Here is a 56,807-nt window from a genome sequence, read left to right as displayed (position 1 = left end):
CGAGTTCCCCGAGGTCGTCGGCACCTTCTCGGCGTTCACCGCCGAGGGCGCCGGCATCACGAACACGGAGCAGGGCGGCTGGATGGTGCGGCCGGTGGCCGCAGCCCTGGAGGACTGGCCGGCCGGCCCGATCTGGCTGAACGGGCAAGAGGTCTAGAACGCAACGACAGACGGACGGGAGGCCCGGTGCCAGCTGGCACCGTGCCTCCCGTCCGTCAGGTGGTGGACCGGGGCTCACGCCCCCGCGTCCACCGGACTACGCCTCGACCGCAACCGTCTCCGGGTCCTCGTTCGAACCCGGCGCGCTCGGCACGACCGCGGCGCGCACGCGCGCACCGAGGTCGGCGTCGACGTTCGTCCAGTACGCGAACACGCGCTCGCGCAGGTCGTCGCGCGTCACCTTCGAGACGTGACCGGCGATGTTGCCGACCAGGCGCTCACGGGCGGCGTCGTCGAGGACCTCTCGGACGAGCGTGCCGGCCTGACCGAAGTCGTCGTCCTCCGGGTGCAGGGTCGCGGCGGAACGCTGCAGCGCGCCGTCGGACTCCCAGCCGGGCACGTCGTCGGTCGCGGTCGGGTCGGCGTGTGCGCCACCGAGCGAGTTCGGCGCGTACACGGGCACCTCGGACTTCTGGAAGTCGAAGCGCATCGCGCCGTCCTTCGAGTACGAGTGCACCTCGTTCTTCGGGGCGTTGACCGGCAGCTGCGCGTGGTTGGTGCCGACGCGGTAGCGGTGGGCGTCCGCGTAGCTGAAGATGCGCGCGAGGAGCATCTTGTCCGGGCTGGCAGCGATGCCGGGAACGAAGTTCGAGGGGGCGAAGGTCGCCTGCTCGATCTCGGCGAAGTAGTTCTCCGGGTTGCGGTTGAGCTCCATCGTGCCGACCTCGATGAGCGGGTAGTCCGCGTGCGGCCACACCTTCGTCAGGTCGAACGGGTTGAAGCGGTAGGACTCGGCGTCCCCGTAGGGCATGACCTGCACCTTGAGGGTCCAGCGCGGGAAGTCCCCGCGCTCGATCGCGGCGTGCAGGTCACGGATGTGGAAGTCCGCGTCCTCGCCGGCGATGCGGTCGGCGTCCTCCTGCGTCAGGGTCTTGTGGCCCTGCTCGGTGATGAAGTGGTACTTCACCCAGAAGCGCTCGCCCTCGGCGTTGATCCACTGGTACGTGTGCGAGCCGAAGCCGTCCATCTCACGCCACGACGCGGGCAGGCCGCGGTCGCCCATCAGCCACGTGACCTGGTGCGCCGACTCGGGCGACAGGGTCCAGAAGTCCCACTGCATGTCGTGGTCGCGCAGGTGCGAGCCGGGCAGGCGCTTCTGCGAGCGGATGAAGTCGGGGAACTTGATGCCGTCGCGGATGAAGAAGACGGGGGTGTTGTTGCCGACGAGGTCGTAGTTGCCCTCGGACGTGTAGAACTTCAGCGCGAAACCGCGGGGGTCGCGCCACGTGTCGGGCGAACCCTGCTCACCGGCGACGGACGAGAAGCGCGTGAGCATCTCGGTCTGCTGGCCCGGCTGCAGGAACGCGGCGCGGGTGTACTTGCTGACGTCCTGCGTGACGGTGAAGGTACCGAAGGCGCCGCCGCCCTTCGCGTGGACGACGCGCTCCGGCACGCGCTCGCGGTTGAACTGGGCGAGCTTCTCGACCAGGTAGTGGTCGTGCAGCGCGAGGGGGCCGTCGGCCCCGACGCCCATCGAGTGCTCGTCGCTCGAGACGGGAGCGCCGGAGTTGGTGGTCGTGGTGGGGGTGCCGGCCGGCTGGCCGGGCGTCGTGTTCTGGTCGGACACGGTTCCTCCTTGGGTGGAACGGTTGGTTCGGTCAGGGGTGCTCGGGTGGTTCAGGGGACGCGCGGGGCGTCGGGCGCGGCTGCGTCGGGCTCGTCTGCGCTTGCGCCTGCGTCGCTTGCGCTTGCGCCTGCGTCGATTGCGCTTGCGCCTGCGTCGATTGCGCTTGCGCCTGCGTCGCCGGCTGCGTCATCGCCCGCGTCGTCGCGCTCGGCCGCGGCGCACCGCTCGCAGATGCCCCAGTAGGTGACCTCGGCGGTGGTGACCGCGAAGCCGTGCGCGTCCGACGGGGTCAGGCAAGGCGAGTGCCCGACGGCGCAGTCGACGTCCTCGATCGCGCCGCACAGGGTGCAGACGATGTGGTGGTGGTTGTCACCGGTGCGTCGCTCGTACCGAGCGGGGCTGCCGGCCGGCTCGATGCGTCGGACGAGGCCGACGCCGGTCAGCGCGGCGAGCACGCCGTACACGGCCTGGTGGCTGGTCGTCGGGAGCTCCGCCGTGAGCGCCGTGACGATGTCGTCGGCGGTGGCGTGCGGCATCGATTCGGTGGCCCGCAGCACCGCGAGTCGCGGCGTCGTGACCCGGAGGCCCGAGGTGCGGAGCAGATCGGCGTCGGCGTCCATGCTGAGCCTTTCTTTTGCAGGAATCAAGACAACACGGCCACTGTACACGAGCCGTCGTGGCGCGTACCCGTCGGAACACATTCCGCGACCGGTATGCGACGTGTCACGATCTGGCGGCGATCACCTGGAGGGACCCTGGAACGATCGGTCTGCACGCTAACGTCCCGACATGTCCACGAGCCACGGCCTGTCTGAACAGGCGAACAGCGCACCGGACGTCCGGGGGATCATCGCGAAGCGGGACCTGGTCGTCGACCTCATCCGGACGGCCTGCGTCGTCCTCGTCGTCATCGTGCACGTCACGATGGTCGGCGTCGCGTCCGACGACCACGGAGTGCGGGTGACGAGCCCCCTGCAGGAACTCCCGTGGTACGTCGCCGCCACCTGGGTCGGGCAGGTGATGCCCCTCTTCTTCGTGGTCGGCGGCTTCGCGAGCGCAGTCGGCTGGCGCAGCACCGTCGCGCGCGGTGCGCCGAGCCCTGCTCGAGACTACCTGGCCACCCGCCTCGTGCGCCTGTTCCGGCCCGCGGTCCCGCTGTTCGTGTTCCTCGCGCTCGGGCTCGGTGTGGCCACGGCCGTCGGCACCCCGCCGGACCTCCTCGCCGAGGTCGCGTTCGGCATCGGCTCACCGCTCTGGTTCCTCGCCGCGTACGGCATCACGCAGTGCTGCGTGCCGCTGATGATGCGGTTCCACGAGCGCGCACCCTGGGCAACCCTCGGCGTGTTGCTCGTGCTCGCCGCGGTGGTCGATGCGGTCCGCCTGGCCACCGGGGTCGCCGAGGTCGGACTGCTCAACCTCGGGCCGGTGTGGCTCTTCGCGCAGCAGCTCGGGTTCCTCTGGGCCGACGGGTGGTTCGCACGGCGGTCGAAGGCGCTCCTGCTCGCGGTGGCGGTCGTCGCCTACGCCCTGCTCGTCCCGATGACCTCGATCGGGCTGTGGGCACCGGACATGCTGCAGGACCTCAACCCGCCGATGCTCCCGCTGGCGTTCCTCGCGATCGCGCAGGCCTGCCTGGTCCAGCTCGTGCACGCCCCGCTCAGTCGCCTGATGCGCACCAGGGCCGCGCTCGGAGCCGTGTTCGTCCTCGGCCGCGACGGCATGACCATCTACCTGTGGCACCTGCCGCTGTTCATCGCGCTGAACGGGGTCGCCCTGCTGGTCGGGGTGCCGTTCCCGTCGCCGGGCTCGGGTGGGTGGTGGGCGTCCCGGCTGATCGCGCTGGTCGCGGTGCTCGCCGTCGCGCTCGGGGTTGCTCGCGCGCTCCGCTGGTTCGACCGCCCGCTCCCCCGGCTGCTGCCCTCGGCCGACCGCCCGTCCTGGCCGGTCGTCGCTGTCGCTGCGCTCTGCACGATCGGTCCGGCGTTCCTGGTGATGCAGCTGCACCTGTCGTTCGGGATCGCGGTCATCGGCGCCGTGGCCGTGCCGATCGGGGTGTGGTTGCTCTCGCGGACCACGCCGGCCCGGGGCGTCACCCGGATCTGAAACGGTTCTCACCGTTCGGGGCCACTCCGACCTGCACCGCCACACGCGCCGGGCAGAGGATGGCGGCAGGCCGATCCCCTGGAGGCACCCGACGCCGTCGACACCCGAGTTCTGGAGCACCTGGCGGTTCGATCCCCTGTCCGCGGTGATGATCGCCGTCGCCGCGGTCGCCTACGGCTGGTGGGTCGTCGCCGCCGCACGTCGCGGCGCACGCTGGCCCTGGTGGCGCACCCTCGCGTTCGTCGCCGCACTGGTGCTGTTCGGGATCCTGCAGTTCGGCATCGTCGGCGTGTACGACCAGCAGCTGCGGTGGGCGTTCGTGCTGCGGTCCGCCCTGCTCTTCTTCGCGGTCCCCACCTTCGCCGCGCTCGGTGCGCCCGTCTCGTTGCTCCGGACAGGAGGCCCGGATCGCCTCGCGCACGCCGCCGACGCCGCCATGCGGTCGCGTCCAGTGCGCCTGCTCGGCAACGCGATCGTCGCGCCGCTCGTCGCCCTCGTCCTGTTCGGCCTGTTGCTGACACCGTTCGCGGCGACCCTGCGGGAATCGTCCGTCTGGGCCGTCGTGATCACGGTGACGGTCCCGATGCTCGGGTTCGGGTTGCTCGCTCCGCTGTCCGAGCCCGGTGTGCTGCGGTCGTCGACGTTCGTCACCGCGGAGTTCCTGCTCGCCTTCGTGGAGCTGATGATCGACGCGGTGCCGGGCATCGTGCTCCGGATCACGAACCACGTGCTCGACGGGTCGGTGGTGCAGGCCGTGGGGCAGCCGTGGTTCCCGTCGCCGCTGCGCGACCAGCACCTGGCGGGCGACCTGCTGTGGTTCATCGCCGAGGTGGCGGACATCCCCGTGCTCATCTCGCTGTTCATCCGGTGGCAGCGGACCGATCGCCGCGAGGCCCGCGCCGTCGACGCCCTGACCGACGAGCAGATCGACGAGTTGACGCGGGAGCACCTGCAGCGCCGGGGTTGAGCGCGCGGGCGGGGCGCCGACCCGGAACGACGACCTCGATGTCGTACGACGTCGAGGGTGTCGCACCCCCGCGGCCGCAACTGTTGCAGACGCGGGACTGCGACGAACCCGTTGTCGTACGACGTCGACGGTGTCGCACCCCCGCGGCCGCAACGACTGCGCCGGGACCCCGGCTACACGCGGGCCCCGGGCCGCTCGTGGGAGCAGCCCGGGGCCCGGGTGGTCGGCGCGGGTCAGGCGTCGGCGTGCTTGCCGTGGTGGTCGATGGCGGCGAGCTCGGCCTCGGCCGTCGCCGGAGCAGCGGCCGCAGCGTGCACGCCGTGCTCGGCCGGCTTCGCGTCGCCCTCGGCCGGCGCAGTGCCCTCCGCGTCGGGCTGCGCGGTCACGCCACCGGTCTGCTGCCAGGCGACGGTCTGCTTCGGCTTCGCCAGGAACAGCGCCGCCACGATCGCCGCGATGAGCACGATCGCCGGAAGGAACAGCGACTCACCCATGGCCCGCGAGAACGGCTCGAGTAGGAACCCGGGCAGTCCGCCGACCTGCTGCTCGGCACCACCGGCGGAGGTCCCACCGGTCGAGGCCGGGAAGTTCGCGGTGATCCGGGCCTCCATCAGCGCCGCGATGCCGGCCGAACCGAGCACGGCACCGATCTGACGCGTCGTGTTGTAGACGCCCGAGCCGGCACCGGCCAGCTTCGGCGGCAGGTTGCGCGTCGCCGAGACGGACAGCGGACCCCACATGCAGGCGTTGGCGATGCCGAGGAGCGCGCTCGGCAGGAGCACCCATCCCCAGTCGGCACTCGACGACAGCAGGGCGCCGAACCAGAACAGTCCGGCCGAGAAGCACGCGAGACCGAACGCGGCGACCCAGCGCGGGTTCCACCGGTTGAGATTCTTGCCGACGAGCGGTGCGAGGCCGGCGGACAGCACGGCCTGCGGCACGAGGAGCAGTGCAGCCTGGGTCGGCGAGAACCGCAGGACGTCCTGCGCCCAGAGCATGATCGGTAGCGCGAACGAGGCGATCGCGACACCGACGGCCGTGATGGCGACGTTGGCCAGGGTGAAGTTGCGGTCCTTGAACAGGCCGAGGGGCAGCAGCGGCTCACCCTTCTGCACGCCCTGCCAGACGACGAACCCGGCGAGCACCACGAGCCCGACGATGATGAGCGACCACACCGAGATCGGTCCGGCGATGACGCCCCAGTCGTAGGTCTCGCCCTCCTGGATGCCGAAGACGAGCAGGAACAGGCCGGCCGCGGACAGGAAGATGCCGAGGTAGTCGAAGCGGTGCCCGTGACGGTCGAACGACGGCACGAAGCGCTGCGCGAGGACGAACGCCACGACACCGACGGGGACGTTCACGAAGAAGATCCACTCCCAGCCGAAGCCGTCGACGAGCAGGCCGCCGACGATCGGGCCGACGAGCGAGGCGACACCGGCGACGGCGCCCCAGAGACCCATCGCGGCACCGCGGTTCTGCGGCGGGAAGATGCGCGTGATGACGGACATCGTCTGCGGGCTCATCATCGCGGCGCCGAGGCCCTGCACGACGCGGGCCACGATGAGCATCTCGATCGAGCCGGCCAGACCGCACCAGAGGCTGGCGAGCGTGAAGACGACGAGGCCGATCTGGTACATGACCTTCGGGCCGAAGCGGTCACCGAGGCGGCCGGTGATGAGCAGCGGCACCGCGTAGGCGAGCAGGTACGCGCTCGTCACCCAGATCACGGAGTTGATGTCCGCGTCGAGCTTCTGGGCGATGGTGGGGGTGGCGACCGACACGATGGTCGAGTCGACGAGGATCATGAAGAAGCCGACGACGAGCGCCCAGAGCGCGGGCCACGGCTTCTTCTCGGTCGTCCGCGGAGGCGTGACGGTGGTCATCGAGTGGTGTCCTTGCTGTTCGTGGGGAAGTCAGTGTCTGTGGGGACGGCCGGGCCGTCCCATGGGAGGTCGCCGCTGGCGATGCGGTCGACGGTGGTGCTGAGCCACTCGATCTGCGCGGCGAGCATCGCACGGACGTACGACACGTCGAGCCAGTACCGCTCGGTCAGCTGCTTGGCCTGCACGCGCTGGAGTGCCTGGTCGTAGTCGTCGCGCTCCTGTTCGAGTGCGACGATCCGGGCCCGGACGGCATCGACCGCCTCGGAGTGCGGCAGGTTCTCGAGCACGGAGAGGGCCAGGTGGAACTCCGGGTACTCGTCCGCGGGCTCCGCCACCATGCGGCGGAGGCCGTCCGCGAGTGCTGCGCGGCCGGCTTCGGTGATCGTGTAGGTGGTGCGTTCCGGCCGGTTGCCGTCGCGGTCGGTGCCCACGACCTCGGCGAACCCGAGCTCGGCGAGGCGGCCGACCTGGTGGTACAGGGTGCCCGGGCGGACCTTGACGTTCCGCTCCTCCTGCCGGTGGACCATCGTCTGGAACATCTCGTACGGGTGCATCGGTGCCTCGTTCAGCAGGTCGAGCGCGGCGAACGCGAGGGGCGTGAGCGACGCCATGCGGGCCTCCTGACGGATCGATGCGGCAGTCTTCCGACTGGACTATTCGACTTCGAATATACGGAGTCGAACACAGGTGAGCAAACGCACAGCACGTTCTCCACAGGAGGCCCGGATCCGTCCCGGCGTGTCGCGCGCGCCCCGTAGACTGGTCGCGTCCCCCACCCCTGAAGCGCTGGAGAGAACACGTGCCAACGATCGTCGTCGAGGTCATGCCCAAGGCTGAGATCCTCGACCCCCAGGGCAAGGCGGTGGGCAACGCCCTCGCCCGTCTGGGCAAGGCCGACCTGACCAACGTCCGCATCGGCAAGCGCTTCGAGGTGACCGTCGACGGCCCCGTCGACGACGCCAAGCTGGCCGAGGTCCGCGACATCGCCGCCGACGTCTTCTCGAACGCGGTCATCGAGGACGTCGTCTCCGTGACCGTCGAAGGCCAGTGACCCGGATGCGCATCGGCGTCATCACCTTCCCCGGCTCCCTCGACGACCGTGACGCCCAGCGCGCGGTCCGTCTCGCCGGTGCCGACCCCGTCGCCCTCTGGCACGGCGACCACGACCTGCAGGGCGTCGACGCCATCGTGCTGCCCGGTGGGTTCTCGTACGGCGACTACCTGCGCGCCGGTGCGATCGCCGCGAAGGCGCCGATCATGGCCGAGGTCATCGACGCCGCCGGCAAGGGCATGCCCGTGCTCGGCATCTGCAACGGCTTCCAGATGCTGGCCGAGGCCCGCCTGGTCCCCGGCGCGCACACCCGCAACGCGCACCAGCAGTTCATCCGCCGCGACCAGAAGCTCCGCGTCGAGACGACCTCCACCGCCTGGACCTCCGGGTTCACCGCGCAGCAGGAGATCACGATCCCGCTCAAGAACGCCGACGGCCGTTTCGTCGCCGACGCCGACGAGATCAAGCGCATCGAGGACAACGGCCAGGTCGTGTTCCGCTACGTCGGGGTGAACCCGAACGGGTCGATCGACGACATCGCCGGCGTCTCGAACGAGCGCGGCAACGTCGTGGGCCTGATGCCGCACCCCGAGCACGCGACCGAGCCCGGCTTCGGCCCGGACACCGCCGCTGCCATGGCCTCCGGCACGGACGGCCTCACCTTCTTCACCTCCGTGATCGAGTCGACGCTCGTCAAGTGACGGCCGCGACTCCAGTGACAGGGAACGACAACACCGTGACGACTTACGTGCGCCCGAAGCCCGACACCGTGCAGGATGCCGCGGCGACTCCCGACAAGGACCAGCCGTACGACGCGCTCGGCCTGAAGCCGGACGAGTACGCCCGCATCAAGGAGATCCTCGGCCGCCGCCCCACCTCGGGCGAGCTGGCGATGTACTCCGTCATGTGGTCCGAGCACTGCTCCTACAAGTCCTCGAAGAACTACCTCCGTCAGTTCGGCAAGAAGGTCACGCCGGAGATGACGAAGAACCTGATGGTCGGCATGGGCGAGAACGCCGGTGTCGTCGACGTCGGCAACGGCTGGGCGGTGACCTTCAAGGTCGAGTCGCACAACCACCCGTCCTACGTCGAGCCGTACCAGGGCGCCGCGACCGGCGTCGGCGGCATCGTCCGCGACATCATCTCGATGGGCGCACGCCCGGTCGCCGTGATGGACCAGCTCCGCTTCGGCGCGATCGACCACGAGGACACCGCACGCGTCGTGCACGGCGTCGTCGGTGGCATCTCGTTCTACGGCAACTGCCTCGGCCTGCCGAACATCGGCGGCGAGACCTACTTCGACCCGGTGTACCAGGGCAACCCGCTGGTCAACGCCCTGGCGGTCGGCGTCCTGCGGCACGAGGACCTGCACCTGGCGAACGCGTCCGGAGCCGGCAACAAGGTCGTGCTGTTCGGTGCCCGCACCGGTGGCGACGGCATCGGCGGCGCATCGATCCTGGCGTCCGACACCTTCACCGAGGGCGGCCCGACCAAGCGTCCCGCCGTCCAGGTCGGCGACCCCTTCGCCGAGAAGGTCCTGATCGAGTGCTGCCTCGAGCTGTTCCAGAAGGAACTGGTCGAGGGCATCCAGGACCTCGGCGCCGCGGGCATCTCCTGCGCCACGTCCGAGCTCGCGAGCAACGGCGACGGCGGCATGCACATCTCGCTCGACGACGTCCTGCTGCGCGACCCCACGCTCACGGCCGAAGAGATCCTGATGTCGGAGAGCCAGGAGCGCATGATGGCGGTCGTCCGCCCCGACAAGCTCGACGAGTTCCTCGCCGTGGTCGGCAAGTGGGAGGTCGAGACCAGCGTCCTGGGCGAGGTCACCGGCACCGGCCGTCTCGTCATCGACTGGCAGGGCCAGGAGATCGTCAACGTCGACCCGCGCACCGTCGCCGTCGACGGCCCGGTCTACGACCGCCCGGTCGCCTACCCGACCTGGATCGACGCGCTGCAGGCCGACACCGCGGCGTCGCTCGACCGTCCGGCCGACGGCCCCGCGCTCAAGGCGCAGTTCCTCAGCCTGCTCGGTTCGCCGAACCTGGCGTCGAAGAACTGGGTCACGAACCAGTACGACACCTACGTGCTCGGCAACACGGCCCTGTCCTTCCCCGACGACGGTGGCATGATCCGCGTCGACGAGGAAACGGGTCTCGGTGTCGCCATCGCCACCGACGCCAACGGCCGCTACTGCCAGCTCGACCCGAAGCAGGGCGCGCGTCTGGCCCTGGCCGAGGCGTACCGGAACGTCGCCGTCACCGGTGCCGTCCCCGCTGCGGTCACCGACTGCCTGAACTTCGGCTCACCCGAGAACCCCGAGGTCATGTGGCAGTTCTCCGAGGCGGTCGAGGGACTGGCCGACGGCTGCATGGAGCTCGGCATCCCGGTCACCGGCGGCAACGTGTCGTTCTACAACCAGACCGGCTCGACCCCGATCCACCCGACCCCGGTCGTCGGTGTGCTCGGTGTCATCGACGACGTCGCCAAGCGCGTCCCGTCGGGCTGGCAGGACGACGGCCACAACATCTACCTGCTCGGCACCACGAGCCTCGAGCTCGACGGGTCGGCCTGGGCCGGCACGGTGCACGGACACCTCGGCGGTCGTCCGCCGGCGGTGGACCTCGGTCGCGAGAAGGAGCTCGCCGAGCTGCTCTTCGCAGCGAGCGGCGAGCAGCTGCTGACGAGTGCGCACGACCTGGCGGACGGTGGCCTCGGCCAGTCGCTCGCCGAGTCGGTGCTCCGCTTCGGCCTCGGTGCCCGCGTGGTCCTCGACGAGCTCGAGTCCCGCGACGGCGTCGACACGGCGACCGCGCTGTTCTCCGAGTCGACCGGTCGCGTCATCGTGACCGTCCGGCGCGAGGACGACGTCCGCTTCCAGGGCCTGTGCGCCGGTCGGGGCTTCCCGGTCCTGCGCATCGGCGTGACCGACGCCACGTCGAACGCGCTCGAGGTCCAGGGTGCGTTCACGGCGACGCTCGACGAGCTCCGCGGCACGCACAACGCGACGCTGCCGGCCCGATTCGGCGACGTGATCGTCGAGGACGTCACCGAGGGGTACGTCGGCCGTGGGCCGCTCGACTCCGACGGTGCGTTCTCGCCGCGCACGGACTCCTAGGCCCGGCGGACACCGCGTGCCCATCGTCACCCTGCCCTTCGCGGAGCTCGTCGACCGGTTCGGCCCCGTGCCGGACGGCATCGAGCTGGACGTGTGGGACGTCGAGGCGCCGTACGGTCGCCCGGACGACGTCGCCATCACGTTCCTGCCGTTCTACTTCGGTGGACGGCACCGCTGGCAGTTCGTGCACGACCTGCCGGCGCTCGAGCTCCTGCAGCTGCCGAGCGCCGGCTACGAGCACGCGGTGCCGCACGTGCCCGGTCACGCCCAGCTGGCGAACGGTCGGGGGATCCACGACGACGAGACCGCCGAGCTCGCCGTCGGCCTGGCGCTGACCTCGCTGCGTGAACTCGGGGCGTTCCAGGCCGATCGCGCGAACGGTGTCTGGGACGCCCGGAAGACCCGTTCCCTGGCCGACCGCCGGGTCACGGTCGTCGGCTACGGCGCGATCGGTTCGGCGATCGCAACCCGGTTCGAGGCGTTCCGCACCGAGGTCACCGTGGTGGCCCGTACGGCTCGCGACCAGGACGGTCGCCACGTGCACGCGTTCGGCGAGCTGCCCGAGCTGGCACCGACGACGGACGTCCTCGTGCTCATCGCGCCGCTGACGGACGAGACCGAACGGCTGGTCGACGCCGAGTTGCTGGCCGCGCTGCCCGACGGTGCCCTGGTGGTGAACGTCGCCCGCGGCAAGGTCGTCGACACCGATGCACTGGTGGCGGAGCTGCAGTCCGAGCGGCTGTTCGCGGCGCTCGACGTCACCGATCCCGAGCCCCTGCCAGACGGCCACCCGCTGTGGACGACGCCGAACACGGTCCTCACGCCGCACGTCGGGGGCAACACCGACCTGAGCGTCCCGCGGTCGATCGAGCTGATGCGTCGGCAGGTCGCAGCGCTGGCCGAGGGTCGCCCGTTCGAGAACCTGATCGAGCGCTAGCGACCAGTCGGAACACGCCGTCGTCTGCGCGCGACGGCGTCAGGCGCGCACCAGCAAAACGGTGGTCAGAGCGGGACGATGCACGTCGGGGTCCCGACGGCGATCTGCTCGACGGCCTCGCCCGGCACACCGTCGACACCGATCGGCAGCACTGCGATGGCGTCCGACCGCTCGTTGGCGACGAGCACGTACCCCGGCACCCGGGCGAAGTGCCGCGGCCAGGCTCCCCCGCACGACGCGGACCCGACGAGCGCGAGCCCGTCGTCGGCAGCGTCGAGCACCACGATCAGGTCGCGGCCACGGACGGCGACGGTGACGAGTCCGGCGTCGTCGACCTCGATGTGGCTGAGGAGCGACTCCCCCACCGCACCCTCGAACGTCGGGGTCGAGGCGATCGTCACGAGCGAGCCGGACTCGTCGCGGCGGAGTCGGTGGACCGCGCCGTCGAGCTCACCGGCGACGAACAGGTCGCCTGCGTACCAGGCCAGGTGCCGCGGGCCGACGCCGGGCGCCACGTGGTGCACGCGCAGCGCCTCGAGCGTGGGGACGCCGTCGGCCGACACGGTCACGCGGAACTCGTGCAGCGCGTCGCCACCCAGGTCGGCGACGAGCACCGTGCCGTCCGGCGTCGCGACGGACTGGTGCGCGTGCGGCGCATCCTGCCGGTCCTGCACCGGGCCGGTGGCGGCGGGCAGGGTCGCGACGGCGATGGCCGAGGCAGGGACGGCGAGCCGGTCGGTTCGGCCGTGCACGCCGTCTGCGGGCAGGACGACGCCGTCGCTCGCGAGGACCGAGGCGGAGAACGACTCAGCCGCCGCCAGCGAGACGGCGGTGACGGTGCCGGAGACGTAGTTGGTGACGATGAGCGCCCCGGACGGGTCGACCCGCAGGTGGCACGGGGCGTCACCGCCGGCGGAGGCGTCCCACAGGTGTTCGAGCGCGCCGTTCTGCATCCGGAAGGCGGAGACCCCGCCGTCGTTCGTCTCGGACACGGCGTAGACACGGTCGCCCGACACAGCGAGGAACGAGGGATCGTCGAGCACCGCGACGGTACGAGCGACCGCGACGGTACGAGCGCCCTCGCCCTCGCCCGCGCCCGTGCGGGCAGCGCCGCCGTCGACCAGGGAGATGCCGGTCGCGTTCCCGCCGCCGGTGGCGGTGTAGGAACCGACGAGCAGGGTCGGCAGGTCGACGCTCATTCGTCGCGTCCGGCGATGCGCTCGTGGTGGTGGATGACCTCGGCGACGATGAAGTTGAGGAACTTCTCGGCGAACGCGGGGTCGAGGTGCGCCTCGGCGGCGAGGCTCCGGAGCCGTGCGACCTGGATCTGTTCGCGGTCCGGGTCGGCGGCGGGCATGCCCGATTCGGCCTTCAGGTGCCCCACTCGCTGGGTGTACTTGAAGCGTTCGGCGAGCATGTGGATGACGGCGGCGTCGATGTTGTCGATGCTCTGCCGGATGCTCCGGAGTTCGGCGACAGCCGTCGCTTCGGGCTCGGGCGGGGTGACGTCGTCGCTCATGCCCCGAGCCTACTGGCGGACGCGCAGCCGAACCCCGCCGACGCCTGCGAGAATGAGCACATGTCGGTCTTGCTCGTGATCTCGGGCGTGTGTGCGGTCCTCGCTGGCCTCGTCCACGTGTACATCTGGTTCCTCGAATCCATCATCTGGACGAGTCCACGCGCCCGCAAGGTGTTCGGCATCGCGACCGAGACCGAGGCCGACGCGACCCGCTCCCTCGCGTTCAACCAGGGGTTCTACAACCTGTTCCTGGCGATCGGCGCGATCCTCGGTGTCGTGCTGGTGCTGGCGGGCAACACCGCGACCGGCTGGACCCTCGTCGTGTTCTCGACCGCGAGCATGCTCGGCGCCGCGGTGATCCTGGTCGGCTCCGGCCGCAAGTACGTCAACTCCGCGTTCAAGCAGGGCACGCTCCCGCTGATCGCCCTGCTCTTCGCGCTGCTCGGCTCGAGCTTCCCCGTCTGAGCCGTCTGAGCCGTCTGAGCCATCTGAGCCGTCTGAGCCGTCTCGACCAGACCGTCAGCCCCGCCACGCAAAAGCGACAGGGTGCCGCCGAACATCGGCGGCACCCTGTCGCTTTCGCGGGTGAAGACCGGCCAGGTCAGCCGAGCTTGTCCTCGAACTGGGCCGGCAGCTTGTCGAGCGCCCACTCGATCGCAGCGGTGGTGCCCATCGAGAACGCCGACGACACGTCCTTGTCGTCGAAGACGATGTAGTGGCCAGCCTCGACCGACGGCACCTTCTGGAACAGCGGGTCAGCCTCGGCCTTCGACGCGTCGACGTAGATCGGCAGGACCAGCGTCAGGTCGGCGTCGAGCAGGTCGAGGTTCTCGTCGGACAGCGTCACGGAGAACGCCTTGCCGGCTTCCTTGTCGATGGCCGACGGGATCGTGAACCCGAGGTTCTTCATGAACGACGAGCGGCTGTCCGTGGAGGCGTACGCCCCGAAGCCCTCGGAGCTGTACGCACCGACGACGGCGGTCTTGCCCTCGAAGTCCGGGTGGGCCTTGCGCGCCGTGGCGTAGGCGTCGTCGAGGTCGGAGAGCAGCTTCTTGCCCTCGGACTCCTTGCCGAGCGCCTTCGCGATCATCGTGGTCTGCTGCTCGGTCGAGGCGAGGTAGTTCTCGCCGCCCTTCGGGATCGCGACGGTCGGCGCGATCGCGGACAGCTTGTCGTAGCGGTCCTTGTCGCCAGACGACTTCACGTCGAGGATCAGGTCGGGGTTGAGCTTGAGGATGTCCTCGTAGCTCGGCTCGAGCGTCTGGATGATCTTCGGCGACTTCGTGTACGCGTCCTTCAGCCACGGTCCGACGCCGTCGCCACCGAAGGCGAGCCAGTCGCTCGCGCCGACCGGCTGCACGCCGAGCTCGAGCGCGGTCTCGGCGTCACCCCAGCCGAGGGCGACGACGCGCTTGGGCTGCGAGTCGATCGTCGTGGTGCCGAGGCCGGTCGTGATGGACACCGGGAAGGCGCCGTCGGACGAGCCGGACGAAGCCGTGTCGGTGGACGAGCCGGAGCCCGAGGCACAGCCGGCGAGGACGAGGGAGGCTGCGGCGACGGCACCCGCAGCGGCGAGGACACGTCGGAGACGAAGGGATGAGCGGATCACGAAGGGTAGCCTAACCTAACGGGGCGTACAGGAATTCAGCTGGATAGGCTGGGTGATCGTGGCCGTCCCAGATCCAGACCGCACGCGCCTCGCGGTGCTCGGCTCCCCCATCGCGCATTCGCTCTCCCCCACGCTCCACGAAGCGGCCTACGACGCGCTCGGGTTGGGGTGGTCGTACGGGAGGCACGAGGTCGCGTCCGGTGGGCTCGACGAGTTCGTCGCGGGGCTGGGTCCCGGATGGCGCGGGCTGAGTCTCACGATGCCGCTCAAGCGCGAGGTGCTGCCGCTCCTCGACCGCACGACCCCGTTGGTCGATGAGCTCGGGGTCGCCAACACGGTGGCGTTCCGCCACGAGGGCGACAGCATCGTCCGTGCGGGTGCCAACACCGATGTCCAGGGGCTCGTCCGTCCGGTCGAGGCCCTCGGGCACCTTCCCGGCGAGGCCACGATCCTCGGCGGCGGGGCGACCGCGGCGAGCGCCCTGTCCGCAACCGTGCGGCTCGGGGCGTCACTCGTGCGGGTGTTCCTGCGCGACACCGCGAAGGCCGGGTCGCTCGTGGAGCTGGCCGTGCGGCTCGGCGTCTCGCTCGAGGTCCTGCCGCTCACCGACCTGCCCGGCACCCGCCACGGGTTCGTCCTGTCGACGCTTCCCGGCGGTGCGGCCGACCCACTCGAGCTGGTGCCGTCGGGGTCGGACGCCGTGCTGTTCGACGTCGCTTACGAGCCGTGGCCGACCGCCGTCGCGTCGCGTTGGGCCGGTGCGGGCGGCCGGGTGCTGAACGGTCTCGACATGCTCACCGAGCAGGCCATCGGCCAGATCCGCTTCTTCCTGACCGGTGACGAGGACGAGCTGCTGCCCGACGAGGCCGCCGTCCGTCGTGCGATGCGCTCGGCTGTCGGCCTGCCCGCCGTCATCAGCAGCTAGCCGACGACGACACCGGCGACCCGCGGTCAGCCGCGGGACCGCGCCTCGGCGTCGAGCAGGGCGACGGACACGTCCCACAGCCGGTCGGCCTGGTCAGGGTCGAGCGCCCAGGGCAGCACGCCGTGCAGGCCGTCCTCGATCCGCTCGACCACCGCTGCTTCGTGGCAGTCCTCGAAGTAGCGGCCGGTGATCCCGTCGAGTTCCGGTGCGGTGGCGAGCAGGACCGAGGTCGCGGCTCCCTGCTCGGGGGTCTTCACGGCGTCGGCGGCGGCGATCTTCGTGGCGGCGAGGACCTCCGGGTCCCAGTGCTTCTGCAGCCCGGTCCAGATCCCGCCGGGCATCAGGGCGTTCGCGGTGATGCCGTCGGCGGCCCACCGCCGGCCGGCAGCGACGGCGAACAGCACGTTCGCGGTCTTCGACTGGCCGTAGGCGAGTCCGGGTTCGTAGGGGCGCCGGCGGAAGAACAGGTCGTCGAACACGACGGGCGAACCGCCGTGGCCGCTCGACGACACCGAGACGATGCGGGCCGAACCCGAGGCCGCCAGGGCGTCGTGCAGCCCGACCGCGAGGGCGAAGTGCCCGAGGTGGTTCGTGGCGAACTGCGCTTCCCACCCGGCGGGCGTGTACGACTCGGGCGCGTCCATGATGCCGGCGTTGGCGACGAGGACGTCGAGCGGCCCCGACCACGCTGCGGTGAACGCCTCGACGGAGCCCGGGCGGTCCAGGTGCAGTTCGACGACGGCCGGTGCGTCCGTCCCCGTCGACCGGGCGATGTCGTCCGCGACCCGTCGGCCGGCGTCGACGTCCCGCACGGCGAGCGTCACGCGCGCCCCGGCTCCGGCGAGTGCTCGGGCGGTCTCCACCCCGATGCCGGACGCGGCGCCGGTGACGATCGCCGTGCGTCCTGTCAGGTCGAGGCCGTCGACGACCTCGGCGGCCGTGGTCCGGCCGCCGAAGCGGGTGAGGTCGCGTGCGGGCATGTCGACTCCTGTCAGCTGGCGTGGTGCGGAGCCGTCAGGCGACGACACCGTCCACGTAGAACCATCGTCCCTGCTCGCGGACGAACTCGCTCGTCTCCTCGAGCGTCCCGCGGTCGTCGTCGGAACGCCACCACGCGCGGAACGCGACCGTGCCCTGGGAGTCGAACGGGCCTCCCGAGGTCGTCGTCAGGATGTCCAACCGGGTCCAGCGCTGGGACGCGTCAAACTCGAGGGCCGCCGGTCGGGTGCGCGGGTGCCAGGTGAGCAGCAGGTACTCCGGCAGTCCCAGCGCGAACGCGCTGAAGCGTGAGCGCATCAGGCGTTCCGCGGTCGGTGCGGCCGCTCCGCGGTGCAGGGGGCCGCAGCACTCGCCGTAGGGATTGCCGCTCAGGCAGGGGCAGCGCGTCTCGTCGGTGACCACGCCGGAACGCTAGTCGACGATCGACAGCGCGACGGTGATGTTGCCGCGGGTGGCGTTCGAGTACGGGCAGATCTCGTGCGCGCGCTCGGCCAGGCGCTGGCGCTGCTCCTGCGGGGCGGCCGGTGCGTAGACGTCGAGCTCGACCGCCAGGCCGAAGGTGCCGTTGCCGGCGCCGCCGATGCCGACCTCGGCGGAGACCTCGGCGCCGGTGGTGTCGAGGTCGAGTTCCTTGCCCGCGGCGTGCAGTGCACCGAGGAAGCACGCGGCGTACCCGGCGGCGAACAGCTGCTCGGGGTTGGTGCCCTCGCCGCTGCCGCCCATCTCCTTCGGCGGGCGGGTGTCCAGGTCGAGCCGGTCGTCCTCGCTGCGGACGTGCCCGTCGCGGCCGCCTCCGGTGGCGTGGGCGGCTGCGGTGTAGACGATGTCGAGACTCATGGAGCCGAGGTCATCGCGCCCACCTGGACGTGTGCTGCGCGTGCCCGGGGTGCCGGGGCCGGGCGCCAGCGCGTGCCCGCGCCGCCGGGCGTGTCCGCGGGCGTGCCGCGGGGTGCCCGCGGCGCACTTCGTTCGTGAACTTCGTGAGCAGAAATGGTCGGGCCCCACGAGCGCACTCGACCATTTCTGCTCACGAAGTACCGAGCGCCCGGCCCACGACACCCCGCGCCCGGGTAGACATGACACGTGTTCAAGATCGGGTGGCAGGTGTACCGGGAGCGACTGCCCGAGGTCATCGGTGAGCGCATCCGCCGACGCATGGTGCTCGTCGGCGCGATCGTCGCGGCGACCGCGTTCGTCGTGCTGCTGTTCGTCGGCGTGCTCCTGGACCGCTTGGACGACCCCGTTCCCGGTCCCGCCGGTGTCGTCATCGCGGTCGTGGTGGCCGCCGGCTTCGGGTGCTTCGGCGCATCGATGACGCCGGTCGGCCCGAAGGGATGGGCCGTCCCACCGATCCCGGGCATCGGCTGGCGCACGCAAGAGGCCATCGCCCGTTACTACGGCAGGAACCCTCCGGCGGTGGAGCCGCAGCACCGCGATGCCGTGCTCCACGGTCTGCTGGAGAGCCGCGACCAGATCGTCCGCTTCGCCACCCGTTCGTTCCTGCAGTTTGCCAGCTGGGTGGGTCTCGTCCTCGGCACGGTGGTCTTCGTCCTCACGTTCCCCGTCGACGGCGACCGGATGATCGTGCTCCTCGGTGTGTGGTTCATGTGGCTCGTCATCTCGAGCGGCACCGGCGTCATGGGCATCCGCACCCTCGGCCGTCAGGAGCAGCTGCGCGTCGAGGCCGAGGCGCTCCCGCCCGTCCCGCCGGCACCGCCCGCCCGCGGCCGGCCCGGCACCCCGAAGGGCAGCAAGCTCTCGCTGCCCGGAGACTGATCCGTGTTCGCACTCGGTTGGCGGATCTTCTTCCGGCACGTCGACGACGTGCTGGACCCGCGTCGTGTCCGCCGCGCGGCAGCGTGGTCCGGCGCAGCAGCCGTGGTCGCGTTGGTCGGCATGCTCGTCCTGGAGGCCCGGCTCGGCTGGACCGCACAGCCTCCGCTCCGCAGCGTGGCGGCCATCGTGCTGCTGGCGGCCGGCGTGGGCCTGCTCACGTTCGCGTGCTTCTCGACGCGGCGCCCGCCGGACCCCTCGGCGACGATCAACGGGCGGCAGGTGCGGGCCTCGTGGCAGAACTCGGTGCGGTGGTCGGTGCAGCCGTACCTGCTGCGACGGCCACGCCCCGTCCGTCCAGACGACCGCGAGGCGGTCCGCACCGACACGGTCCTGCTCCGCCGCGGCCTGATCGGCACGCTCGCCCGCGTCACCCCGCTGCTGGGGGCAGGGGTCGCCGCCGTCGGTGCTGGCCCGTTGCTCGACGTCGCGCCCTGGTGGCCCGTGGTGTCCGTCGCGCTCTACGTCCTCGTGCTGCCCGAGTACGTCGTCCGCCTCGGCCGCTCCGAACGCGCGCGGGTCGCCGCCGAGGCCGCCGAGCCGTTCGAGGTCCCCGCCGGCCCGACTTCGTGAGCAGAAATGGTCGGGTGGCGTGACGGGACCCGACCATTTCTGTTCACGAAGCGGAACGGGACAAGGGAACAGGCCGACACGACGCAACAGCCCCGCCCGCGCGACTGTCGGGGGCACGGGGCACACTGGGCGCATGTGTGGAAGGTTCGTCGTCTCCGACACCACGGCTGATCTGTTGCCCGAGCTCCTCGGTGAGCTCGCCGACCGGACCGAGCACGTCGACCAGGACACCGGCGTCGTGGGGACCGGCCTGGTGCCGAGCTGGAACGTCGCCCCGACCGACCCCGTGTCCGCGGTGCGCCAACGGCACGGTGAACGCGAGCTGCCGCAGATCAGCTGGGGCTTCGTGCCGAGTTGGGCGAAGGACTTCCAGAAGCAGCGTCCGAAGCCGATCAACGCCCGCATCGAGACCGTCGCGACGAGCGGCATGTTCAAGCGGGCCTTCGCGACGAACCGCTGCATCGTGCCGGCGCAGGGCTACTACGAGTGGGTGGTGCGCGAGGACGGCAAGGAGCCGCACTTCGTGCACGAGCCCGGCGGTGCCCTGGCGATGGCCGGGGTCGTGAGTGCCTGGCCGGACCCGACCAAGCCCGAGGGCGACCCGGACAAGTGGCGGCTGTCACTGGCGATCATCACCCGCGACGCCCACGTGGCCCCGGGTGAGGTGCACGACCGGATGCCGGCGTTCCTGACGCCCGACGGCTACGACGACTGGCTCGGGGGCGAGTTACCGACCGACGACCTGCTGGCCCTGCTCGACCACGAGTCGCTGACGGTCGCGGCCGGCCTGGAGCAGTACGAGGTCGCCCGCACCGTGAACAGCGTGAAGAACGACGGCCCGCAGCTCATCGAACCGGTGGCGTAGCCAGCGAGACGCCGCCCGGCCCGGCGCCCTACTCGACGCTCGGGCGCACCCACAGTTCGGCGATCTGGGAGTCCCGCGGGGCGTCGATCACGAACCGCACGGCCGAGGCGACGGTGGATGGTTCACTCCGCACCACGTCGGGGTCGGCCGGACCGTACCGATCGCCGGTGTGCGCGAGCGGGGTGTCGGTCGGTCCCGGCGCGACGGTGCTCACCCGGATCCCGTCGGCGCTGACCTGCTGGCGGAGCCCGTCGGTGACGGCCTGCAGCGCGTGCTTCGACGCGGAGTACACGGTGCTGTTCGGCACGGCCCGTCGCGCGGCACCCGAGCTGATCACGACGACCGACCCGGCGGCCCGGCGCAGGTGTGGCAGGAACACCCGGCTGAGCTCGGCCGGCGCGATGACGTTGGTGGCGAAGGCGCGCTGCCAGTCCTCGGCGCGGGCGTCCTCGACACGCAGGCGTTCGACGATCGCTGCGTTGTGCACCAGGACGTCGAGCTCCGGTACCGAGTCGGCGAAGGCCGGGAACCCGGCGGCGTCGGTCAGGTCGAGCTGCACGGCGGTGACGTGGTCGAGCGCCCCGACCTCGTCGAGCCGCACGCGGTCACGCCCGACGGCGATCACCTCGTGGGTCCGGCGGAGCTCCTCGACGACGGCGCGTCCGATGCCGCTGGTCCCACCGGTCACGATCGCGGTGGGTCGGCCGGGTGCGGTGGGTCGGTCGCTCATCCTCCGAGGCTAGCGAGCGGCGGAGCCGCACCGCCCCGCGTGACGGCGTGCGTCGGACGCGACCACGGCACGACGACGGGAGGCCCGGATCACGTGCGCCTGTCGGCTGACGTGATCCGGGCCTCCCGGTCGACCGCGGTGGTCACGGACGCGCGCTGCGTCGGATCCCCGGGGCGGCTGCGATGCCCGCCGCGATGCGGCGACGCGTCACGAGCAGCACGCCGGCCAGGAGCAGTGCGATCGCCGCGAGGCCGAGGCCGACGAGGCCGGTCGCACCGGTGAAGGCGAGCTCCGCGGTGTGGACCGCTGCCGCGATGCCGGTCGGGTAGGTGACCGTGATGGTCGCCGTCACCGTCTGGCCGTTGCTGTCCGTCACCGTGTACCCGATGAACGCGGTGCCGATGAAGGTGGTGCCGGTGTGGCCCTTCGCCGGGGTGAAGACGACCTTGCCGTCGCGGACGGTCCAGGTGCCCTCGTGGCTGACGACGACGCGGTCGGACTGCTTGCCCGTCTCCGGGTCGATCAGGTGCAGGGTGCCCGTCTCGAAGGTAGCGCCGCCCGAGGCGGAGTCGTTGTCGAGCGGGTCGATCGTGACCTGGTGCCCGACGGTCCCGGTGGCGGAGTCGTCCTTCGCGACCGCGGCGGCGACGACCGTCATCGTGGCGGTGGCGGTGGTGGTCTGCCCCGAGGCGTCCGTCACCGTGTAGGTGAAGGTGTCCGTGCCGGTGAAGCCGTCGGCCGGGGTGTAGATGTACGCGCCGGTGGGCTGGACCGTCACCGTGCCGTGGGCCGGCTTGCGGTCCAGCGCTGCGGTGAGGCGGGTGCCCTGGTCGTTGGTGAGCAGACCGTGTGCGGCGTCGCGGGCGATCGGCGTGCCGGCGATGGTGTGGCCGGCGTCCTTCGTCGCGTCGATGCCGACGGTGACGGTGACGGTGGCGTCGACCTGCTGACCCGAGCCGTCCTGCGCCCGGTAGGTCACGGTGTCGGTGCCGGAGAAGCCCTTCGCCGGGGTGTAGACGAACGTGCCGTCCGCGGCGATCGAGACCGTGCCGTGCCCCGCCTTGCCGGAGGTCACGACCGTCAGGTCGCTGCCGTGGTCGTTGCCGAGCACGCCGGGGCCGGCGACGGTGACCGGCTTGCCGGCCTTCGTGGCTGCCTTGTCGTTCGTCGCCGTCGGGGTGACGGTGATCGTCACGAGGCCGGTCGCGGTGTTGCCGTCGTGGTCGATCGCCGTGTAGGTGAAGGTGTCGATGCCGGACCAGTCGTGCTCCGGCGTGTAGACGTACGAGCCGTCCTTCGCCAGCGCCACGGTGCCGTGTGCCGGCTTGCGGTCGAGCTTCGCCCACAGGTCGGTGCCCTCGTCGTCGGCGAGGACGCCCGTGCCGACGGTCGCGGTCACGGTGCCGTTGGTGGCGGTGCGGCCGGTGTCGGGGGTCGCCATGGTGCCGACCAGGACGGTGACGGTCGCCGTCGTGGTCTGGCCGGAGCCGTCCGTGACGGTGTACGTGAACGTGTCCGTGCCGGAGAAGCCCTTCTTCGGCAGGTAGACGAGCGAACCGGGCTCGGTGCCCTTGGTCACGGTGCCGTGCGCGGCGTCGCCGTGGCCGGTGACCGTGAGCGTCGTGCCGTGGTCGTTGGCGGTCAGCGTCGTGCCGGCGATGGCCAGCGCGGTGCCGGCGCTGGTGCGCACGGTGTCCGCGACGGCGACGGGCTTGACCGTCACCGTGACGGTCGCCTTCGCGGTGCCGCCGGTCGGGTCGGTCACCGTGTAGGTGAACGTGTCCGTGCCGGAGAAGCCGTCAGCCGGCGTGTACGTGACGGTGCCGGTGTTGCCGGTTCCGGCTCCGCCTCCGCCTCCGGTCATCGCGGCCTCGCCGTGACCGGGCTTGGTGACCGCGGTGACGGTGAGCTTCGTGCCGGAGTCGTTGCCCGTGACCACGACGTCGACCGGGGTCGAGGCGGTGGTGGTCGCGGTGTCGGCGACGGCCTTCGGGGCGACGACGATCGTCACGGTGCCGGTGGTCGTGCCGCCGGAGCCGTCGGTGACGGTGTAGTCGAACGAGTCCGGGCCGGAGTAGCCGGGCTTCGGCGTGTAGGTGTAGCCGCCGTCCTTGTCGACGACGACGTCACCGTGCGACGGGTCGGTGTTGTCCGTGACGTGCAGGTCGGTGCCGGTGGCGCCGTCGAGCACGCCCTTGTCGGCCGGCACGGTGATGGATCCGTCGGCGTCGGTGGACGTGGAGCCACCCGCCGTGACGGGGGTGACCCGGACGGAGACCGTGCCGGTGTTCGTGAGGCCGTTGCGGTCGGTGACCGTGTACGTGAACTCGTCGGTGCCGGAGAAGCCCGGCTTCGGCGTGTAGGTGACGGTGCCGTCGTCGTTCCGGACTGCGGTGCCGTTCGTGCCGCTCTTGCCGACGGGGATGTCGAGCACGGACAGCCCGGTGCCGTGGTCGTTGCCGGTCAGTTCGGCCGAGGTGACCGTCTTGCTGCCGCCTGCATTGACCGTGATCTCGTCCGGCTCGGTGCCGGGCTCGACCGTGATGGTCACGACGCCCGTGGCCGTCCCGCCGGAGGGGTCCTTCGCCGTGTAGGTGAAGGTGTCCGTGCCCGAGAAGCCGTCCTTCGGGGTGTACGTGTACGCCCCGTCCTCCGCCAGCTCGAGGTCGCCGTTCGCGGGCTCGAGGTCGACCGTGGCGGTGAGCTTCGTGCCCTCGTCGTTCCCGAGCACGCCCGTGCGGCCGTCGCCGTCCCCGCCCACGGTCAGCGTGGTGCCGGCGGTGGCCGTCGCGGTGTCCGGGGTGGCCATCGGGCCGACGACGACGGTGATCGTGCCGGTCGTGGTCTGGCCGGAGTCGTCCCGCACCGTGTAGGTGACGGTGTCGGTGCCCGAGAAGCCGGGCTTCGGCGTGTACGTGATCACGCCGGTGGTCGGGTCGATCGTGACGTCGCCGTGCGTCGTGCCGTCGGCGTCCGGCACGGCGGCCGCGTCGGTGACGGTCAGCTTCGTTCCCTTGTCGTTGCCGGTGAGCGTCTCCGGCGCGATGGTCAGCGTCTCGCCGGACTTCGTCGACACGGTGTCGCCGTTCGCGACCGGCTGGACGGTGACGGTGACCGTCGCCGGGCTGGTGGTGACCTTCGAGCCGTCGGTCACGGTGTAGGTGAACGAGTCGGTGCCGGAGAAGTCACCCGTCGGCGTGTACTCGACGGTGCCGTCCTCGGCCACCACGGCGGTGCCGTTCGCCGGACCGGTGACGATCGTGGTGACCAGGTCCGAGCCGCGGTCGTTGTGCTGCACGTCGACGTTCACCGGGGTGCCGGCGCTCGTCGTCGTGGTGTCGTTCGCGATCGTCGGGTTGACCGTGATGGTCACCGTGGCGGTCGTCGGCGCACCGGCGGTGTCCGTCGCGGTGTACCGGAACGAGTCCGTGCCCGAGAAGCCGTCGGCCGGCGTGTAGGTGATCGCACCGGTCGCCTTGTCGAGGGTGAGCTCGCCGTGCGCGGGCTTCGTGTTCGACGAGATCGTCAGGCCGGTGCCGAGGTCGTTGCCCAGGACGCCGGTGGCGCGGGTGTCGGCGGTGTACGTGGTGCCGGCGGCGACGCGGACGGTGTCGTCCTTCGCCAGCGGGGCGACGTTCACGGTCACGGTCACGGTGTCGGTCCCCCCGGTGCCGTCGGTGACGGTGTACGTGAAGGAGTCGGGGCCGGAGTAGCCGGTGGCCGGGGTGTAGGTGTAGCTGCCGTCCTTCGCGACGACGACGTCACCGTGCGACGGCTTGGTGCTGCCGGTGACCGTCAGGTCCGAGCCGAGGTCGTTGGCGAGCAGGCCGGGGGCGGTGCCGGGGTTGCCGGTGCCGGGGGTGCCGGTGCCGGGGGTGCCGCTTCCGCTTCCGCTGATCGGCGAGCCGGCCGTCGCCGTGACGGTGTCGGCGACCGCGGTCGGCAGCACCGTGATGGTGACCGTGCCGGAGATCTCCGCGCCGTCGCCGTCCTTCGCCGTGTAGGTGAAGGAGTCCGGGCCGGAGTAACCGGCGGTCGGGGTGTACGAGTACGAGCCGTCCTTCTCGACGGTCAGGTCACCGTGGGCGGGCTTCGTGTTGCCCGTGACCGTCAGGCCGGTGCCGTGGTCGTTCGCGAGCAGACCCGTCTTGGCGTCCGCAGTCGCGGTCTGGCCGGCGTGCACGCTGAACGCGTCGTCGGTGCCCGCCGGGGCGACGGTGATCGTCACCGTGCTGGTCGACGTCTGGCCGGACGAGTCCTTCGCCGTGTACTGGAAGGTGTCCGTGCCCGAGAAGCCGTCGGCCGGGGTGTAGGTGTACGAGCCGTCGGGCTGCACGGTCGCGGTGCCGTGGGCGGGCGTGGCGTTCGACACGACGGACAGGCCGGTGCCGCTGTCGTTCGCCAAGACGCCCTTCGCGGGCACGGTGAGCTTCGTGCCGTTCGGCGTGTTGCCGGTGTCCGAGGTCGTGGTGACGTGGACGGCCTTGAGCGTGTTGGTGAACGTCACCATGACGTCGGTGCCGTCGGCGGTCGTGGCTGCGGGGAACGTGAAGGTGCCGGTGTTGCCGTTGCCCTTCGCGATGACCGCATTGGTCCCCTGGTCGACGGCCTTCCACGTGGTGTCGTAGTTCGCGATGTCCGTGGTGCCGTCGGCGGTCTGCGTGACCGTGTAGTCCTTGTTCGGCGTGGTCAGAACCGCGCCCGCCTTCTGTGCCTGGACGCCCGTGGCGCTGCCGCTCGTGGTGCCGGTCGTACCGTCGTTCGGGGTGATGCCGCCGCCGGTGATCGACAGCTTGAACTGGTCACCGCTGTTCCAGCGCTTGTCGACGCTCGACTCACCGGTGACGGTGTCGGCGTAGTTGCAGCTGGCCAGGTCGCTGGCTGCGTAGTCACCGACGATGCGGAAGTTGCGGACTTCCTTGCCAGACGTCGGGTCCAGCTGGAAGATCGTGGTGGTCGGGACCCGGTTGGTCGTCACTGTGTTCGACACGTACAGGAAGCCGTCGGAGGAGAATGCGATGCCGGGGCTGTTGGTGGTGGACGGCAGGGTCGCGATCTCGGTCGTCGTCATCGCCGTGTTGCCCGACGTCGTCGGGACCTCGTTCGTGTTCACGCGGTACACGTGGTTCGCCGCGACGACGAAGAACAGTCCGCGGGAGCTGAACGCGAAGTCACCGTTCGCGTTCGCGGTGTCGGCGGCGTTCCGCGTGACGAGGCCGTTGATCTGTCCGACCTGACCCAGGTACTTCGCCGGCGTCGTGTCCGTCGCGGGGCGGTACGCGCCGAGCCAACCGGTGCCGTCGCCGTAGTAGTAGATGCCCGTTGCCGGGTTCACGGCACCACGGATCACTGACCGTGTCGTGTCGGTCGCGACCGGGTCGCTGGCGACACCCGTCTTCGGGTCGTACTGACGAAGCGTCGCGGTCCCGCCGTTCGCTGCGGCGAACATCGAAACGCCCTCGCGCGAGATGCCGAGACCGTTGTTCGCGCCCGCACCGAGGTTCGTGACGTCCGCGGTCTGACCGACCTTGGACTCGTCCGAACTGACGTCGACGGCGACGACCTTGCCGGTGCTGTCGATCGCGTACAGCGTGTTCTGCGGGTAGCAGACCAGCGCACCGTTCTGGGTCGCATCGACGGCCGAGGCCGGCTCGGCCGCGATGACCGCCGTGGTCGTTGAGAGACCGGCGCCGACGAGCAGCGCGGCGCCGAACATGGCGACGGTTCGGACGCCGAAGCGGCGTCGAGGCACAGCGGTGCCCTGGGAAGCAGGCAGCATGATCACTTTCGGGTCGAGACGATGCGGGCGCCTGATCCACGGCCGTCGGTTCAGGGAGAACGGTCGGTGGCGCCGGGTCGATACTGGCAGGTCTCGATACCGAAGTGGGGACGGGACGGGTCCCCAATCGGGGGGACCACTCGTTGTGGGGGGAGCCGCCCCTCAGGCCCGCGTCACCCGCTCGGGGCACACGAAAACCCCACCGGATCCGGTGGGGTTTCGGGGTTCGCGGGGCTCAGCGCGTCAGACAGCCTGCCGGATCACGTCCGGCAGCAGCACGTGCAGCCGCTCGGCGAGACGCGTCTTCGCCTCGTCGAGGGACCGGAAGTCCCCCACGTACTCGCCGAACGTGTCGGCGACGAAGAAGTGCGTGCCCTGGCGGTCGACGGTGCCGCCGTAGTAGCCGCCGTAGTTGGCGACCCAGAGCCCGGTGTCGGGCTGCGCCCAGCTGATGCGGACGCGCTCGGGCGCCGTGTCGGCGACGACCTGAGCCTCGATCTCGGCGATGACCTCGATCGTCCGGGTGTCCAGCGTCACTTCGGCCTGCTGGGGGTGATCGGTGGTCATGCTCATGGTCGTGCTCCTTCGGGCTGTGCTGCGTACTGGTGCTGCGGGCGTCGCGGACGCCGATGGTGCTGGGTGGTGCGGGCGCTGACGGCGCCGGCGGTGCGGTGGCGCCGGCGGTGTGGTGGCGCCGGCGGTGTGGTGGCGCCGGTGGCGCCTACTCGACCGGTCGGATGACCGACGGGAGCATCACGTGGAGCTGGTCCTCGAGCTTGGTCTGCGCTTCTTCGAGCGAGGCGAACTCACCGACGACGAGGCCGAAGGTGTCCGAGGCGACGAACCGGCCGTCGCGCTTGTCGACGCTGCCGCCGAAGTACCCGCCGTAGCCGGCGATCCACTCGCCCTGGTCTTCCTGCACCCAGGTGACCTTGGCGCGGGTCGGACGGGTCGACGTCGCTGCGGCGGCTTCGAGGATCGCGATGGTGTCGACCGTGTCGGTGTCGAGGGTGACCTCGGCCTGCGTCTGGTTGTTGACGATGGTGGTCATGTCGCTCTCCTTCACAATCCGGGGTACATCTGCTGACACCAGAACGCTACGAGAACCACGACCCGAACCGCCAGCGAGGCCCGTCGATTCACGGGTTCCGCCAATGCGACTGATCGACGTCCCCCGGATTTCCGGGGCGGTGTGACGTCTTTCCGGGGTACACGCCAGTGATCGGGGTACTCGTTTTCCGGATCGGCGGCTCACGGGGTACGGATGGCTGTCGAGCCGGACGGGAGGCGCGACTCACTACCGTCGGTCGGGTGACCTCCGACAGTCCCCGCGATTCAGGGCGCGCCCCTGCCACCGGACGCAGCCGCCGGGTCGCGATGTGGCTGGCCGCCGCCTACGGCGTCGCGGTGGTGCTCGTCGGGTTCTGGGGTTCACCCGTCGACGCGGCAGCGGGTCCGACGCTCGACCGGGTGATCGCGATCGCTCATCGCCACGGGGCCCCCGACTGGTTCGGCTACGGCACCATCGAGTCGTTGTCGAACGTGGTCTTCTTCGTCCCGCTCGGATTGCTCGTGGTGCTGCTCGCAGGCGCGCGGTGGTGGTGGGCCGGCGCTGCCGCGGGGCTGGCCGCCAGCGCGTGCATCGAGACCGCACAGGCCCTGTTCCTACCCGCACGCACATCGTCGATCGACGATGTCCTGGCGAACGGGCTGGGAGCAGTCCTCGGCGCCGCGGTCGGCGTCCTGGCGCTCGCATGGGCGGAACACCACCGGCGTCGCTGAGCGGCAAGCAGCCAGCCCCTGCGGCCCGCACACGACGAAGCCCCCGGAGCGATGCGCTCCGGGGGCTTCGTTCAGTTGCTCGAGACTCAGACGGACTCGCGCTGGCGACGGACCGAGCCGCGGACCAACAGGAGGCCACCACCGAGGACGACTGCGCCACCGGCGACCCAGAGGGCCAGGGCGGACACGGTCGAACCGGTGAAGGCGAGGGTGCCGTCGGTGCCGGAGCCAGCACCCGCAGCGGGAACAGCAGCAGCAGCGTCAGCCGGGGCGACGGTGAAGGCGGCGAAGCCGACGACACCCGAGGTCGCGCCGGTGGCGGTCAGGTTGTAGGTACCCGAAGCGCCCTTCGGGAAGGTGACCTTGACGGCGAGCGAACCGTCGGAGGCAGCGGTGTAGGTCTTCGAGACGGTCGTGGTCGGCAGCGCGCCGAGCGTGACCGCACCGGCACCGGTGACCTGGACGTTGACGGTCTCGTTGTCCTGGAACGCACCCTCGGTGAAGTTCACGGAGGCGGTACCACCGGCAACGGCGGTGCCGGAGACGGAGACGTCGGAGTCGGGCGTGTAGCCGGCGGCGTTGGCGACGGTCGGCGTGGCGAGCAGTGCGGCCCCAGCCAGCACCACCGCGGCGATGAGCTTCTTCATGTGGTTCCCCTAAAGATCTGAAAATCCAGACCCTGACACCCAGAGCCCGCTGATCCGCCCGTGGTTGTCCCCTGCCAAGAAACTGGCGGTTGTGATGGCGAAGTTGTCTCAATCTACCGGAGTTTCACAGCTCGGTACCAGATGGCGTGGATTTCGGTCATTGGTCGTCATGTGTTCATCCTGAACAGGCGGGCGATCGAGCCGACATCACAGGGGCATCCGCCTGCGTCGAACGAGGGAATCCCAGATCAGACGGGCATCCAGCCCCATCCCTCACGGAGCCTGACCGCCGCGTCGGCAACCTGTAGCGGCGGACAGCCGCGACCGACCACCCCCGGAGTGGGGGCGTTCGAGATGCGTTAACGGGACGCCGTGTTCAGTTGGCTGTGAGCGGCCGGTCACACTCGAACGCGATCGGCTTGGTCTCGGACTGTCGGACACCCGGGGTGGAGCTCGCCTGCACGGGGGCTTTCGCGTACTTGCTCTCGCCGAGGAAGGCAACGCGGTAGGTCAGGCTCTGGCCCGGTGCGAGCAGCGTCTGCAACTGCGCCACGGGGTGTCCGCCATCCGTCGCCGTCTGCACAGCAGTCGTCTTGCCGTCCTTGGTTGCGCCGAGGAAGATCGCGTCCTCGGGCGCGTAGGCCGCGATCAGGGTCTTGATCTTGCCCGGCTCCACACCGAAATCGCCGCCACCCGTGACGTACTCGGGCAAGCTCGTCGCGGCGTCGGCGGGTGCAGTGTTCTTGATGGTGACCTCGACGACCGACGTGGGACGACCGTCTTTCCGGCACACCGAGCTGCCGACTGACACGGTCTTCTCGAGGTAGTAGTCCATCTTCGAGCCGGTGCCGTCATTCAGGTACACCGCGAACTCTCGTGACGACGCCGACTCGGTCGGGAGTTCGCCGGCCACAGCGCTACCGCTGATGCGGCGCTGCTCCGCCCGGTCCGCGCTCCACAGGCGCAATCGGTCATCACCGGCGCTCTGGGTCAGGGCGGAGACGAACTGCTTGGCATCGAAGTCACCACTCGCGACCTTGTCGAACACGGCGCTGGCGGCGGAGGCGAAGAAGGCGTCCTGCACGACCGGATCCGGGTACTTCGCGTACACGTCGCTCAGCAGGAGCTTCACTGCGTTGTCCGAGGTCAGCGTGTCTCCGGTCGGCAGTTTCACCGGGCCGGTGGCCTTGAGGATGTAGCTGAGCGTCACCGGGTCCATCGCCAGCACGCCGTCGACCTGTTCGCCGAACTTCTGCTTCCACATGGCCCGAGCGAGCTTCGCCGAGACGTCGAAACGCGGGGTCAGGGTGACGTCCTGCATGTACTTCCCGGTGATGCTGCCGTACAGACCAGTCGTGTCCGGGGTCAGCGGCAGGATCGGCTGCGCGTACGGACCGAACGAGCCACCGGACGTCTGGTTCTGCAGGTGAATGGCACCGTCATCCGTCTGAAGGAGCGCCACGGCCCCCGGGATCCCGCCACCCGCGCGCAACTCGGCGTTGTTCTGGAACAACAGCAGGTAGTTCCGTTCACCGTCGTTGCCCAGCATCGCCGGCGCGAGCTGCACGACCCGGTTCGCGGTGGTCACCTGCGCAGAGGCGGACGACAACGCGTTCCGCAGCTCGGCAACCGCGGTCGTCACCGGGGACAACGTGTCACTCGTGTCGATCGCGTCCGCATCGCGGTCCGCCCGTGCCAGGGTCGTCGTCGCCGTCGCGACGGCCGGCTGCGCGTCCACGATCGGCTGCAGGTCGACCTTGCCGTTCTTCGGCGCGAACGAGTCGGTTCCGAGACCGCCGATGACGTCGGCGACCGGGGTCACCGCGTTCCGGGCAACATCGTCCACGACGACGGAGACTTGGCGGACTGCGCGCAGGTTGGCCCCGAAGAACGGGACGTTCTGCGAGGCCCCCCAGATCGGATCACCCGTCAACGAACGAGCTGCCCCCGCTTCACGCTCCAGGTGCTTCGCGGTCTTCTGCGCGGCGGCGGTGTCGCCACCGGTGAGTTGGGAGCGCAGTGTGTCGACGTCACCGACCGCTCGTTCGAGGTGTCCCTTCGCGAGCGCACCACGTACTCCCACCCAGGCGACGGTGAGGATGAGCAGCAGGACGAGGGCGAGGACGATCCACAAGACGATCCGGGCCCTGGATCCCCGGTGTGCTGCAGTGCGTCGCGACTCGGGCAGGTCGGACATGACGCGATCCTACGGTTCCCCGTGTCCAGCCCACGTCACTGACGCACGGTGTCCACGTGTTCGCGGTACCAGTCGATGGTGCTCCGCAGACCGTCCTCGAGGCCGATCTGCGCAGTCCAGCCGGCATCCGCGAGCTTGGATACGTCGAGCAGCTTCTGCGGCGTGCCATCCGGCTTGGTGGTGTCCCAGACCGTCTCACCGGTGAAGCCGACGATCCTGCCGATCGTCTCGGCGATCTCCTTGATGGTGACGTCGGACCCGGTCCCGACGTTGACCTGGTCCGGACCGTCGTAGTGCTCCATCAGGTGGAAGACCGCCGCCGCCATGTCGTCGACGTGCAGGAACTCCCGACGGGGCGAGCCCGTCCCCCAGTTCTCCACGCGCGCCGCACCCGTTCGTGCCGCTTCGTCGTACCGGCGGATGAGGGCCGGCAGGACGTGCGAACCGGTGGGCGAGAAGTTGTCGCCCGGGCCGTAGAGGTTCGTCGGCATGGCCGAGATCCACGGGCGCCCGAATTGCCGCCGGACGGCCTGCACCTGCAGGATGCCAGCGATCTTGGCGATCGCGTACGCGTCGTTGGTGGGCTCGAGGTGCCCGGTGAGGAGCGCGTCCTCGTGGATCGGCTGTTCGGCCATCTTCGGGTAGATGCACGACGACCCGAGGAAGACGAGCCGCTCGACGCCGTGCTCCACAGCCGCGTCCATCACGTTGACCTGGATCTGCAGGTTCTCGCTCAGGAAGTCGTGCGGGTAGGTGTTGTTCGCCATGATCCCGCCGACCTTGGCTGCCGCCAGCACGACGTGCTTCGGCTGCTGCTCGGCGAAGAAGGCGAACACGGCGCCGCGGTCCTTCAGGTCCAGCTCGGAGGAGCTCCGCCCGACCATGTCGGTGATGCCCTCCGACTCGAGCTTGCGCCAGACCGCCGAGCCCACCAAACCGCGGTGTCCCGCGACGTAGACGCGGTCCGCCCGGTTGATCGGACCGGGAGTGAAGTCGGTCGTGGTCATCAGGATCCCCAGCTCTCGAGTCGGACGGTGTCGATCCACGGGCTGCCCTCGTGCTCGAGGGCGGCGATGTCCGCGTCCACCATGATCCTCGCCAGTTCGGCGGTGTCGACCGTCGCCTCCCAGCCGAGCTTCTCCTTGGCCTTCGACGCGTCACCGACCAGCGCATCCACCTCGCTCGGTCGCAGGTACCGCTCGTCGAAGCGCACGTGGTCTTCCCAATTCAGGCCTGCGTGGGAGAACGCGGTCGTCAGGAAGTCCTTGACCGTGAAGTCACCGCCGGTCGCCAGGACGAAGTCGTCCGGCTCGTCGACCTGCAGCATCCGCCACATGCCCTCGACGTACTCGGCGGCGTACCCCCAGTCACGGACCGAGTCGAGGTTGCCCAGGTACACGTGGTCCTCGAGCCCGGCCTTGATCCGCGCGACTGCACGGGTGATCTTCCGGGTGACGAACGTCTCACCACGTCGCGGCGACTCGTGGTTGAACAGGATGCCGTTCACCGCGAACATGCCGTACGCCTCGCGGTAGTTCCGGGTCACCCAGTAGCTGTAGACCTTCGCTGCGCCGTACGGGGAGCGAGGCCAGAACGGCGTCTCCTCGTTCTGCGGCGGCGGGGTCGCCCCGAACATCTCGGACGAGGACGCCTGGTAGAAGCGCGTGTGGATGCCGGACACCCGGACCGCCTCGAGCATGCGCATCGTGCCCACACCCGTCACGTCACCGGTGTGTTCCGGCTCGTCGAACGACACCCGCACGTGTGATTGCGCCGCGAGGTTGTAGACCTCGTCCGGCTTCAGTTCGCTGAGGAGGCTGACGAGTCGTGCACCGTCGCCGAGGTCCCCGTAGTGCAGGAACAGCTTCGCACCCGACTCGTGCGGGTCGACGTAGAGGTGGTCGATCCGCGACGTGTTGAACGTCGAGGCGCGACGGATCAGGCCATGCACCTCGTACCCCTTGCGGAGCAGCAGCTCGGCCAGGTACGAGCCGTCCTGTCCGGTGATGCCCGTGATGAGCGCGCGCTTCGTCAATTGGTCCCTGTCTTGTCGGCAGAACCGGATTCGAACCGGTCTGGGAGGAGCACATGAAGAATACTTTTGAATCGATCGATCGCAGCAGCCGCGGTGAGGTGAGCCGCTCGGTAATTCCGAGCGTCCCTTCCGTACCGCTCCCGCGCAGTCGGGTCTCCGATGAGCGAGAGCACGCCGTCCACGAGCTGAGTCGGCCTGCCCGCACCGACAACGATCCCTGCGTTCGCAGCGAGCACCTCGGCTCGAGTGACGCTCCCCTCGTCCGACGCAGCGAGCACCGGAACGCCGGTCGCGAAGTAGGTGGTCAGCTTGCTGGGGACAGCCATGCCGGAGATGCCGGGTGCCTCATTGACCAGGAGAACGTCTGCGGAGTTGAGTGCAGCGGCGAATTTCTCGTCAGGGAGCGGCGCCAGGAACTGCAGGCTGTCGATCCCAGCCGCCTGCTGCTGCAAGGACTCTCGTTGGTTTCCGTCACCGAGGAGGACGAAGCGGATGGGAAGACCTCTGTCCTGAACGGAGCGGGCTGCTTCGACGACGTTGCCCAGGCCCTGCTTCACTCCAATGTTCCCCGCGTGCAGGACGATCGTCTCGTCCGGTGCCCAGCCGAGCGACGCACGAACCCCGACTCGGTCGACGAACTCGGGCGGCTCGACGTGGGTCCAGTTCCGCATGACGGTCACTCGCGACGCCGGCACGCCGAACTCTTCGACGACCGTCTCCATGAACCGGTCGTGGATGACCACGACTGTCGATGACCGTTTGAGGACCCAGCGCTCGATGGCCGCGACGAAGCGCTCAGCCGCCCCGGTACCTGATCCTGTCTCACGGAGGCCGAGCGAGTAGATGTCCTGGACCCATGTCACGACGGGGGTTCCTCGCGAGAACAAGCGGGCACGCATAAGAGCGATCGCCGAACTGAACAGAGCGGGAGACACGAGAACGAGGACGTCGTGCCGCGGCCAGCGGTGGAGAACGGCGTGTAACCCGAAGCTCAGCTCGGACAGCAGTCTGCTCACACCACCGGGCCGGGCCGGGAGCCGATGGCGGAGTCTGTGCACCGCACAGCCAGCCTCGGTCGTCACTGCAGACGACGGTGGACGTGCGTCTCCGAAGCTCCAGGCCGGGTAGTGCGGAAAGGTCGTGATGACGCTGACGTCGACACCGGACGCCGTCAACCCGCTCACGAGCCCTCCGCTGTAAGGAGCGATCCCGGCGGGCTCCGGGGGGAAGTTCAGGCCCACCATGAGAACTGCCCCGCGCCGCATTGGGCGACCATAACAGTTGCAAGGGATTCTGATCCGGCGTCGACGCACCTGCGACACCGCCGGGTCGCCCGCCAGCCGGTAGCATCGGCGCGACGCGTACTCGGGCGCGCAGAGAGGCGGGGGCCATGATGTCGGACGCGAGAGTGCCCGTCATTCCGCTGAAGTCAGCTCCGGGCGAACGGACGTCATGGAACCGGAGCAAGAGGACGGTGTACCTGTGGGCCGTTGCCGAGCTGCTGTTCGTGACCAATCCCTGGCAAATCAGCTCCTCGCTCCGAGCGAAGGTCCTGCGGCTGTTCGGCGCGGAGATCGGGGTCCGCGTCATCATGCGACCGCGGATGCGTGTCCGTTTCCCGTGGAAGCTCCACATCGGCGACGACTGCTGGATCGGCGAAGGTGTGTGGTTCCACAATCAGGACCACATCCGGGTCGAGAACGACGTCGTCATCTCGCAGGAAGCGTTCCTCACGACCGGGAGCCATGCCCACCGCACCGACATGGCGTTGATCACGCGCCCGATCGAGATCGGAGCCGGCACCTGGATCACTTCGCGCTGCATGGTGCTCGGTGGCACGCGACTCGGCGAGTCGTGCCTCGTGAAGCCGATGTCACTGGTCTCCGGGACGAGTCCAGCGAACAGCGTCCTCGAAGGAAACCCCGCCCGGGTGACAGGTGTGCGCTTCGGAGATCGATGACTCCTGTCAACTCTGGCTGGGATGCGGTGCCAACGGAACCAGACCGATGCGATGATGAAGGAATGATCTCTTGGCGACTCGACTGAGGGACGCTTCCGTCCTGTGGGCACAGGGGGGCCTCGGCAACCAGCTCTTCCAGTTGAACGCCGGCCTGACCCTGTCCGAAAATCCCACAACCCTCCTGGTCTCAGGGAGCAGTTTCGGTCGCGACCGTCTCCGGCAGTTCGAGCTCGGTGCTCTGCTCCCTTCTTCAGCGCTGACAAGCTCGGGAGAGGACTTCCGGCTCGGTCAGCCGTACGACTGGAGGGGCCGTCGCCGATCGAAGACCCGCGATCGTTCGCTGACGACGGTATTCAGCGACCCCGAGACTCTGCCCTCCGCCTTCCGCCTCGGCACGTTCAACATCGGGTTCTTCCAGGATGCGGCATCACTCGCTCTGCCGACGGACGCAACCACTGCCCTCCTCGCTGCGTACCGGAACGCTGTCTCGGCGGCACCTGCTTCAGAGAACCGAGCCGTTCTGCACGTCCGCCGTGGCGACTACACGACTTCTCCTGCCGCGCAGCGCACCTTCGGCACGCTCTCCCGGCGCTACTACGACGACGCGTGCCGTGCGCTCGGGATCTCAATCGACGAGAGCATCATCTTCACCGATGACCCCGCCGCGGTCGAGCGCGAGTTCGACGTCCCTCGCAGCAACATCATTGGACCCGAAGACATCGAATCGCCGCTCGACACGCTCGTGGCAATGTCGCGCGCCAGCGCCCTGGTCATACCGAACAGCACCTTCTCGTGGTGGGCCGCTGAACTCGCTTCCCACGTTCCGGTCGCGGCCCCGAGCACGTGGTTCTTCGATCGCCCGGGAAATTTGCGGCGCACTGGATGGGTCTCCGTGCCGAACGCATGAGACGATTCGGCACGTCCCTGTCGCTCGGGTGGCTCCCGGCGAGCCAGGCGCTTTCCTTGGTCGCGTCGTTGGCTGCCTTCGCCGTGCTCTCGCGCGAGCTCGGGCCCGCGAGCTACGCGCAGTTCGCCGTCTTCGTGTTCGTCTACACGATGGCCGCGCTGGCCACGGACTTCTCAGCCATGGGTTTCCTGCTCGTACACGGGGTCTCCGGCCCGCTCCGACGAGCGGCGTGGTCCAGTTCGGCGGTGAGCGCGACCGCAGGTGGTGTTGCGCTGACCGCAGCGTTGTTCGTCCTTTCGTTCTTGAACCTCCCGACGGGGCCTCCCCGGGTCTTCGACGTGCTGATCTTGGTCGCGGGGCTCGTCGCCCAGTCGCTCATCCAGCCGCTTCGCGGCGAACTCATGGTGCATCGCCGCTACCCGACTGTCGCTCTTACCGACGTGGGCGCAACAGTCGCCGGCTTCGCGGCCGCGATCCTCCTCGCGGCACAGATCCAATCCGTGACCGTGCTCTGCGTCCAACTCGCTCTCACCTCCGTGGTCCGTCTCCTGTTGACGCTGACGCTCTCAGCTCGCGGTCGCCAACGGGCCCTCCAGGGACGCGCAAGCAGCTCCTCATCCGAAATGGCCGTCCCTGCGCCGAACCCGTTCCGGTACGGCCTCAAGGTGCTGCCGCTGAACGTTGCTTCCTACGCGAGCCGAGCGATCGATTCGGGCACGTTGCCGCTCATACTCCCGGTCGGAGCGGCAGCAGCGTACGCACGCTCATACCAGTTGATCGTCACGCCGGTCACTCAGGTCCAGCTGTCCCTCGGTGGGGCGATCGTTGAGCGCATGGCTCGCCGTGCCGCGCTCCCCGGAGACGACGGCACGTTCGACAAACGAGTCTGGCAAGCACTCCACGTCGTCACCTTCGTCGCAGCCATCGTGTTGTCGGTGGGCGCACCGATCCTGGAGAAGGTCTTCTTCGGCCCTGGCTGGGTGCATGTCGCGCTCATGATCTCCTCGATGGCGCTGCTCCTGCCATCCCTTACCTTGAGTTCCTTCATGTCGTGGAAGCTCCAGATCAAAGCGGAACTCCGGCACTCGCTCCTCAACCTGGCCGTCCTCATGCTCGTGCCACTGCTCGCCATCGTTCTCGGACTGCTCTACAGCACCAACGGCGCGTTGATCGGCTTGGCAGTCGGTGCGCTCGTCCAGGGTCTTGCTCTGGCGACGCTCCATCGTTCGCTCCTGCCGATATCGCTCAGGTACGCCGTTGCGCAGATCGTCGTGGAGTGGGCAGTCCTGGCAGCCCTATTGGCGGTCCGATTCCTGTGAGCTCGCTCCTCTGGCGGTCCTGAGCGGGAAACTCCACGGCGAACGCACCAGCCGCCGGAGGTGACTGCGGTCTCGCCTGCTCGTCACGTCGTCGATGTGGCGTTCGAGCCTCGCACGCAGCTCGTCGGTGCTCGTGTCGCTCACGTCGACGCCGAGCACCGACTCCGCGAGCGCGAGGTACGACGCGGCGAGGTCTCTGTTGTCACGCACCTGCCCGGCGTAGCCCGGTTGCGAGGTTGCCTGCTCCGGGTGATGGCGGTACGCAACCGTCGGCACGGAGGTGAACGAGATGCGAACGCCGGATGCAGCCAGTCGCATCCAGAGCTCGTAGTCCTCGGCATGGCCGGGCCGGTACGTCGCGGCCCCGTCAAGCGAATCCCGTCGAGCAATCATCGTCGACTGCGGCACCGGGTTCAGTGCGAGGAGCGCCAGTGGCATCGCCGCTGGTGACAACGATGCAGGTCGAGGGATGTGCACGCGCCACGTCTGACCGAATCGTGCGATCGGGGCGAACACGATGTCAGCGTCCGAGAGCTGACGGCGGTGCCCGAGGAACCGGTTGGGCAGGCACACGTCATCAGCGTCCATCGCGGCGACGAACTCGCTGTCCGATCGGGCTAGCAGCCGGTTGCGAGCCTCTCCCGCACCGACGTTGGTCGCTCCTTCGATCAGCGACACACGTCGCGAGCGGTCGGCGAAACGCTCGACGACGCGGCGGGTTCCGTCCGTGCTCGCATCGTCGTACACCAGGACCTCTGCGTCGCTCGGCATCGCGCTGAGCGTCGACCGGAGCGCTGTCGTGATCGTCCGCTCCGCATTCCATGCGGGCATGATCACCGACACCCTAGGCATCTCGCATGCCCACAGGCCTCGCCGGGGCGCCGATGACTGTCGCTCCAGGCTCCACGTCGTCGACCACGACCGCCATCGCACCGAGCGTCGCCCCGGAACCGACCCGGATCGGCCCGAACACCTGGGTGTACGCGCCGAAGGTCACGCTGTCCCCGATGACCGGTACCCCGCCGCCTTCACGGCGTTCTCCGATCGTGACTCCGTGCCGCAGCACACAGTCAGCCCCGATCCGCGTCTGCGGATGGACGATGATTCCGCCGAAGTGGTGGATCATCAATCGTGGACCGATCTCGACCGTCCGGGGGATGTCGATCCCGGTCACCAGTCGAACCACGCTGTAAAGCGCGAAGGACAATGCGTGGAGGAACTTCCCTCGGATGCCCCTGACCTGCAGCGTGTACCTGCCGAACCGATACACCCGTAGCGCCCAGTAGCTGGGCTGCAGGAGCCACGGGTGTCCGCCGAACAGGGCGGCTTCCTCCTGCTTGGCGGTGACGCTGTCGTAGAACGACATCAGTGTCCTCTCGAGAGCATGGACCGATACCTGCGTGCCGCGCGATGACGGAGCCCGCTCACGACGGACACAGCGGGATGCACGGACAACGTCTCGCGCTGGACCCGCCGTGCTTCGGCGCCGATCAGTCTGCCGTGCTGCGTGGACGTTCCATCGAGGTGGAAGCGAGCGACCACGATGTGCTCGACGACGAATGGGACTCCCGAGGCATACAGCCTCGCGGTGAAGTCGTAATCGGCGGCTACCCGGAAGCTCTGGTCGTAGCGACCCGTGATCGCCGCTCGGGGGTAGAAGATAGCTTGGTGCGAAGTCGGCAGGGCGTGCCACATCGAACGAGCGGGTCGAGACGCGCGGGTCTGGTCCCGAGTGGCTGCTGCTAGGACGAAGTCCCCGAGGACCACCGCATCCTCGTGCGCGTCGAGGACCGCGGACAGTTGCGACCATCGGACGAGGCTCTCGTCGCCGCCGTTGAGGAACCAGAGGTGGTCGCCGCTTGCCGCGGCCATGCCCTTGTTCATCGCGTCATAGATGCCGGTGTCGGGCTCAGAGATCAGCCGAACCGATCGTCCGAGATCCGCCACGAGCCGAGCTGTACCGGGGGACATCCCGCCGTCGACGATGATGAGCTCACAACTATCATCCGACTCGTGGAGCAGGGTCTCCAACGAAGCGACCGTCCGCCGCAGGCCTTCGTCGTCCTGGAACGTCACGGTGATGATCGACAGCTTCGGGGGCAAATGCAGAACCGCTCTCTCCAGGGATCACGAATCGGCGTTCGTGCCGGGTGGCGAAGACCAACCAAAGGGTGAATACGTACTCCGGCAACATGATGCCACCTGAGAAGAGAAGACTCCCGACCGCCCAGAACGGGAGTACCGCCTGCGCGACCGACCCGGTTCGCAGTCCAAGCGCCAAGCCGACGAGCGCCCATGACGCCAAGGCGATCGTTGCGATGAGACCGAGCCAACCGAAGTAGAAGACGATCACGTAGAAGCCGTTGTCGAGGGAGTCGCCCGCAGCCGCGCCGTTGAGGATGCCGTAGTCCGCGACGGTGTTCCGGAGCGAGCCGTACGGATGCCCGAGCGGGAAGTGCACGAGCGTGTCACCGAGGATCTGCAGCGGGCCGATCAAGCGGTAGTAGGCGCTCGACCCGGTGGTGAAGGTCGAGTCCAACCTTCCCGACAAGTAGGGCAGCGCGAGTGACGTCAGCACCGCCAGGACGATCAGTGCAACGACCTTCAGGCGGCTCTTCCCGACGAAGATGATCATCAGGGCCACCACGCCGAAGAGGATCAACCCGGTTGCGGACCGCACAGCGAGGAGACCTGCGCCGGCGAGTACCCAGACCGGGGCCTTCCGGTACCCCTGCGCCAGCAGCGCGACGGCAAGGGAGCCGATGACGAACGCGGCGTACGACGGCTCGAGGTAGAAGCCGGCGGCGCGCGGGATCGGATTGAACTCGAGGTGTGGGTCGTACTCGTAGAGGTACTGGTGTTCCCCGAACGGATTGAACCACTGGACTGATCCTCGTGCGCCAGTCGCCACCTGGAGCACGCAGAGCGCGACGACGATGACCAGAGCGAAGAATGCCCCGCGCAGCATGGCCGGGACTGCTGCCGTCCGGATGGTGCCCCGTCTGCACTGTCCGATGACGACGGCCGCGAACACGAACAGAGCCAAGGTCTGGAAGAAGGACGACGAACCTTCACGCGTCGAAGGAGCAGCGATCTGCACCAACGCGTTCGGGACCACGGCGATCCCCAGGGCGATGATGACGTTGCTCATCGCCAACCTGGTGCTGACGCTGATGACGAGCAGTATCCCGAGGAACAGCCCCATCGTGATCGGGTAGTCGCCGACCTTGCCGACCTGGAAGTGCTCGAGGAGCACGAACGCAGTGGTCAGGAGGCTCACGAAGGCTCGGTAACCGTTGCTCATGCGGCGAGCACTCTCCGGTAGACGTCGACGTACTCGTCGATCATCCTGTCGGGGGAGAAGCCAGCGAGCTCGGTCGACGACGCCGGGTTGCTGGGGACGGCCGACGCGATGGCGTCTGCCCATCGACGACGTTCGTCCACAACCGTCACGTTCGACGACCACCCGAACTCGCGAGCGGCTCTGGACTCCGCTGCGATAACCGACATGCCAGCCGTGAGCGCTTCGACGATGGTCAACGGGTAGTAGTCGACGGTCGACGAGAACACGAGGTGAGAGTGGTCACGCATGAGGCGGTACATCTCACTGCGATCGGTGATCGCTCCGACCATGGTGGCGTTCGGGATGGGGGACGGCGCATTGTCGCCGACGATCGTCAGCCTTCCGGGGGCTATCCGCGCGATCTCCTCCAACAGGCTCCAGTCGACCTTCGCTGCGTCACGAAGGTCTCGGCATATGAAGAGGAACCGTGCCGGAGTGGAGAGGTGATCGACCGGACGCTGCTCCCACGCCATGGTCCAGAACCGCGGATCAACCGAATTCGTGACGGTGGTCACATCTGAGAGACCGGCCGCTTCCATCTCCTCAGCCAGCCATGAGGCGCAGGCGACCATCTGCAAGGGCACGCGCGATCGAACGTCGTCGATCGCCCGGCGACGTGCAACGAACGTGGGTGCCGCTCGATCGATCTTCGCGGGCGGGTACGCGGTCAAGAAGGGACATGGGTCGCACCCGCCCTCCCACCCGGTGCACGTCCCGGGCTGTGCGCACCGCCCAGTCATCGCCCACTGGTCGTGCATGGTCCACACGATGGGCTTCCCTTCCTCAGCGATCATCGAGAGAAGGTCGGTCGGCGGCATCATGTAGCTGTGGATGGCATGGAGGTGGACGACGTCGCTCTGTCGCACCGCCCGTCGCAGGGACGCTCTCCTCGACCGTGATGGGCGGACCACCTCGGTCCCGACGATCTGGTGCGCAGCGAGATTGAGCGCGGCTCGCGGAGCCGATGTGAGTCGGAGAGCGCCGTACTCCGCTTCCAGCGGCGACGGGCTTCCGCCCTTCGCATAGCCGTACGCGATCTTCGCGCCGATCCCACGCGATGGCAGGCCGTCGTGCAGGGTCCGCGCGACCCCGGCCGCGCCGCCCTCACTGAGGCGAACGTTGATTTGGAGTACCTCGGTCATCTCAGCAGCCCCTCCTCGGCCGAAGTGACCCCATTCACTTCACGCCGTCCATTGACGGACGCGTTCTGGAAGGGCGGCGCCTCGAGCGCGGCCATCAATATGCTCCTTGCGATCGCCAGACGGCCTTGGCAGTCCGCCAGAGCACCACGAGATCGCCCGTGATGGACCAGTTCTCCACGTAGTACAGGTCCAACCGCACCGAGTCCTCCCACGACAGGTCGGACCGACCGCTGACCTGCCACAGACCCGTCATGCCCGGCTTCACCAGGAACCGACGGTGGACGTGGGTGTCGTAGCGCGCGACCTCGCGGGCGAGCGGAGGACGTGGGCCGACGAGCGACATGCTGCCTGCGAGGACGTTGAACAGCTGCGGCACCTCGTCGAGGCTGTACCGCCGCATGAATCCGCCGACCCGGGTGACGCGGGGATCGTTCCGCATCTTGAACAGGACGTCGTTCCCCTCCGCCCGGTCGAGGGCGCTGAGTTCCTGCAAGCGCTCCTCGGCATCGACGACCATCGATCGGAACTTGATCATCCGGAAGGTGCCGCCGTTCAGGCCGACGCGCTCCTGGCGGAAGAAGACCGGCCCCGGTGTCGTGGTCGTCACCAGCAGGGTCAGCACGAGCAGCAGCGGTGACAGGACGATGACGAGCAGCGTCGCGCCGACGAGGTCGAAGGCCCGCTTCGTGTAGAGCTTGCGTCCCGAGTACGTCGGCGTCTCGACGTGGATGAGCGGCAGTCCTTGCACCGGTCGGGTGTGGATGCGCGGACCGCCGATGTCGGTCAAGCTCGGCGCGACGACCAGGTGCTGCCTGCCGGGTTCGAGCGACCAGCTGAGTTCGCGGACCCGCTCCGGCGGCAGGTCGTCCGAGCTCGTGATCACGACGGTGTCGGCACCGGTCTCGCGCAGCGCGGAGCCGACGTCGTCGAAACCGCCGTGGCTCCGGATCGTCGAGCCCGCCAGCAGCCCGCGGTGGTTGGAGGACACGACGGCACCCACCACGCGGTACCCGGCTTCGGGGGAACGAGCCAGTTCACGGCCGATGTGCAGCACGCTGGCCGGTGAGCCGACCAGGAGCACCGTCGCCGAGTAGGCGCCCTGCTGGCGCTGGGCGACCAACCACTGCCGCCACATCCAGCGCGACAACAGCAGCACCAGTATCCCGATGGGGAAGGCGATGAGCACGTACCCGCGGGCAAGATCGACGTGCAGCAGGAACGCCGCGATCGCCAGCAGCCCGAACACCCGGACGCTGGAGTCCGCGACCAGCCGGTACTCCGTGCTCCCGACGCCGATGACCCGCGCACCGCGGGTGTCGTACAGGGCGAGGGCGCTCATCCACACCACGATCACGACGATGGAGATGGCCGAGTAGCTCAGCCGCAGGTCCGCGGTGTTGGTGGCGAGGTTCGACTCGATCCCCAGCCAGGCGATCTGCACGCCGAACACCACCCAGATCAGCGCGAGCAGATCCGTGATGAGCACCCGGCGCGAGTACGAACGACTCCACTCGTCACCGGCCCCGACCACGCTCGGTGCGCGGAGCGCGTCCGCCGTCATGGTCGCATCACCACGACGCACCACCGTCACTCGAGACCCTGACCGTCTCGCCGTCCCACAGCCACACGTCCTGCCCCGCACGGTCGATCGTGACGGTGCCATCGGAGTCGGCCCCCTCGGCGCAGCCCACCGGCGAGACCGCAGTGCTGGGGGTCACGTCCGCTGCGGGCATGGTCACGAGCTGCACGCCGGAGCACGACGCCACGTCCACGCGGGCCAGGGTGTACTCGCCGCCGTCGACCGCGATCGAGCGCACGCCGCCCATCGGCACGTCCACCCAGGCGTCCGTACCGGCCCGCCACTCGAGCTGGCCGTCGCAGACGACGACCGAGGTCCGCTCCCCCTGGAACGCCTCGATCGGGTCTGCACACGGGGCCTGGATCGTCTCGCTCGCGAGCACCACACCGTCGGTGCTGATCCCGGCGCCGGCGGCGCCGGGCGTCCCCTCGTTCCACGTCACGCCGGCATCGGTGGCGGTCCGCACGGTCGTGGTGCAGTCTTCGCCGACGCCCGCCATGATCGAGAGCTCTGTACTGGAGGCCCGGATCGCCATGAGCGATCCGACATCCGTCCCGAGTTCCACCGGGACCCACGTCGACCCGCCGTCCACGGTGTGTTCCAGCACCGGCCGCGGGCCGCCGCACGACCCGCCGGACGCGCGCCATGCCTCCCGGTCGTCCACAGCTGCCAACAGGCGCCGCCCCTGCTGAGCTGCCGATGCGGGGTCTGCGTCAGCAGACGCGCTCGCGCGCGGCGTCTCGGTCGTGTCGGGTGTGCTCGTGAACGTGGGGATCGGGCCTGCTGGCCCGTTCTGCTCCGGCGCGGTGCGCCCCAGGGCGAGGGAGACGAGCACGATGTCGATCACGACCAGTACCACCACGACGGCCGCCACCACGATGAGCGTGGTTCTGGGCAGTGCGCGGCCGAGGCTTCGGGTCCCCCGGCGGGTCTGCATGGTCGGCGGCTCCGCTCAGCGTCCGGCGCGCCGGAGCACGCCGAGCTTCTTGCCGGGTTGCTTCGGCGGGGTCACCGATGCCGTGGCCCCGTCGTCCTGGCCGTAGCCGTAGCCGTAGCCGTACCGGCCGTACCCGTAGGCACCGGGACCCTTGACGGGCATCTTGGTGATGACGAAGCCGGAGATCGGGGCGCCGACGTTCTCGAGCGATGCGATGGCAGCTGCCAGCTGTCCCTTGTGGGTGTGCCCCGAGGCGACCGCGATGATCGCGCCCGATGCCTTCTTCGCCAGGATCGCCGCGTCGGTCACCGGGAGCAGCGGCGGCGCGTCGAACAGCACGTAGTCGAACTGCTGCTCGAGGCGCTCGATCAGGTCCTGCATCGCGCGGGAACCGAGCAACTCGGACGGGTTGGGCGGGATCGGACCGGCGGGTAGGACGACGAGCTTGCCACGCCCCCACGGGTGGGCGACGTCCTCGAGGTCGGCACGACCGATGAGCACGTCGGTGAGGCCGGCGTTGCCCTCGACGTCCATGTACTCGGCGACGCGGGGGCGGCGCAGGTCGGCGTCGATCAGGATGACCCGGAAGCCGGCGCTGTCCAGGGCGATCGCGAGGTTCGCCACGGTCGTGCTCTTGCCTTCGGACTGCATCGACGACGTCATGACGAAGGTCCGAGCGCCCGTGCCGATGTCGAGGAACTGGAGGTTCGTTCGGAGCGTCCGGAAGGACTCGGCGCGGGGGCTACGGGGGTCGACCTGCACGATGAGCGGACGCTCGGCGGCCTTGGCGTCGTAGGCGATCCCGCCGATGACCGGCTTGTCGCTGATCTTCTCGACGTCGAGCTCGGTCCGGACCCGGTTGTCCAGGGTCTCGCGCAGCACGGCGATCCCGATGCCGAGCGCGAGCCCGACGAGCAGACCGAGTGCGACGTTGACGGGCACGTTCGGACTGACCGGGGTGCTCGGGACGTCCGCCTGCTTGACGCGGGTGAGCTTGACCGTGCTCTTGCCGCTCGCGTCGGTGGCTTCGATGTCCTGCACGACGTTGGTCAGGCTCTGCGAGGTCGCGTTCGCGATGTTCGCGGCCTGCACCGGGTCGGTGCCCTCCACCGAGATGGAGATGAGGGTGGTGCTCGTCGGCGCCGTCGCGGACACCATGGTCGCGAGCTGATCGGCGTTCATGTCGAGCTTGAGCGACGAGATGACCGGCAACAGGACGATGGGCGTCGACACCAGGTTCGAGTACGTCAGCACGCGCTGCTGGGTGAACGTGTTGCCCTGCGCCAGGTCGCTCGCGCTGCCGGACGTCTCCGTGGAGACGAAGACCTGCGCGGATGCTGCGTAGACCGGCTTCTTCACCAGCGAGAAGCCCGCAGCGGCCGCGACCCCGACCAGTGCCAGCACCAGGATGAAGACCCATCCCTTGCGCAAGACCGCTATGTAGTCGCGTAGCTCCACGCGGCACCCTTCCCCGGAAGTCGCCGCGCCCTGCAGAGTCCCTGTCGCAGGTCGACCGGGATCGTCCCAGCGTTCGGCAGGGAAATACTGCCACACCGATGAGACGCGCTCGGGGTCGCGCGACGTCGAGTCTCGTTCTGCGTCCCGTACGGTGGCGACATGCAGCCCGAACCGGACGCGCCGACCGCCGCCCGCCCTTCCTCGGCGGTGCGGGACCTGCAGGTCATCGTGATCGCGCTCCTGGTCGCCGTGCTGCTGTCCCGAATCGTCGGTGGCGTCGCCCGGACTGGGGGTCTGCCCTCCCCGATCACGCAGGTGCTGGTCGCCGACCTGGCCGTGTGGGTGCCGCTCGTGCTCGGTGTCGGGTGGGTGCTCCGGAGGTCCACTCCGGCGGTGCTCGTCCGCCGGCTCGGGCTCGGATGGGCCGACGCCGTCGCGGCCATCGGCATCGTCATCGTGTGCCGCGGGCTCGATGCCGTGCTGTCCGTCGCGTTCTTCGGTGTGACCGGGCTGACGCCGCAGCCGACCCTCGGCACGCCAGACGTGCTGCTGCTCGTGGTCTCGGCGATCGGGGTGTGCCTGGTCAGCCCGGTGCTCGAGGAGGTCGTGTTCCGGGGTGTCATGCAGCGTCGCCTGTCGGCCGAGCTGACGCCACGCACGCGGTTCCTCGCGGTGCTGGTGACCGCGTTCGCGTTCGCGTTGATGCACCTGGCGATCAGCACGACCACGTCGTCGGTCGCGGGCTTCGAGGTCTTCGTGACGACGTTCGTGCTCGGCCTGCTGACGGGGACGCTCGTCGCCATGACCGGACGCCTCGGCGGGGCGATCGTGGCGCACGTCCTGTTCAACACGGTGGCGGTCGTGCTCACCTGGCCGCGCTGACATCGGCCGCACGATGAGCCGCTCCGACCGGTAGCGTCCTTCTCGAATGTCTCGCCCAACCAGCATCCTCGAGAGCCCCCTCGCCCGGCAGGCTCCCCTGAGTGCGCTGTTGGCGCTCGGCGCCGTCCTGAGCATCACGGTGCCGTCGCTCCAGGTGACGGACGACGGCCTGTTCGTCGCGAGCCTCGCGGTCACCGGTGTCGCGACGGTCGTGGCTGCGGTGGCACTGGCGCTCCCGCACTCCGTCGGACTCGTGCCGGCGTTGCTGGTGCTCGACTTCGTGGCGATCGCGCTGTTCCGGACGAGCACGGGCGCAGGCGCCTCCGTCTTCACCTCGCTCGCCGTCCTGCCGGTCGTCTGGTGCGGGTCCCTCCGTGGGCGCCTGACCGTGGTGTACGCGGCGCTGGGCGTGACGCTCGTGATCATGGCGCCCTACTTCCTGACGCCGACGAACGTGCCCGGCGCGAGCGAGCTGGTCCGTCTCGGCGTGACCGTGATTGTGTTCGGGACGGTCGCGGCGGTCGTGCAGGAACTCTCACGGCGAGCGCGGCGCAACGTGCGCGCTGCCCGGCTGGGCGAGGAACGCGTCCGCGCGGAGATCGACCGCGCCGCCGCCGTCCAGCGGTCGCTGCTCCCCGCGCCGACCGACCACCTGGGCACCGACGTCGCGGTGGCGGGCGCCTGCCTGCCGGCGAAGTCGGTCGGTGGTGACTTCTTCGACTGGTACGAGACGAACACCGGGATCGCCGTCAGCCTCGGTGACGTGATGGGCAAGGGCGTGGGGGCGGGGCTCATCGCAGCGGCCGTGCGGGCCACGGTCCGCAGTGCCCGCACCGTCGACGACCCGTCCGAGGCCCTCCTCCGCGCAGCCGACGGGCTGGCCGCCGAAGCCAGCGCGACCGACGTGACGTTCACCACGCTGTTCCACGCGCGCATCTCGACTGACGGCACCTTCCGGTGGGCGGACGCGGGCCACGGATTGAGCCTGGTGCTCCGGTCGGACGGCACCGTGGACCGGCTCCGGTCGAGCGACCTCCCGCTCGGGATGGGGCTCCGCGACGAGTGGGCGACGACCGAGGGGTTCCTCGACACCGGCGACCTGCTCATCTCGTTCAGCGACGGCGTGCTCGACCTGTTCGGCGGGCGCGAGGACACCGTCGATGCCGTGGCCGATCTCGCACGGGCCTGCGGCTCCGAACCCACGGCGCTGGTGGCCGCACTGTCCGCGCGGGCGGACGAGGTCGCGCACGACGACGACGTGACGGTGATCGCGATCCGACGAGCACCGGTGGCGACCGTGGCCTCCGCGCTGCCCGCGCAACCGGCGCGCCGAGAGCGCACGTGACCTGGCGATCAGCACGACCACATCGTCAGTCGCGGGCTTCGAGCCGATGTTCGTGCTCGGCCTGCTGACGGGGACGCTCGTCACCATGACCGTGCGCATCGGCGGCGCGATCCTGGCGCACGTCCTGTGCAACACCGTGGCCTTCCTGCTCACCCGGCCCCACTGACACCGGTTCGGACACTCGTCGACGTCGACTGCGCAGCGGGACCAGGAACGCGCTGAGCACCAGGACGCCACCGATCACTACGCCGGTCACGCGGTCACCGTTTGCGTCGTCGTCGGGCCAGAGACCGCCGAACAGCAGTCCCATCCCAACGGTCTCGACGGTGTAGAACACCGCAAGGTTCCGTGCCCAGTGCGGACGCCGTTCCTTCAGCGGGGCATCTCGCCCGGTCTCGAACCACATGGCGGTGCCGAACGCACCCCACGCCACGAAGACGAGGCTCTCGACCGGGAACCAGCGCTGGAGGATCGTGAGTGTACAGATCCCCATTGCGAAGCCGAGCAGCAACCACCCGAGCGATGCGAGGCGACGCCGACTCACTGACGGTCCTCCGGCGCCGCTGCCTGTTCGCGCCGGAAGCGCTCGATCTCGGCATCGACCTGCCGCCGCGAGAACCGCTTCGCCACGACGATCCCCCACGTCACACCGACCGCGGTGAGCACGGCCCCGAGGACGATCCCCTCGATGCGAAGGTCACCGTCGCCCCGGTTCGGCACGATGGCACCGACCAGCAAGCCCACCCCGATGACCGTGATCGTCGACAGCACGAACGTGGCGACGGGGCTGCCCAGGCGCGGACGACCAGTCGGCAGTGACCAGGCCGAGGTCGCGAGCACGAACCAGCCGACGAGGACCCCGGCACTCACCGGGAACCACCGCCCCAGCACGAGCAGCAGCCCGAGCGACAGGACGAACCCGCCGGCGCACCAGAGCCACCACCGGTTCCGCTCCCGCCGCTGCTGTCCGGCCACGTCATCAGTCCCCATGGGTCGAACGTACAGGTCACCGGCGATCGGCCCGGACGAGCCGATCGCCGGTGACCTGTCGGTGTCAGGACAGGGCGGAGAAGGACGCGTCGCGGATGAGCATAGTTGCGGCTCCGGCAGCGACCTGCTGCTGCGGGTCGCTGGACAACCCGAGCTGCCAGTCGCCGCCACCCGGCTTCGCGGGCAGCGTGAACTCGACGGTCGTGTCCGAGGCGTTCAGCAGGACCGCGACGGTGTCGTCGCCCTGTTCGAGGACGAGCATCACCGCCCGGTTGCCGCCGTCTGCCCAGTCCGCATCCTCGAAGCCGGCGTTGTCGGCACGGAGCACCGAGACGGTCGATTCGGAGTCGCCGGGTGCCGTGCGGTACCACTCCGGACGCAGGGACCGGTGCTGCGCCCGGAACGCGATCGCCGAGGTCGTGAAGGCGAGCAGGTCCCGGTCGGCCGCTTCCCAGTCGAACCACGAGATCTCGTCGTCCTGGCAGTAGGCGTTGTTGTTGCCGCCCTGGGACCGAGCGATCTCGTCGCCGCCGAGGATCATCGGCACACCGGCCGACAGCAGCAGGGTGCCGAGGAAGTTCCGGCGCTGCCGGTCGCGGTACGCGTTGACGCCGGCGTCGTCCGTGGGCCCCTCGACGCCGCCGTTGAACGAGGCGTTGTCGCTCTCGCCGTCGTTGTTGTCCTCGCCGTTCGCCTCGTTGTGCTTCTCGGCGTACGAGGTCAGGTCCGCCAGGGTGAAGCCGTCGTGTGCCGTGACGAAGTCGACCGAGCACAGCGGCGAGCGGCGGGACCCCTCGTAGACGTCCGGGCTGCCGAGGACCCGCTGGACGGCGTCACCGAGCGCCCCCTCGTCGCCGCGCCAGAAGGCACGGAGGTCGTCGCGGTACTTGCCGTTCCACTCGGACCAGTCGGCCGGGAACCCGCCGACCTGGTACCCCGCGGTGTCCCACGGCTCGGCGATCATCTTGACCCGACGGAGCACCGGGTCCTGGTGGACGATGTCGAGGAACGCCGAGTGCTTCTCGGCCTCGCCGTCCTGTCGCGTCAGCGTCGTCGCCAGGTCGAAGCGGAAGCCGTCGACGTGCATCTCCTCGACCCAGTAGCGCAGCGAGTCCATGATGAGCCCGAGCGCCGCCGGATGCCCGACGTTGAGCGAGTTGCCGGTGCCGGTGGTGTCGAAGTAGTTGGCCTCGTCACCCTCGACGAGGCGGTAGTACGACTCGTTGTCGATGCCCTTGAACGACAACGTCGGGCCCATGTGGTTGCCCTCGGCGGTGTGGTTGTAGACGACGTCCATGATGACCTCGAGCCCCGCGGCGTGCAGGGCCTTGACCATCTCCTTGAACTCGGCGACCTGCTCGCCGGCGGTGCCGCTGGACGAGTACTCGTCGTGCGGTGCGAAGAACCCGATGGAGTTGTAACCCCAGTAGTTGCGGAGCCCCTTGTCGGCAAGGGTCGAGTCCTGGACGAACTGGTGCGTGGGGAGCAGCTCGACGGCCGTGACGCCGAGATCGACCAGGTGCTGGATCGCCGCCGGGTGCGCCATGCCGGCGTAGGTGCCGCGGATCGCCTCGGGGACGTCCGGGTGCTGCTTCGTGAAGCCCTTGACGTGGACCTCGTAGAAGACGGTGTCAGCCAGGCTGGTCGAGGGACGGACGTCGTCGCCCCAGTCGAACGAGCGGTCGGCGACGACCGACTTCGGCATCGCGGCGGCGGAGTCGGTGTCGTCGCGGGTCTCGGGGTCGTTCATGTCGTGGCCGAACAGGGCCTGGCCCCACTCGTACGAGCCGTCGACCGCCGTGGCGTACGGGTCGAGCAGGAGCTTGGCGCCGTTGTGGCGCAGGCCCTTGGCCGGATCCCACGCGCCGTGCACGCGGAAGCCGTAGCGGGTGCCGACGGCGACGCCGGGGACGATGTCGTGGAAGGTGTAGCCGGTGCGGTGCTGCAGCTCGGTGCGGTGTTCGTTCCCGTCGTCGTCGAACGTGCAGAACTCGACGCGCTCCGCGGTGCTGGAGAAGAGTGCGACGTTGGCGCCGCCGTCGACGAGCGTGACGCCGAGCGGGGTGCGGGCAGAAGTGGTCATCGTGTCGTTGTACCGGGCGGCCGCTGTGGTCCCGGCTCGCGCACGTACCCCGCCAGGCATGGATGCGCAGACCGGACAGCTGCGACCGCCTCGTCGGACACCGGACGGTGACCGAGGGCGTCTGCTCCTCGTTCGGGTCGAGGAGCAGGCGCCCTCGCGCTACGACGACGTCGGGTTCGGCGCGGCGGTCCGCGACGATGCCAGCCCGGAACAGGGATCGGGCCCCCGCAGCTGGGCAGCGCGGGGTAGCTCACGAGACGGTACGGACGTGCCGCTCTCCGGGCGCTCAGGTACGCGGAAATCGACGGGAGCGGCTCCGCTGCCATCCGGAGAACGCGCGTTCCCCGTTTGGGGGATACCAACGAGGGGCGTCGCCTGATTGAGTCATCGAGTCAGCAACTTCGTTGCGGACGAGATCCGCGCGGAGCTTTGGCACCAAGCGAAGGTGACCTCCCTCGGGTGGGGCGGTCACGGTGGGTGCCGGCGTGTCGATTCGGGTTCGACGCGGCGGCACCCCCATTCACGAGACGCGCAGAGGTCCTCACTTTAGGGGACTCGCCTGTACCCCGTTCTGGGTGTACCGATTCGTCTGTCCTCCGACTGTGATGGGTGCCTGGGCTCCACTGTCCGCATCCACCCGAAGGAGCGCGCATGACCGTCACCGTCCCGCGTCTGAGCGCCGTCCTGTCGTCGGCCGAGCCGCCGCACCGATCGGCGCTCCGGCCGCTCCCCCGCGCGTGGACGCGGTGGCTCCTCCGGCTCGCGTTCGCCGTGCCCTACGTCGTGGTCGCCGTGCTCTCGATCGAGATCCCGACCACACCGCTCCTGGAGCTCACCGGCAACCAGGCGACCCTCGACCGAGCGACGGCGGCACTCGACGGCGGCGTCGTGCAGGCCGTCGGTCAGCTCTACCCGCTGCTCTCCGGCGTCCTGCTCCGGTTCCTGCCGTTCGGCGTGCACGGTGCAGCGGTCCTCGGCGGCCTCGCAGCCGGCGTGCTGCTGCAACTCCTGGCGCAGGCCATGCTCCGGCGCGGTCTCCGGATGCGGAAGGTGGTCGTCTTCACGATCGCGCTCGGCGCGAACCCGCTCTACGCCTTCGTCGCCCTCAACGACCTGCAGGCCTTCCTCGGCATCGCGCTGTTCGCGCTCGCGATCGCCGACATGGTGCGGTTCTTCTCGTACGGCGACACCCAGGCGGGGTTCCGTGCCGGCCTGTCGTTGATGGTGTCGACGCTCGTCGACCCCATGGGCCTCGTCTACGTCGTCATCGCAGCTCTGACCGCCCCGCTGCTGGAGCTCGCCCGGCACGGACAGCCGGGCATCCGCCGAGCGAACACGCTCGTCCTCGTGTTCCCGAGCATCGCCGTCATCGGCTCGATGTCCGTGCTCGACCTGCTCGTCCTCCGCGACCCGTTCGCGGCACTGCGGAACACCGTGCACACTGATAGCACCCGGCTGAGCGGCCTCGAGCACCTGGTGGGTTCGTTCGACGGGCTGTTGCTCCTCGCGATGGTCGTCGCGGGGTGCCTCCTGGCCCTGCTCGTGCACCGACCCGGTGCGATCGTCATCGTGGTCGCGCTGTTCGCCGGGATCCTCGCCGGCTACGCGATCGGGCTCATCCCGGTCGCCACCGCCGGCAACACGTTCGTCACGATGCTCGCCGTCGCGATCGCGATCCTCCCGCGTGTCAGCAGCCGGGTCACGAGCGCTCTCGTCATGGTGCTCGCCGCCCTCCAGATCCCGCTCGCGTGGACCGCGGCGTTCGAACGCGAGGTCGTCGCCGAGTGGATGCACGCCCTGGTCTCGGCGGTGGGCGCATGACCGCCGTCGTGTCCGGTGCGTCCGCCGTCACCAGCGAGACCGACACCCCGTCGATCGACGAGACGACCGCCCGGCACCGCGGCGGCGAGTCCGACTGGCGCCCGCCGCACCGGTGCTCGGTCCGCCGGCACGTCGACGAGGGTTGGGTCGCCTCCGCACGGATCCGCGAGGGTGTCCTCGTCCTGACCAGCGGCCGGTCGGACCCGGATGTGCTCCGGGCCGCCTTGACCGAGGAGTTCGGCGAGCCGGTCGTGCTCCGGACGGTCGATGAGGCCGAGGTCCGCCAGCGCATCATGTGGGAGCTGGACGACGAGGTCGCCGACCTCGCCGCACACGACCTCGCCCGCACGATCCCGGCCATGTCCGCCCGCACGGTGCTGTCCCGCGGTCAACAGGTCGGCGGCGGCATCGCCCTGCTCGCGTTCGCCGGCTGCCTGGTGATCGCTCCGGGTACGACCGCCGCCATCGTCACCGCGGTGCTCTCGCTCGGGTTCCTGGCCGGCATCGTCTTCAAGTTCTGGGTCTCCATGGTCGGCGCCCGCTTCGACCTCGTCGAGCAGGTCTCAGCGGCCGACGTCACCGCGCTCGACGACACCACCCTGCCGACGTACACCGTCCTGGTCCCGGTGTTCCGCGAGGCGAACATCGTCGGCGACCTCGTCCGCAACCTCGAGGTCCTCGACTGGCCGAAGGACCGCCTCGAGGTCCTGGTCCTCGTCGAGGCCGAGGACCACGAGACACGCCAGGCCGTCCTCGACGCTGATCCACCGGCCTGGATGCGGATCGTCATCGTCCCTCCCGGTGCGCCGCAGACCAAGCCGCGCGCCTGCAACGTCGGCCTCGCGATCGCCCGCGGCGAGTACGTGGTCATCTACGACGCCGAGGACCGCCCCGACCCCGACCAGCTCAAGAAGGTGTTCACCACGTTCGAGCGGGCCGGCACCGACACGGTGTGCGTCCAGGCCGCTCTGAGCTACTTCAACGCCGACGAGAACGCCCTGACGCGCATGTTCACGCTGGAGTACTCGTACTGGTTCGACTACATGCTCGCCGGCCTCGACGCCCGGAACCTGCCGATCCCGCTGGGCGGGACCTCGAACCACTTCCGCACCGAGCTCCTGCGTGAGCTCGGTGGCTGGGACCCCTACAACGTCACCGAAGACGCCGACCTGGGCATCCGTGCGTCCGCGGTCGGGTACCGCGTCTCCGTCGTCAACTCGACCACGATGGAGGAGGCGAACACCTCGATCCCGAACTTCGTCCGGCAGCGGTCGCGGTGGATCAAGGGGTACATGCAGACCGCCCTCGTCCACGCCCGGCGCCCCCGTGCGCTCGTGCGGGAGATCGGACTGCGCCGGGCTGCTGCGTTCGCGCTGCTCATCGCCGGGACACCGTTGACGTTCCTCGGCATGCTGCCCGGCATCGCGGTGACGATCGCCACCCTCGTGCTGCCCACGGCGTGGACGGCCTCGTTGTTCCCCGCCCCGGTGCTCTGGCTGTGCGTGCTCGACTTCCTGCTCGGCAACGCCACGATGATCTACCTGACCATGATGGGGCCGTACAAACGCGCTCGGTTCGACCTGATGCTCTGGGCGTTGCTGAACCCCGCGTACTGGGTGCTGCACTCGGTCGCCGCTTACAAGGGCCTGTGGCAGCTCATCACCCGACCCCACTACTGGGAGAAGACGGAGCACGGTCTCACCAAGACGTCATCCGTGTGAGTACTGCGGTCGCCGCGGCGTCTCCCGTTCAGGGGGTTGCCGCGGCGGTCGAGGTGGAGCACGCTGTGGTCGGTCCGGTCATGTCAGAACCTGAGGGGAAACCATCATGCGATCGCTCGTCTACACCAGCACGCAGACCCGACCGATCACGGACTCGGAACTCGCGCAGATCCTCGCCGTCGGCCGGGAGAAGAACACCCGCCTCGGTGTCACCGGGATGCTCGCACACCGCGACGACAACTGCATCGGCATCATCGAGGGCGACGACGACGTCGTCGCTGAACGCTTCGATCAGGTCCGAGCCGATCCCCGCCACACCAACGTCCGAGTGCTCCTCAACGAGCCGATCCGACACCGGTCCTTCCCGGACTGGTCGATGGCGTTCCAGCCGCTCGACCCGTTGCTGCACGACGTGCCGGGGTTCAGCGACCTCTTCACCGCCAACCGCCCCAACGACTCCACCTTCGGTGCGTCCCGCGCGCGTGCCCTGCTCGACTGGTTCCGGAAGCACCCGCTCGCTCCCTTGACGAACCAGGACGCGGCCGACGAGGAGATCCCCCGAACCCGGATCCTGAACGCCGCGATCACCGCTGTCCACGCCGGCGGCGCGTCCCGGTTCACCCTCGAGGACGTCGCAGAACGCGCGGGGATGACCGTCCCCGAGGTCCTGGGGCTCTTCCCGTCGCAGCACGCCGTGCTCGCCGCGACCGTGATGCGGTGGACCCGAGCAGTCTCCGCTCCCCTGCTCCCCCTCGCCGCCGAGAAGGGCACGATCGCGTTCCTGCACGCGCTCCTCGCCGCCCATGCCGAGGAACCAGCCCTGATGCGCCTGATCGCGTCCACACTCGCCACGTCGACCGACCCGTCGACCGACGGAGCGGACTACTACCGGTCCGCCTACCTCCAGTTCCGTGAGACCGTGCGCACCGCCCTCGCCGAAGACGTCCGTGCCGGGCGGGAACCAGCCACCATGGATCCGATCCGCGGTGCACAGCAGCTCCTCGCCCTCTACGACGGCATCCGTCTGCAGGCGCTCCTCACACCGGACACCGACGTCGTCGACGCCTTCGACCGCGCCGCGTCGCGCATGCGACGGGGCTGGACCGAACACTACGAACGACCCGCCTACTGGGACCTGCCCACGATCCCCAGCGCCTGACGACGGGGGCCGGTCCCGCCGACTCCACATGGGCCGATGGCCGAGAGGCACAGCATCGCGCGAGTGGTAGGACCTGTCCATGGTGTTCTACGACGCACGTCCGATCCGCACGGCAGGGCAGGTGCTGCTCGATGTCGTCGTGGTGGCCGGGATGGTCGCCGCGGTTCTGCTCGGGCGAGCGGTCTCCGCATCGATCAGCGCCCTCGCCGACATCGGAACTCGTGTCCACGACCAGGGCACCGCGTTCCAGGAGCAGTTGAGTAGCACCGCAACGGCACTCGAGAAGGTGCCGTTCATCGGCAAGTCGGTCAGCGCACCGCTGCAGGACGCGAGCCAGAGCGCGCAGCGGATCGCGGCTGCCGGAGCAGAACAGCAGCAGGAGACGCTGCACGTGGCGCACCTCCTGGGTACCTCGTCGACCGCGGTGCTGATCATCGTCCTGGTGGTGGTCTGGATCCGGTACCGCGGCGGCTTCATCCGGCTCGCCACGCTCACACAGCGCCTCGGTCAGCAGCCGGACGGAGCCGAGTTGCTCGCTGTCCGCGCGCTGACGACCCGGAACGCCGCCGGCCGGCTCGGCGTCGACGTCGTCGACCGGTGGCGGCACCGGGATCCGGAGGTCATCCGCGCGCTGGCCGATCTCGAGCGGCGCTCCACCGGGCTCCGCGTGGCGCCTTCGCGGACGTCGTGACCTCCCGCCCACGAGGGCGGGATCGGGTCAGGCACAACTGGTGCGGCCGAGTCCGAGGAAGCGGACGGTGCTGATGCGGACGCTGCTGGCGGAGGTCGTCGTCCACGTCGAGGTGACGTCGGCGCGGACGGT

51 protein-coding genes and 1 pseudogene (1 of these 52 running past the window's edge) are annotated in these 56,807 nt (G+C 69.4%); 22 read left to right on the top strand and 30 right to left on the bottom strand.

What is annotated here, in order from left to right:
• Positions 1 to 157, top strand: the 3' end of a protein-coding gene (locus tag EDF51_RS16305; protein WP_165918873.1) for a GNAT family N-acetyltransferase. 410 nt of this gene lie to the left of the window's left edge; the window shows 157 of its 567 coding nt (coding positions 411-567); the start codon falls outside the window, past its left edge; its stop codon occupies positions 155 to 157.
• Positions 158 to 256: 99 nt separating this feature from the next.
• Here EDF51_RS16305 and EDF51_RS16300 read toward each other — a convergent pair whose 3' ends face one another.
• Together EDF51_RS16300 and EDF51_RS16295 are read right to left on the bottom strand one after the other, a co-directional pair.
• Entirely contained in the window at positions 257 to 1,786 is a 1,530-nt protein-coding gene (locus tag EDF51_RS16300; protein ID WP_131880713.1) for a catalase, read from the bottom strand.
• A gap of 227 nt (positions 1,787 to 2,013) precedes the next feature.
• A pseudogene (locus tag EDF51_RS16295) lies at positions 2,014 to 2,406 on the bottom strand (Fur family transcriptional regulator); the annotation flags it as partial.
• Between the two features lie 169 nt (positions 2,407 to 2,575).
• Between EDF51_RS16295 and EDF51_RS16290 the strand changes: the two are divergent.
• Positions 2,576 to 3,889: an acyltransferase gene (locus tag EDF51_RS16290; protein WP_131880712.1), complete on the top strand. Its 1,314-nt coding sequence runs from the start codon at positions 2,576 to 2,578 to the stop codon at positions 3,887 to 3,889.
• Between the two features lie 148 nt (positions 3,890 to 4,037).
• Positions 4,038 to 4,856 (top strand): cytochrome c oxidase assembly protein, encoded by an 819-nt coding sequence (locus EDF51_RS16285; protein ID WP_131880827.1) that lies wholly within the window; start codon positions 4,038 to 4,040, stop codon positions 4,854 to 4,856.
• A gap of 233 nt (positions 4,857 to 5,089) precedes the next feature.
• Here the strand turns inward: EDF51_RS16285 and EDF51_RS16280 are convergent, their stop codons facing one another.
• Together EDF51_RS16280 and EDF51_RS16275 are read right to left on the bottom strand one after the other, a co-directional pair.
• Positions 5,090 to 6,739 carry a DHA2 family efflux MFS transporter permease subunit gene (locus EDF51_RS16280; protein WP_132100761.1) on the bottom strand — a complete coding sequence of 550 codons (1,650 nt, stop codon included), beginning with the start codon at positions 6,737 to 6,739 and terminating at the stop codon, positions 5,090 to 5,092.
• Positions 6,736 to 7,350: a PadR family transcriptional regulator gene (locus EDF51_RS16275; protein WP_131880708.1), complete on the bottom strand. Its 615-nt coding sequence runs from the start codon at positions 7,348 to 7,350 to the stop codon at positions 6,736 to 6,738. Before EDF51_RS16275 ends, EDF51_RS16280 begins: the two co-directional genes overlap by 4 nt.
• A gap of 188 nt (positions 7,351 to 7,538) precedes the next feature.
• On the opposite strand from EDF51_RS16275, the gene purS reads away from it, so the two are divergent.
• From purS to EDF51_RS16255, 4 genes are read left to right on the top strand one after another with little or no spacing between them, the layout of a single operon-like run.
• Positions 7,539 to 7,790 carry a phosphoribosylformylglycinamidine synthase subunit PurS gene (gene purS, locus EDF51_RS16270; protein ID WP_017886272.1) on the top strand — a complete coding sequence of 84 codons (252 nt, stop codon included), beginning with the start codon at positions 7,539 to 7,541 and terminating at the stop codon, positions 7,788 to 7,790.
• A 5-nt stretch (positions 7,791 to 7,795) separates the two neighbouring features.
• Positions 7,796 to 8,491: a phosphoribosylformylglycinamidine synthase subunit PurQ gene (gene purQ, locus EDF51_RS16265; RefSeq protein WP_111085606.1), complete on the top strand. Its 696-nt coding sequence runs from the start codon at positions 7,796 to 7,798 to the stop codon at positions 8,489 to 8,491.
• 35 nt (positions 8,492 to 8,526) lie between these two features.
• Positions 8,527 to 10,908, top strand: a complete 2,382-nt coding sequence (gene purL, locus EDF51_RS16260) for a phosphoribosylformylglycinamidine synthase subunit PurL (RefSeq protein ID WP_243692490.1) — start codon at positions 8,527 to 8,529, stop codon at positions 10,906 to 10,908.
• Between the two features lie 16 nt (positions 10,909 to 10,924).
• The gene (locus tag EDF51_RS16255; protein WP_165901503.1) at positions 10,925 to 11,845 is read left to right on the top strand and encodes a 2-hydroxyacid dehydrogenase; all 921 of its coding nucleotides are present in this window, start codon (positions 10,925 to 10,927) and stop codon (positions 11,843 to 11,845) included.
• A gap of 65 nt (positions 11,846 to 11,910) precedes the next feature.
• On the opposite strand, the gene EDF51_RS16250 is transcribed toward EDF51_RS16255, so the two are convergent.
• Complete coding sequence (locus tag EDF51_RS16250) at positions 11,911 to 13,044, bottom strand: beta-propeller fold lactonase family protein (protein WP_131880706.1); 1,134 nt, start codon at positions 13,042 to 13,044, stop codon at positions 11,911 to 11,913.
• Positions 13,041 to 13,364, bottom strand: a complete 324-nt coding sequence (locus tag EDF51_RS16245; RefSeq protein ID WP_123671988.1) for a chorismate mutase — start codon at positions 13,362 to 13,364, stop codon at positions 13,041 to 13,043. Before EDF51_RS16245 ends, EDF51_RS16250 begins: the two co-directional genes overlap by 4 nt.
• A 60-nt stretch (positions 13,365 to 13,424) precedes the next feature.
• Between EDF51_RS16245 and EDF51_RS16240 the strand changes: the two genes are divergently transcribed.
• Positions 13,425 to 13,829, top strand: a complete 405-nt coding sequence (locus EDF51_RS16240; protein WP_123293628.1) for a DUF1304 domain-containing protein — start codon at positions 13,425 to 13,427, stop codon at positions 13,827 to 13,829.
• Between the two features lie 136 nt (positions 13,830 to 13,965).
• Here EDF51_RS16240 and EDF51_RS16235 read toward each other — a convergent pair whose 3' ends face one another.
• Positions 13,966 to 14,973 carry an iron-siderophore ABC transporter substrate-binding protein gene (locus EDF51_RS16235; protein WP_123293627.1) on the bottom strand — a complete coding sequence of 336 codons (1,008 nt, stop codon included), beginning with the start codon at positions 14,971 to 14,973 and terminating at the stop codon, positions 13,966 to 13,968.
• 58 nt (positions 14,974 to 15,031) lie between these two features.
• Here EDF51_RS16235 and EDF51_RS16230 point away from each other — a divergent pair, with 58 nt between their 5' ends.
• Positions 15,032 to 15,898 carry a shikimate dehydrogenase gene (locus EDF51_RS16230; RefSeq protein ID WP_207913273.1) on the top strand — a complete coding sequence of 289 codons (867 nt, stop codon included), beginning with the start codon at positions 15,032 to 15,034 and terminating at the stop codon, positions 15,896 to 15,898.
• Positions 15,899 to 15,924: 26 nt separating this feature from the next.
• Here EDF51_RS16230 and EDF51_RS16225 read toward each other — a convergent pair whose 3' ends face one another.
• From EDF51_RS16225 to EDF51_RS16215, 3 genes are read right to left on the bottom strand one after another with little or no spacing between them, the layout of a single operon-like run.
• A complete protein-coding gene (locus EDF51_RS16225; protein WP_131880702.1) occupies positions 15,925 to 16,878 on the bottom strand; it encodes an SDR family NAD(P)-dependent oxidoreductase in 954 nt (317 codons plus the stop codon).
• Between the two features lie 34 nt (positions 16,879 to 16,912).
• Entirely contained in the window at positions 16,913 to 17,299 is a 387-nt protein-coding gene (locus tag EDF51_RS16220; protein ID WP_134195702.1) for a YchJ family metal-binding protein, read from the bottom strand.
• Between the two features lie 9 nt (positions 17,300 to 17,308).
• Complete coding sequence (locus EDF51_RS16215; protein WP_123293624.1) at positions 17,309 to 17,734, bottom strand: organic hydroperoxide resistance protein; 426 nt, start codon at positions 17,732 to 17,734, stop codon at positions 17,309 to 17,311.
• Positions 17,735 to 17,980: 246 nt separating this feature from the next.
• Here EDF51_RS16215 and EDF51_RS16210 point away from each other — a divergent pair, with 246 nt between their 5' ends.
• The 3 genes from EDF51_RS16210 to EDF51_RS16200 all read left to right on the top strand — a co-directional run bounded on the left by EDF51_RS16210 (position 17,981) and on the right by EDF51_RS16200 (position 20,168).
• Positions 17,981 to 18,673, top strand: a complete 693-nt coding sequence (locus EDF51_RS16210; protein ID WP_133939122.1) for a hypothetical protein — start codon at positions 17,981 to 17,983, stop codon at positions 18,671 to 18,673.
• A 3-nt stretch (positions 18,674 to 18,676) separates the two neighbouring features.
• Positions 18,677 to 19,303: a hypothetical protein gene (locus EDF51_RS16205; protein ID WP_132100754.1), complete on the top strand. Its 627-nt coding sequence runs from the start codon at positions 18,677 to 18,679 to the stop codon at positions 19,301 to 19,303.
• 133 nt (positions 19,304 to 19,436) lie between these two features.
• Positions 19,437 to 20,168, top strand: coding sequence for an SOS response-associated peptidase (locus tag EDF51_RS16200; RefSeq protein WP_134195701.1), 732 nt, complete (start codon positions 19,437 to 19,439; stop codon positions 20,166 to 20,168).
• Between the two features lie 28 nt (positions 20,169 to 20,196).
• On the opposite strand, the gene EDF51_RS16195 is transcribed toward EDF51_RS16200, so the two are convergent.
• The 4 genes from EDF51_RS16195 to EDF51_RS16180 all read right to left on the bottom strand — a co-directional run bounded on the left by EDF51_RS16195 (position 20,197) and on the right by EDF51_RS16180 (position 27,728).
• The gene (locus EDF51_RS16195; protein ID WP_111086110.1) at positions 20,197 to 20,898 is read right to left on the bottom strand and encodes an SDR family oxidoreductase; all 702 of its coding nucleotides are present in this window, start codon (positions 20,896 to 20,898) and stop codon (positions 20,197 to 20,199) included.
• Between the two features lie 142 nt (positions 20,899 to 21,040).
• On the bottom strand, positions 21,041 to 26,650 hold the full coding sequence (locus EDF51_RS16190; protein ID WP_166673577.1) for an Ig-like domain-containing protein: 5,610 nt from the start codon (positions 26,648 to 26,650) through the stop codon (positions 21,041 to 21,043).
• Positions 26,651 to 26,920: 270 nt separating this feature from the next.
• The gene (locus EDF51_RS16185; protein ID WP_123310333.1) at positions 26,921 to 27,250 is read right to left on the bottom strand and encodes a hypothetical protein; all 330 of its coding nucleotides are present in this window, start codon (positions 27,248 to 27,250) and stop codon (positions 26,921 to 26,923) included.
• 148 nt (positions 27,251 to 27,398) lie between these two features.
• The gene (locus tag EDF51_RS16180; RefSeq protein WP_134195699.1) at positions 27,399 to 27,728 is read right to left on the bottom strand and encodes a hypothetical protein; all 330 of its coding nucleotides are present in this window, start codon (positions 27,726 to 27,728) and stop codon (positions 27,399 to 27,401) included.
• 260 nt (positions 27,729 to 27,988) lie between these two features.
• Here EDF51_RS16180 and EDF51_RS16175 point away from each other — a divergent pair, with 260 nt between their 5' ends.
• Positions 27,989 to 28,459 carry a VanZ family protein gene (locus EDF51_RS16175; protein WP_134195698.1) on the top strand — a complete coding sequence of 157 codons (471 nt, stop codon included), beginning with the start codon at positions 27,989 to 27,991 and terminating at the stop codon, positions 28,457 to 28,459.
• Positions 28,460 to 28,545: 86 nt separating this feature from the next.
• Here the strand turns inward: EDF51_RS16175 and EDF51_RS16170 are convergent, their stop codons facing one another.
• The 5 genes from EDF51_RS16170 to EDF51_RS16150 form a co-directional block, all read right to left on the bottom strand.
• On the bottom strand, positions 28,546 to 29,106 hold the full coding sequence (locus tag EDF51_RS16170) for a sortase (protein WP_111086114.1): 561 nt from the start codon (positions 29,104 to 29,106) through the stop codon (positions 28,546 to 28,548).
• Positions 29,107 to 29,482: 376 nt separating this feature from the next.
• Positions 29,483 to 31,303: a DUF4012 domain-containing protein gene (locus tag EDF51_RS16165; RefSeq protein ID WP_134195697.1), complete on the bottom strand. Its 1,821-nt coding sequence runs from the start codon at positions 31,301 to 31,303 to the stop codon at positions 29,483 to 29,485.
• 35 nt (positions 31,304 to 31,338) lie between these two features.
• Positions 31,339 to 32,310: a GDP-L-fucose synthase gene (locus EDF51_RS16160; protein WP_131880688.1), complete on the bottom strand. Its 972-nt coding sequence runs from the start codon at positions 32,308 to 32,310 to the stop codon at positions 31,339 to 31,341.
• Positions 32,310 to 33,338, bottom strand: coding sequence for a GDP-mannose 4,6-dehydratase (gene gmd / locus EDF51_RS16155; RefSeq protein ID WP_134195695.1), 1,029 nt, complete (start codon positions 33,336 to 33,338; stop codon positions 32,310 to 32,312). Before gmd ends, EDF51_RS16160 begins: the two co-directional genes overlap by 1 nt.
• Positions 33,335 to 34,582 carry a glycosyltransferase family 4 protein gene (locus tag EDF51_RS16150; RefSeq protein ID WP_134195730.1) on the bottom strand — a complete coding sequence of 416 codons (1,248 nt, stop codon included), beginning with the start codon at positions 34,580 to 34,582 and terminating at the stop codon, positions 33,335 to 33,337. The genes gmd and EDF51_RS16150 overlap by 4 nt, the downstream gene beginning before the upstream one ends.
• Positions 34,583 to 34,812: 230 nt before the next feature.
• On the opposite strand from EDF51_RS16150, the gene EDF51_RS16145 reads away from it, so the two are divergent.
• The 3 genes from EDF51_RS16145 to EDF51_RS16135 all read left to right on the top strand — a co-directional run bounded on the left by EDF51_RS16145 (position 34,813) and on the right by EDF51_RS16135 (position 37,524).
• Positions 34,813 to 35,298, top strand: coding sequence for an acetyltransferase (locus tag EDF51_RS16145; protein ID WP_347876525.1), 486 nt, complete (start codon positions 34,813 to 34,815; stop codon positions 35,296 to 35,298).
• Between the two features lie 70 nt (positions 35,299 to 35,368).
• Complete coding sequence (locus EDF51_RS16140; protein WP_134195692.1) at positions 35,369 to 36,205, top strand: alpha-1,2-fucosyltransferase; 837 nt, start codon at positions 35,369 to 35,371, stop codon at positions 36,203 to 36,205.
• Positions 36,202 to 37,524, top strand: coding sequence for an oligosaccharide flippase family protein (locus tag EDF51_RS16135; protein WP_159573950.1), 1,323 nt, complete (start codon positions 36,202 to 36,204; stop codon positions 37,522 to 37,524). Before EDF51_RS16140 ends, EDF51_RS16135 begins: the two co-directional genes overlap by 4 nt.
• Here the strand turns inward: EDF51_RS16135 and EDF51_RS16130 are convergent.
• The 8 genes from EDF51_RS16130 to EDF51_RS16100 form a co-directional block, all read right to left on the bottom strand.
• The gene (locus tag EDF51_RS16130; protein ID WP_243837151.1) at positions 37,501 to 38,355 is read right to left on the bottom strand and encodes a glycosyltransferase family A protein; all 855 of its coding nucleotides are present in this window, start codon (positions 38,353 to 38,355) and stop codon (positions 37,501 to 37,503) included. The genes EDF51_RS16135 and EDF51_RS16130 overlap by 24 nt on opposite strands.
• Before the next feature lie 13 nt (positions 38,356 to 38,368).
• Complete coding sequence (locus EDF51_RS16125) at positions 38,369 to 38,890, bottom strand: serine acetyltransferase (RefSeq protein WP_134195686.1); 522 nt, start codon at positions 38,888 to 38,890, stop codon at positions 38,369 to 38,371.
• Positions 38,890 to 39,555, bottom strand: a complete 666-nt coding sequence (locus EDF51_RS16120; protein ID WP_243837147.1) for a glycosyltransferase — start codon at positions 39,553 to 39,555, stop codon at positions 38,890 to 38,892. Before EDF51_RS16120 ends, EDF51_RS16125 begins: the two co-directional genes overlap by 1 nt.
• On the bottom strand, positions 39,527 to 40,729 hold the full coding sequence (locus tag EDF51_RS20010; protein ID WP_166673574.1) for a putative colanic acid polymerase WcaD: 1,203 nt from the start codon (positions 40,727 to 40,729) through the stop codon (positions 39,527 to 39,529). The genes EDF51_RS16120 and EDF51_RS20010 overlap by 29 nt, the downstream gene beginning before the upstream one ends.
• Before the next feature lie 95 nt (positions 40,730 to 40,824).
• Positions 40,825 to 42,009, bottom strand: coding sequence for a glycosyltransferase (locus tag EDF51_RS16115; RefSeq protein ID WP_134195682.1), 1,185 nt, complete (start codon positions 42,007 to 42,009; stop codon positions 40,825 to 40,827).
• Positions 42,010 to 42,103: 94 nt separating this feature from the next.
• Positions 42,104 to 43,570: a sugar transferase gene (locus tag EDF51_RS16110; protein WP_235035972.1), complete on the bottom strand. Its 1,467-nt coding sequence runs from the start codon at positions 43,568 to 43,570 to the stop codon at positions 42,104 to 42,106.
• Positions 43,571 to 43,577: 7 nt separating this feature from the next.
• Positions 43,578 to 44,462 carry a hypothetical protein gene (locus EDF51_RS16105; RefSeq protein WP_134195680.1) on the bottom strand — a complete coding sequence of 295 codons (885 nt, stop codon included), beginning with the start codon at positions 44,460 to 44,462 and terminating at the stop codon, positions 43,578 to 43,580.
• A gap of 78 nt (positions 44,463 to 44,540) precedes the next feature.
• The gene (locus EDF51_RS16100; protein ID WP_111086127.1) at positions 44,541 to 45,983 is read right to left on the bottom strand and encodes a polysaccharide biosynthesis tyrosine autokinase; all 1,443 of its coding nucleotides are present in this window, start codon (positions 45,981 to 45,983) and stop codon (positions 44,541 to 44,543) included.
• A gap of 159 nt (positions 45,984 to 46,142) precedes the next feature.
• On the opposite strand from EDF51_RS16100, the gene EDF51_RS16095 reads away from it, so the two are divergent.
• Together EDF51_RS16095 and EDF51_RS16090 are read left to right on the top strand one after the other, a co-directional pair.
• Positions 46,143 to 46,865 carry a type II CAAX endopeptidase family protein gene (locus EDF51_RS16095; protein WP_134195678.1) on the top strand — a complete coding sequence of 241 codons (723 nt, stop codon included), beginning with the start codon at positions 46,143 to 46,145 and terminating at the stop codon, positions 46,863 to 46,865.
• Between the two features lie 46 nt (positions 46,866 to 46,911).
• Positions 46,912 to 48,210: a SpoIIE family protein phosphatase gene (locus EDF51_RS16090; RefSeq protein ID WP_134195676.1), complete on the top strand. Its 1,299-nt coding sequence runs from the start codon at positions 46,912 to 46,914 to the stop codon at positions 48,208 to 48,210.
• A 25-nt stretch (positions 48,211 to 48,235) separates the two neighbouring features.
• On the opposite strand, the gene EDF51_RS16085 is transcribed toward EDF51_RS16090, so the two are convergent.
• From EDF51_RS16085 to glgX, 3 genes are all read right to left on the bottom strand, one after another.
• Entirely contained in the window at positions 48,236 to 48,721 is a 486-nt protein-coding gene (locus tag EDF51_RS16085; protein WP_134195674.1) for a hypothetical protein, read from the bottom strand.
• Positions 48,722 to 48,750: 29 nt separating this feature from the next.
• Entirely contained in the window at positions 48,751 to 49,200 is a 450-nt protein-coding gene (locus tag EDF51_RS16080; RefSeq protein WP_134195672.1) for a hypothetical protein, read from the bottom strand.
• A 64-nt stretch (positions 49,201 to 49,264) separates the two neighbouring features.
• Positions 49,265 to 51,283, bottom strand: coding sequence for a glycogen debranching protein GlgX (gene glgX / locus EDF51_RS16075; RefSeq protein ID WP_134195670.1), 2,019 nt, complete (start codon positions 51,281 to 51,283; stop codon positions 49,265 to 49,267).
• Positions 51,284 to 51,934: 651 nt separating this feature from the next.
• Here glgX and EDF51_RS16070 point away from each other — a divergent pair.
• From EDF51_RS16070 to EDF51_RS16055, 4 genes are all read left to right on the top strand, one after another.
• Positions 51,935 to 53,104: a hypothetical protein gene (locus EDF51_RS16070; RefSeq protein ID WP_134195668.1), complete on the top strand. Its 1,170-nt coding sequence runs from the start codon at positions 51,935 to 51,937 to the stop codon at positions 53,102 to 53,104.
• Positions 53,101 to 54,825, top strand: a complete 1,725-nt coding sequence (locus EDF51_RS16065; RefSeq protein WP_134195666.1) for a glycosyltransferase — start codon at positions 53,101 to 53,103, stop codon at positions 54,823 to 54,825. The genes EDF51_RS16070 and EDF51_RS16065 overlap by 4 nt, the downstream gene beginning before the upstream one ends.
• Positions 54,826 to 54,931: 106 nt before the next feature.
• A complete protein-coding gene (locus EDF51_RS16060) occupies positions 54,932 to 55,984 on the top strand; it encodes a BLUF domain-containing protein (RefSeq protein ID WP_111086135.1) in 1,053 nt (350 codons plus the stop codon).
• 79 nt (positions 55,985 to 56,063) lie between these two features.
• Complete coding sequence (locus EDF51_RS16055; RefSeq protein WP_111086136.1) at positions 56,064 to 56,675, top strand: hypothetical protein; 612 nt, start codon at positions 56,064 to 56,066, stop codon at positions 56,673 to 56,675.
• Positions 56,676 to 56,807: the final 132 nt, after the last annotated feature.

It is taken from the genome of Curtobacterium sp. PhB25 (assembly GCF_004365375.1).
Lineage (GTDB): Bacteria > Actinomycetota > Actinomycetes > Actinomycetales > Microbacteriaceae > Curtobacterium.
The sequence above is the reverse complement of the archived record's forward strand: the minus strand, read 5'-3'. Positions and strand labels throughout refer to the sequence as shown.

Excerpts from the sequence above, each read along its gene's own strand:
- EDF51_RS16290 (WP_131880712.1), top strand. The coding sequence starts at position 2,576 with ATGTCCACGAGCCACGGCCTGTCTGAACAGGCGAACAGCGCACCGGAC.
- EDF51_RS16285 (WP_131880827.1), top strand. The coding sequence starts at position 4,038 with ATGATCGCCGTCGCCGCGGTCGCCTACGGCTGGTGGGTCGTCGCCGCC.
- EDF51_RS16280 (WP_132100761.1), bottom strand. The coding sequence starts at position 6,739 with ATGACCACCGTCACGCCTCCGCGGACGACCGAGAAGAAGCCGTGGCCC.
- EDF51_RS16275 (WP_131880708.1), bottom strand. The coding sequence starts at position 7,350 with ATGGCGTCGCTCACGCCCCTCGCGTTCGCCGCGCTCGACCTGCTGAAC.
- purQ (WP_111085606.1), top strand. The coding sequence starts at position 7,796 with ATGCGCATCGGCGTCATCACCTTCCCCGGCTCCCTCGACGACCGTGAC.
- EDF51_RS16250 (WP_131880706.1), bottom strand. The coding sequence starts at position 13,044 with ATGAGCGTCGACCTGCCGACCCTGCTCGTCGGTTCCTACACCGCCACC.
- EDF51_RS16245 (WP_123671988.1), bottom strand. The coding sequence starts at position 13,364 with ATGAGCGACGACGTCACCCCGCCCGAGCCCGAAGCGACGGCTGTCGCC.
- EDF51_RS16240 (WP_123293628.1), top strand. The coding sequence starts at position 13,425 with ATGTCGGTCTTGCTCGTGATCTCGGGCGTGTGTGCGGTCCTCGCTGGC.
- EDF51_RS16225 (WP_131880702.1), bottom strand. The coding sequence starts at position 16,878 with ATGCCCGCACGCGACCTCACCCGCTTCGGCGGCCGGACCACGGCCGCC.
- EDF51_RS16215 (WP_123293624.1), bottom strand. The coding sequence starts at position 17,734 with ATGAGTCTCGACATCGTCTACACCGCAGCCGCCCACGCCACCGGAGGC.
- EDF51_RS16200 (WP_134195701.1), top strand. The coding sequence starts at position 19,437 with ATGTGTGGAAGGTTCGTCGTCTCCGACACCACGGCTGATCTGTTGCCC.
- EDF51_RS16195 (WP_111086110.1), bottom strand. The coding sequence starts at position 20,898 with ATGAGCGACCGACCCACCGCACCCGGCCGACCCACCGCGATCGTGACC.
- EDF51_RS16185 (WP_123310333.1), bottom strand. The coding sequence starts at position 27,250 with ATGAGCATGACCACCGATCACCCCCAGCAGGCCGAAGTGACGCTGGAC.
- EDF51_RS16180 (WP_134195699.1), bottom strand. The coding sequence starts at position 27,728 with ATGACCACCATCGTCAACAACCAGACGCAGGCCGAGGTCACCCTCGAC.
- EDF51_RS16170 (WP_111086114.1), bottom strand. The coding sequence starts at position 29,106 with ATGAAGAAGCTCATCGCCGCGGTGGTGCTGGCTGGGGCCGCACTGCTC.
- EDF51_RS16165 (WP_134195697.1), bottom strand. The coding sequence starts at position 31,303 with ATGTCCGACCTGCCCGAGTCGCGACGCACTGCAGCACACCGGGGATCC.
- EDF51_RS16160 (WP_131880688.1), bottom strand. The coding sequence starts at position 32,310 with ATGACCACGACCGACTTCACTCCCGGTCCGATCAACCGGGCGGACCGC.
- EDF51_RS16150 (WP_134195730.1), bottom strand. The coding sequence starts at position 34,582 with ATGGTGGGCCTGAACTTCCCCCCGGAGCCCGCCGGGATCGCTCCTTAC.
- EDF51_RS16135 (WP_159573950.1), top strand. The coding sequence starts at position 36,202 with ATGAGACGATTCGGCACGTCCCTGTCGCTCGGGTGGCTCCCGGCGAGC.
- EDF51_RS16130 (WP_243837151.1), bottom strand. The coding sequence starts at position 38,355 with ATGCCCGCATGGAATGCGGAGCGGACGATCACGACAGCGCTCCGGTCG.
- EDF51_RS16125 (WP_134195686.1), bottom strand. The coding sequence starts at position 38,890 with ATGTCGTTCTACGACAGCGTCACCGCCAAGCAGGAGGAAGCCGCCCTG.
- EDF51_RS20010 (WP_166673574.1), bottom strand. The coding sequence starts at position 40,729 with ATGGGGCTGTTCCTCGGGATACTGCTCGTCATCAGCGTCAGCACCAGG.
- EDF51_RS16115 (WP_134195682.1), bottom strand. The coding sequence starts at position 42,009 with ATGACCGAGGTACTCCAAATCAACGTTCGCCTCAGTGAGGGCGGCGCG.
- EDF51_RS16110 (WP_235035972.1), bottom strand. The coding sequence starts at position 43,570 with ATGACGGCGGACGCGCTCCGCGCACCGAGCGTGGTCGGGGCCGGTGAC.
- EDF51_RS16095 (WP_134195678.1), top strand. The coding sequence starts at position 46,143 with ATGCAGCCCGAACCGGACGCGCCGACCGCCGCCCGCCCTTCCTCGGCG.
- EDF51_RS16090 (WP_134195676.1), top strand. The coding sequence starts at position 46,912 with ATGTCTCGCCCAACCAGCATCCTCGAGAGCCCCCTCGCCCGGCAGGCT.
- EDF51_RS16080 (WP_134195672.1), bottom strand. The coding sequence starts at position 49,200 with ATGGGGACTGATGACGTGGCCGGACAGCAGCGGCGGGAGCGGAACCGG.
- glgX (WP_134195670.1), bottom strand. The coding sequence starts at position 51,283 with ATGACCACTTCTGCCCGCACCCCGCTCGGCGTCACGCTCGTCGACGGC.
- EDF51_RS16070 (WP_134195668.1), top strand. The coding sequence starts at position 51,935 with ATGACCGTCACCGTCCCGCGTCTGAGCGCCGTCCTGTCGTCGGCCGAG.
- EDF51_RS16065 (WP_134195666.1), top strand. The coding sequence starts at position 53,101 with ATGACCGCCGTCGTGTCCGGTGCGTCCGCCGTCACCAGCGAGACCGAC.
- EDF51_RS16060 (WP_111086135.1), top strand. The coding sequence starts at position 54,932 with ATGCGATCGCTCGTCTACACCAGCACGCAGACCCGACCGATCACGGAC.
- EDF51_RS16055 (WP_111086136.1), top strand. The coding sequence starts at position 56,064 with ATGGTGTTCTACGACGCACGTCCGATCCGCACGGCAGGGCAGGTGCTG.